The sequence below is a fragment of the Arthrobacter sp. LAPM80 genome (assembly GCF_046736435.1).
GTDB lineage: Bacteria > Actinomycetota > Actinomycetes > Actinomycetales > Micrococcaceae > Specibacter.
Map to the genome: position 1 here is coordinate 114,219 of NZ_JBCHVD010000003.1, position 55,683 is coordinate 169,901.

Annotated in this window: 58 protein-coding genes (2 of these 58 running past the window's edge); 16 read left to right on the plus strand and 42 right to left on the minus strand. The window is 63.9% G+C overall.

The features are described from left to right. Together AAGW05_RS04645 and AAGW05_RS04650 are read left to right on the plus strand one after the other, a co-directional pair. Positions 1-775, plus strand: the 3' portion of a protein-coding gene (locus tag AAGW05_RS04645; protein ID WP_411803486.1) for an MFS transporter. 626 nt of this gene lie to the left of the window's left edge; 775 of the gene's 1,401 nt are visible here — the last part of the coding sequence; the start codon falls outside the window, past its left edge; the stop codon is at positions 773-775. Next, positions 772-1,704: a ribokinase gene (locus AAGW05_RS04650; RefSeq protein ID WP_411803307.1), complete on the plus strand. Its 933-nt coding sequence runs from the start codon at positions 772-774 to the stop codon at positions 1,702-1,704. The genes AAGW05_RS04645 and AAGW05_RS04650 overlap by 4 nt, the downstream gene beginning before the upstream one ends. Positions 1,705-1,793: 89 nt before the next feature. Here the strand turns inward: AAGW05_RS04650 and panC are convergent, their stop codons facing one another. The 14 genes from panC to AAGW05_RS04720 all read right to left on the minus strand — a co-directional run bounded on the left by panC (position 1,794) and on the right by AAGW05_RS04720 (position 15,551). Continuing rightward, positions 1,794-2,744 (minus strand): pantoate--beta-alanine ligase, encoded by a 951-nt coding sequence (panC, locus tag AAGW05_RS04655; protein ID WP_411803308.1) that lies wholly within the window; start codon positions 2,742-2,744, stop codon positions 1,794-1,796. An 80-nt stretch (positions 2,745-2,824) separates the two neighbouring features. Then, positions 2,825-3,736: a Rossmann-like and DUF2520 domain-containing protein gene (locus AAGW05_RS04660; protein WP_411803309.1), complete on the minus strand. Its 912-nt coding sequence runs from the start codon at positions 3,734-3,736 to the stop codon at positions 2,825-2,827. Beyond that, the gene (locus AAGW05_RS04665) at positions 3,726-5,237 is read right to left on the minus strand and encodes a PH domain-containing protein (RefSeq protein WP_411803310.1); all 1,512 of its coding nucleotides are present in this window, start codon (positions 5,235-5,237) and stop codon (positions 3,726-3,728) included. The genes AAGW05_RS04660 and AAGW05_RS04665 overlap by 11 nt, the downstream gene beginning before the upstream one ends. Beyond that, complete coding sequence (locus tag AAGW05_RS04670; protein WP_411803311.1) at positions 5,234-5,755, minus strand: PH domain-containing protein; 522 nt, start codon at positions 5,753-5,755, stop codon at positions 5,234-5,236. Before AAGW05_RS04670 ends, AAGW05_RS04665 begins: the two co-directional genes overlap by 4 nt. After that, on the minus strand, positions 5,748-6,263 hold the full coding sequence (locus AAGW05_RS04675; protein WP_411803312.1) for a DUF3180 domain-containing protein: 516 nt from the start codon (positions 6,261-6,263) through the stop codon (positions 5,748-5,750). The genes AAGW05_RS04670 and AAGW05_RS04675 overlap by 8 nt, the downstream gene beginning before the upstream one ends. A gap of 59 nt (positions 6,264-6,322) precedes the next feature. Beyond that, positions 6,323-6,865 (minus strand): 2-amino-4-hydroxy-6-hydroxymethyldihydropteridine diphosphokinase, encoded by a 543-nt coding sequence (gene folK / locus AAGW05_RS04680; protein WP_411803313.1) that lies wholly within the window; start codon positions 6,863-6,865, stop codon positions 6,323-6,325. Beyond that, complete coding sequence (gene folB / locus AAGW05_RS04685; RefSeq protein ID WP_411803487.1) at positions 6,862-7,224, minus strand: dihydroneopterin aldolase; 363 nt, start codon at positions 7,222-7,224, stop codon at positions 6,862-6,864. The genes folK and folB overlap by 4 nt, the downstream gene beginning before the upstream one ends. A 47-nt stretch (positions 7,225-7,271) precedes the next feature. Further along, positions 7,272-8,231 carry a dihydropteroate synthase gene (folP, locus tag AAGW05_RS04690; protein ID WP_411803314.1) on the minus strand — a complete coding sequence of 320 codons (960 nt, stop codon included), beginning with the start codon at positions 8,229-8,231 and terminating at the stop codon, positions 7,272-7,274. 8 nt (positions 8,232-8,239) lie between these two features. Next, complete coding sequence (folE, locus tag AAGW05_RS04695) at positions 8,240-8,875, minus strand: GTP cyclohydrolase I FolE (protein WP_411803315.1); 636 nt, start codon at positions 8,873-8,875, stop codon at positions 8,240-8,242. A gap of 19 nt (positions 8,876-8,894) precedes the next feature. Continuing rightward, positions 8,895-10,970: an ATP-dependent zinc metalloprotease FtsH gene (gene ftsH, locus AAGW05_RS04700; RefSeq protein ID WP_411803316.1), complete on the minus strand. Its 2,076-nt coding sequence runs from the start codon at positions 10,968-10,970 to the stop codon at positions 8,895-8,897. A gap of 212 nt (positions 10,971-11,182) precedes the next feature. Beyond that, the gene (gene hpt, locus AAGW05_RS04705) at positions 11,183-11,734 is read right to left on the minus strand and encodes a hypoxanthine phosphoribosyltransferase (RefSeq protein ID WP_411803318.1); all 552 of its coding nucleotides are present in this window, start codon (positions 11,732-11,734) and stop codon (positions 11,183-11,185) included. Between the two features lie 52 nt (positions 11,735-11,786). Further along, positions 11,787-12,887, minus strand: a complete 1,101-nt coding sequence (tilS, locus tag AAGW05_RS04710) for a tRNA lysidine(34) synthetase TilS (RefSeq protein WP_411803319.1) — start codon at positions 12,885-12,887, stop codon at positions 11,787-11,789. Further along, the gene (locus AAGW05_RS04715; protein ID WP_411803320.1) at positions 12,888-14,078 is read right to left on the minus strand and encodes a zinc-dependent metalloprotease; all 1,191 of its coding nucleotides are present in this window, start codon (positions 14,076-14,078) and stop codon (positions 12,888-12,890) included. 39 nt (positions 14,079-14,117) lie between these two features. After that, positions 14,118-15,551 (minus strand): D-alanyl-D-alanine carboxypeptidase/D-alanyl-D-alanine-endopeptidase, encoded by a 1,434-nt coding sequence (locus tag AAGW05_RS04720; RefSeq protein ID WP_411803322.1) that lies wholly within the window; start codon positions 15,549-15,551, stop codon positions 14,118-14,120. 184 nt (positions 15,552-15,735) lie between these two features. Here AAGW05_RS04720 and AAGW05_RS04725 point away from each other — a divergent pair, with 184 nt between their 5' ends. After that, positions 15,736-16,224: an inorganic diphosphatase gene (locus AAGW05_RS04725; protein ID WP_411803488.1), complete on the plus strand. Its 489-nt coding sequence runs from the start codon at positions 15,736-15,738 to the stop codon at positions 16,222-16,224. 135 nt (positions 16,225-16,359) lie between these two features. On the opposite strand, the gene AAGW05_RS04730 is transcribed toward AAGW05_RS04725, so the two are convergent. Beyond that, positions 16,360-17,235: an HAD family hydrolase gene (locus AAGW05_RS04730; RefSeq protein ID WP_411803323.1), complete on the minus strand. Its 876-nt coding sequence runs from the start codon at positions 17,233-17,235 to the stop codon at positions 16,360-16,362. 71 nt (positions 17,236-17,306) lie between these two features. Here AAGW05_RS04730 and AAGW05_RS04735 point away from each other — a divergent pair, with 71 nt between their 5' ends. Further along, positions 17,307-17,603 (plus strand): hypothetical protein, encoded by a 297-nt coding sequence (locus AAGW05_RS04735; RefSeq protein WP_411803324.1) that lies wholly within the window; start codon positions 17,307-17,309, stop codon positions 17,601-17,603. Between the two features lie 74 nt (positions 17,604-17,677). Here AAGW05_RS04735 and serS read toward each other — a convergent pair whose 3' ends face one another. Then, positions 17,678-18,955: a serine--tRNA ligase gene (gene serS / locus AAGW05_RS04740; RefSeq protein ID WP_411803325.1), complete on the minus strand. Its 1,278-nt coding sequence runs from the start codon at positions 18,953-18,955 to the stop codon at positions 17,678-17,680. A gap of 51 nt (positions 18,956-19,006) precedes the next feature. Here serS and AAGW05_RS04745 point away from each other — a divergent pair, with 51 nt between their 5' ends. Continuing rightward, positions 19,007-20,074: a diacylglycerol/lipid kinase family protein gene (locus tag AAGW05_RS04745; protein WP_411803326.1), complete on the plus strand. Its 1,068-nt coding sequence runs from the start codon at positions 19,007-19,009 to the stop codon at positions 20,072-20,074. Between the two features lie 49 nt (positions 20,075-20,123). Here the strand turns inward: AAGW05_RS04745 and AAGW05_RS04750 are convergent, their stop codons facing one another. Next, on the minus strand, positions 20,124-20,297 hold the full coding sequence (locus AAGW05_RS04750) for a hypothetical protein (protein WP_411803327.1): 174 nt from the start codon (positions 20,295-20,297) through the stop codon (positions 20,124-20,126). Between the two features lie 170 nt (positions 20,298-20,467). Between AAGW05_RS04750 and AAGW05_RS04755 the strand changes: the two genes are divergently transcribed. Continuing rightward, the gene (locus AAGW05_RS04755) at positions 20,468-20,929 is read left to right on the plus strand and encodes a hypothetical protein (RefSeq protein WP_411803328.1); all 462 of its coding nucleotides are present in this window, start codon (positions 20,468-20,470) and stop codon (positions 20,927-20,929) included. Here AAGW05_RS04755 and pheA read toward each other — a convergent pair. Continuing rightward, entirely contained in the window at positions 20,926-21,864 is a 939-nt protein-coding gene (gene pheA / locus AAGW05_RS04760) for a prephenate dehydratase (protein ID WP_411803329.1), read from the minus strand. The genes AAGW05_RS04755 and pheA overlap by 4 nt on opposite strands. Positions 21,865-21,911: 47 nt before the next feature. Further along, the gene (locus tag AAGW05_RS04765; RefSeq protein WP_411803330.1) at positions 21,912-22,238 is read right to left on the minus strand and encodes a rhodanese-like domain-containing protein; all 327 of its coding nucleotides are present in this window, start codon (positions 22,236-22,238) and stop codon (positions 21,912-21,914) included. Between the two features lie 227 nt (positions 22,239-22,465). Between AAGW05_RS04765 and AAGW05_RS04770 the strand changes: the two genes are divergently transcribed. Then, positions 22,466-23,899 (plus strand): peptide MFS transporter, encoded by a 1,434-nt coding sequence (locus AAGW05_RS04770; RefSeq protein WP_411803489.1) that lies wholly within the window; start codon positions 22,466-22,468, stop codon positions 23,897-23,899. Between the two features lie 107 nt (positions 23,900-24,006). Here the strand turns inward: AAGW05_RS04770 and AAGW05_RS04775 are convergent, their stop codons facing one another. After that, complete coding sequence (locus AAGW05_RS04775) at positions 24,007-24,429, minus strand: DUF4190 domain-containing protein (RefSeq protein WP_411803331.1); 423 nt, start codon at positions 24,427-24,429, stop codon at positions 24,007-24,009. Between the two features lie 188 nt (positions 24,430-24,617). Here AAGW05_RS04775 and pgm point away from each other — a divergent pair, with 188 nt between their 5' ends. Next, positions 24,618-26,261, plus strand: a complete 1,644-nt coding sequence (gene pgm / locus AAGW05_RS04780) for a phosphoglucomutase (alpha-D-glucose-1,6-bisphosphate-dependent) (protein ID WP_411803332.1) — start codon at positions 24,618-24,620, stop codon at positions 26,259-26,261. A gap of 101 nt (positions 26,262-26,362) precedes the next feature. On the opposite strand, the gene AAGW05_RS04785 is transcribed toward pgm, so the two are convergent. Beyond that, positions 26,363-27,292, minus strand: a complete 930-nt coding sequence (locus tag AAGW05_RS04785; RefSeq protein WP_411803333.1) for a cation diffusion facilitator family transporter — start codon at positions 27,290-27,292, stop codon at positions 26,363-26,365. A 53-nt stretch (positions 27,293-27,345) separates the two neighbouring features. Here AAGW05_RS04785 and AAGW05_RS04790 point away from each other — a divergent pair, with 53 nt between their 5' ends. Further along, positions 27,346-27,657, plus strand: a complete 312-nt coding sequence (locus AAGW05_RS04790; RefSeq protein WP_411803334.1) for an ArsR/SmtB family transcription factor — start codon at positions 27,346-27,348, stop codon at positions 27,655-27,657. Between the two features lie 5 nt (positions 27,658-27,662). On the opposite strand, the gene AAGW05_RS04795 is transcribed toward AAGW05_RS04790, so the two are convergent. Beyond that, positions 27,663-28,517: a class II glutamine amidotransferase gene (locus AAGW05_RS04795; RefSeq protein WP_411803335.1), complete on the minus strand. Its 855-nt coding sequence runs from the start codon at positions 28,515-28,517 to the stop codon at positions 27,663-27,665. Between the two features lie 138 nt (positions 28,518-28,655). Between AAGW05_RS04795 and AAGW05_RS04800 the strand changes: the two genes are divergently transcribed. After that, positions 28,656-29,927 (plus strand): uracil-xanthine permease family protein, encoded by a 1,272-nt coding sequence (locus tag AAGW05_RS04800; protein WP_411803336.1) that lies wholly within the window; start codon positions 28,656-28,658, stop codon positions 29,925-29,927. 93 nt (positions 29,928-30,020) lie between these two features. Here AAGW05_RS04800 and AAGW05_RS04805 read toward each other — a convergent pair whose 3' ends face one another. The 5 genes from AAGW05_RS04805 to AAGW05_RS04825 all read right to left on the minus strand — a co-directional run bounded on the left by AAGW05_RS04805 (position 30,021) and on the right by AAGW05_RS04825 (position 34,322). Next, positions 30,021-31,136: a glycerate kinase gene (locus tag AAGW05_RS04805; protein ID WP_411803337.1), complete on the minus strand. Its 1,116-nt coding sequence runs from the start codon at positions 31,134-31,136 to the stop codon at positions 30,021-30,023. Positions 31,137-31,175: 39 nt separating this feature from the next. Beyond that, positions 31,176-31,958: a glycerophosphodiester phosphodiesterase gene (locus tag AAGW05_RS04810; RefSeq protein WP_411803338.1), complete on the minus strand. Its 783-nt coding sequence runs from the start codon at positions 31,956-31,958 to the stop codon at positions 31,176-31,178. Positions 31,959-31,969: 11 nt separating this feature from the next. Next, positions 31,970-32,779 (minus strand): HAD family hydrolase, encoded by an 810-nt coding sequence (locus tag AAGW05_RS04815; RefSeq protein WP_411803339.1) that lies wholly within the window; start codon positions 32,777-32,779, stop codon positions 31,970-31,972. A gap of 66 nt (positions 32,780-32,845) precedes the next feature. Next, positions 32,846-33,364, minus strand: coding sequence for a YbhB/YbcL family Raf kinase inhibitor-like protein (locus tag AAGW05_RS04820; protein WP_411803340.1), 519 nt, complete (start codon positions 33,362-33,364; stop codon positions 32,846-32,848). Between the two features lie 19 nt (positions 33,365-33,383). Then, positions 33,384-34,322, minus strand: coding sequence for a carbohydrate kinase family protein (locus AAGW05_RS04825; RefSeq protein WP_411803341.1), 939 nt, complete (start codon positions 34,320-34,322; stop codon positions 33,384-33,386). 166 nt (positions 34,323-34,488) lie between these two features. Between AAGW05_RS04825 and AAGW05_RS04830 the strand changes: the two genes are divergently transcribed. Then, positions 34,489-35,508 (plus strand): LacI family DNA-binding transcriptional regulator, encoded by a 1,020-nt coding sequence (locus AAGW05_RS04830; protein ID WP_411803342.1) that lies wholly within the window; start codon positions 34,489-34,491, stop codon positions 35,506-35,508. 101 nt (positions 35,509-35,609) lie between these two features. After that, on the plus strand, positions 35,610-36,713 hold the full coding sequence (locus tag AAGW05_RS04835) for a GTP pyrophosphokinase family protein (protein ID WP_411803343.1): 1,104 nt from the start codon (positions 35,610-35,612) through the stop codon (positions 36,711-36,713). A gap of 427 nt (positions 36,714-37,140) precedes the next feature. Here the strand turns inward: AAGW05_RS04835 and AAGW05_RS04840 are convergent, their stop codons facing one another. The 4 genes from AAGW05_RS04840 to AAGW05_RS04855 form a co-directional block, all read right to left on the minus strand. Next, positions 37,141-37,827 (minus strand): response regulator, encoded by a 687-nt coding sequence (locus AAGW05_RS04840; protein WP_411803344.1) that lies wholly within the window; start codon positions 37,825-37,827, stop codon positions 37,141-37,143. 357 nt (positions 37,828-38,184) lie between these two features. Further along, positions 38,185-39,417 (minus strand): sensor histidine kinase, encoded by a 1,233-nt coding sequence (locus tag AAGW05_RS04845; RefSeq protein WP_411803345.1) that lies wholly within the window; start codon positions 39,415-39,417, stop codon positions 38,185-38,187. A gap of 49 nt (positions 39,418-39,466) precedes the next feature. Continuing rightward, on the minus strand, positions 39,467-40,486 hold the full coding sequence (locus AAGW05_RS04850; protein ID WP_411803346.1) for a proline racemase family protein: 1,020 nt from the start codon (positions 40,484-40,486) through the stop codon (positions 39,467-39,469). Between the two features lie 171 nt (positions 40,487-40,657). Continuing rightward, positions 40,658-41,455 carry a substrate-binding domain-containing protein gene (locus AAGW05_RS04855; RefSeq protein WP_411803347.1) on the minus strand — a complete coding sequence of 266 codons (798 nt, stop codon included), beginning with the start codon at positions 41,453-41,455 and terminating at the stop codon, positions 40,658-40,660. 90 nt (positions 41,456-41,545) lie between these two features. On the opposite strand from AAGW05_RS04855, the gene AAGW05_RS04860 reads away from it, so the two are divergent. Further along, positions 41,546-41,908, plus strand: coding sequence for a DUF5997 family protein (locus AAGW05_RS04860; protein ID WP_411803490.1), 363 nt, complete (start codon positions 41,546-41,548; stop codon positions 41,906-41,908). A gap of 97 nt (positions 41,909-42,005) precedes the next feature. Here the strand turns inward: AAGW05_RS04860 and AAGW05_RS04865 are convergent, their stop codons facing one another. From AAGW05_RS04865 to AAGW05_RS04875, 3 genes are all read right to left on the minus strand, one after another. Next, positions 42,006-43,538, minus strand: coding sequence for an APC family permease (locus AAGW05_RS04865; RefSeq protein WP_411803349.1), 1,533 nt, complete (start codon positions 43,536-43,538; stop codon positions 42,006-42,008). Next, on the minus strand, positions 43,535-44,467 hold the full coding sequence (locus AAGW05_RS04870; protein WP_411803350.1) for a universal stress protein: 933 nt from the start codon (positions 44,465-44,467) through the stop codon (positions 43,535-43,537). The genes AAGW05_RS04865 and AAGW05_RS04870 overlap by 4 nt, the downstream gene beginning before the upstream one ends. An 83-nt stretch (positions 44,468-44,550) precedes the next feature. Beyond that, positions 44,551-45,936, minus strand: a complete 1,386-nt coding sequence (locus AAGW05_RS04875; protein ID WP_411803491.1) for a flavin monoamine oxidase family protein — start codon at positions 45,934-45,936, stop codon at positions 44,551-44,553. 146 nt (positions 45,937-46,082) lie between these two features. Here AAGW05_RS04875 and AAGW05_RS04880 point away from each other — a divergent pair, with 146 nt between their 5' ends. The 3 genes from AAGW05_RS04880 (at position 46,083) to AAGW05_RS04890 (ending at position 49,004) form a co-directional block, all read left to right on the plus strand. Continuing rightward, on the plus strand, positions 46,083-46,760 hold the full coding sequence (locus AAGW05_RS04880) for a TetR/AcrR family transcriptional regulator (protein ID WP_411803351.1): 678 nt from the start codon (positions 46,083-46,085) through the stop codon (positions 46,758-46,760). 94 nt (positions 46,761-46,854) lie between these two features. Further along, entirely contained in the window at positions 46,855-47,307 is a 453-nt protein-coding gene (locus AAGW05_RS04885; RefSeq protein ID WP_411803352.1) for a hypothetical protein, read from the plus strand. A gap of 86 nt (positions 47,308-47,393) precedes the next feature. After that, entirely contained in the window at positions 47,394-49,004 is a 1,611-nt protein-coding gene (locus AAGW05_RS04890; RefSeq protein WP_411803353.1) for a stealth conserved region 3 domain-containing protein, read from the plus strand. A 4-nt stretch (positions 49,005-49,008) separates the two neighbouring features. On the opposite strand, the gene AAGW05_RS04895 is transcribed toward AAGW05_RS04890, so the two are convergent. From AAGW05_RS04895 to fliO, 8 genes are all read right to left on the minus strand, one after another. After that, the gene (locus AAGW05_RS04895; RefSeq protein WP_411803354.1) at positions 49,009-49,263 is read right to left on the minus strand and encodes a carbon storage regulator; all 255 of its coding nucleotides are present in this window, start codon (positions 49,261-49,263) and stop codon (positions 49,009-49,011) included. Between the two features lie 35 nt (positions 49,264-49,298). Then, complete coding sequence (locus AAGW05_RS04900) at positions 49,299-50,195, minus strand: hypothetical protein (protein WP_411803355.1); 897 nt, start codon at positions 50,193-50,195, stop codon at positions 49,299-49,301. A gap of 10 nt (positions 50,196-50,205) precedes the next feature. After that, on the minus strand, positions 50,206-52,230 hold the full coding sequence (locus AAGW05_RS04905) for a flagellar biosynthesis protein FlhA (RefSeq protein WP_411803492.1): 2,025 nt from the start codon (positions 52,228-52,230) through the stop codon (positions 50,206-50,208). Between the two features lie 61 nt (positions 52,231-52,291). Beyond that, positions 52,292-53,410: a flagellar biosynthesis protein FlhB gene (locus AAGW05_RS04910; RefSeq protein WP_411803356.1), complete on the minus strand. Its 1,119-nt coding sequence runs from the start codon at positions 53,408-53,410 to the stop codon at positions 52,292-52,294. Next, positions 53,400-54,170, minus strand: a complete 771-nt coding sequence (locus AAGW05_RS04915) for a flagellar biosynthetic protein FliR (RefSeq protein ID WP_411803357.1) — start codon at positions 54,168-54,170, stop codon at positions 53,400-53,402. Before AAGW05_RS04915 ends, AAGW05_RS04910 begins: the two co-directional genes overlap by 11 nt. 9 nt (positions 54,171-54,179) lie before the next feature. Next, positions 54,180-54,452, minus strand: coding sequence for a flagellar biosynthesis protein FliQ (gene fliQ / locus AAGW05_RS04920; protein WP_411803358.1), 273 nt, complete (start codon positions 54,450-54,452; stop codon positions 54,180-54,182). Next, a complete protein-coding gene (fliP, locus tag AAGW05_RS04925; RefSeq protein WP_411803493.1) occupies positions 54,449-55,288 on the minus strand; it encodes a flagellar type III secretion system pore protein FliP in 840 nt (279 codons plus the stop codon). The genes fliQ and fliP overlap by 4 nt, the downstream gene beginning before the upstream one ends. 11 nt (positions 55,289-55,299) lie before the next feature. Continuing rightward, positions 55,300-55,683, minus strand: the 3' portion of a protein-coding gene (gene fliO / locus AAGW05_RS04930; protein WP_411803359.1) for a flagellar biosynthetic protein FliO. 81 nt of this gene lie beyond the right edge of the window; only the last 384 of its 465 coding nucleotides appear in the window; its start codon lies off the right edge, out of view; the stop codon is at positions 55,300-55,302.

The following is a 55,683-nucleotide window of genomic DNA, read 5'->3' on the forward strand; positions in this document are numbered from 1 at the left end:
CCTGCTGACGGCGCTGAACGAGGCAACCAAGCTCGTGGGCGGTGTCACGACCGGCCCGCTGCTGACCTCGCTCGCCCTGGCGGTTGCCGCCGTCGTCGCTTTCATGGCGTTTTGGGCCGTGGAAAAGCGATCGACGCAGCCCATGGTCGAGATCGTGCACCTGCGCCAGCGCTCAACCTGGGCCCCGCTGCTGACAACCACACTGACAATGACTGGCATCTTCGCCGTCATCAACGGCATCGTCCCGGCTTTTGTGCAGGCCGTTGACCCCGGATTCGGGATCGGCGCCACGCAGATGAGCCTGCTGATCCTAACGCCGTACGCGCTGCTCGGCTGGCTGTTCGGACCCATCACCGGCCGCCTTGCCCCCGTTCTCGGGTACACGAAGATGCTGCGGATCGGCCTGCTGGGAAGCATCGCGGCCCTTGCCATCATCGGCTTCCTCGGACTGCACAGCCTGCCGTGGATGATTGCCGGCACCGTTTTGCTGGGCATCATGTACGCCGGTACGGTAAACATCATGCTCAATGGACTTGGTGTAGTGCTCTCCCCCCAAGGAAACCCCGGTTTCCTGCCAGGCATGAACGCCGGCGCGTTCAACCTGGGCGCCGGACTCAGCTTCCTGGTGCTGCCAGCCATCCTGGTGGCTACCGCACCGCTCGGCGGCCACGGTTCGTACCTGACGGTTGTTGTGGTTGCACTTGCCATCACGGCCGCGGCGTTCGCGGCTTCGCTGCTGGTGCCCAAGCCGGTTGATGCGGAGATCCCAGCGTGACAGCTTCCCGGATTGTGGTGGCAGGATCCCTCAATGCCGACCTCACCATTTACTGCGAGCGGCTCCCGGCCCCCGGCGAGACGCTGCACGGCAACGGCTTTGCCGTGAACCCCGGCGGCAAGAGCGCCAACCAGGCTGTCTCAGCCGCAAAGCTAGGCGGTGATGTCACCCTGATCGGCGCCGTCGGAAACGACGCCAACGGCGACATGCTCACAGCCTCAACTGCGGGTGCGGGCGTTGACGTCGGCAATGTCCGGCGCGTTGCGGAGCCCACGGGCGTTGCCGTCATTTCAGTTGACGCCCACGGAGAGAACAGCATCATCATCTCCGCAGGCGCCAATGCCACGCTGACCCCCGCCGACATGACCCCCTCCGTGTTCGACGGCGCCGGCGTGGTCTGCCTCTGCCTTGAGGTGCAGCTGGAAACCGTGCAGGCCGCGGCCCAGGCCGGGCACGACGCCGGGGCAACCGTCCTGCTCAACCTCTCGCCCTACGCTCCGATCACCTCGGAACTGGCGCAACTGACAGATGTGCTTCTGGTCAACTCCCACGAGGCCTCCGAGTTCCTCGCCGGCTTTGCCATGCCCACCTCCGACGCACCGGTTTCCGCGTGGCGTGGGGCCTTGGAGAAGTTTGCCGGGCGCGGACTGCACCAGGTCCTTCTCACGCTGGGCGCGGCAGGTTCGGTCGTGTTGGACTCAACGAACGCTTCAGCCCCCGTGGTCCGCATTGCGCCCACGGTGGTCGACGCCGTTGACACAACAGGTGCCGGCGACGCGTTCACCGGCGGGGTCGCGGCGCGCTTGGCCGCCGGCGACTCCCTCGTGGAGGCGGCCCGCTACGCATCTGTCGCGGCAGCCCTGGCAGCAACCAAGAAGGGTACGCAGACCGCCTACCCGAGCGTTGCCGAAGTGGCAGCTAGGCTTTAACCCCAGCCGACCCGCAGAAAACGCCGAAAATCAGGTCAAAATCTTGAATTTTCGCCGTTTTTTGCGGGTCAGCTACTTAAGGTGGGCGTTTAGCCCAGGGGGATGTTGTCGATGAGGCGGACGGAGCCCACCTTGGCGGCGACGAGCGCCAGGGCCTCCCCCGTGAAGGGCGTGTCCTGGCAGTTCTCGGCGCGGACGGCCAGCGTGAGCGGGTCGACCACCTCCAGGTAGTCGAGCTCGACGCCGGGCGCACTGTTCACCAGGTCCACGGCTGAACCAATGTCGAGGGGTTCGTGGGCGTCGGCCCGGGCCTTGAGCAAGCGCAGGGACCTGTAAAGGACAAGAGCCGACTCGCGCTCTTTTGCCGAGAGAAAGCGGTTCCTGCTGGAGGAGGCGAGGCCGTCGGCGTCGCGGACGATGGGAACGGCAACAATGTCGACGGGGAAGTCCAGATCTGCCACCATCCTGCGGACCAGTGCCAGCTGTTGGGCATCCTTCTGGCCGAAATAGGCCCTGTAGGCCTGACGTCCGCCGCCATCGGGGCCCGCCAGGCCGCCGTCGGGCATGCCAAGGTGCAGCAGCTTGGAGACGACCGTCAGGGCACCGTCGAAGTGCCCCGGGCGCGAGGCACCCTCGTACAGCTCCCCCAACTTTCCGGCGGTGACCCTGATCATGGGCTCACCGTTCGGGTACATTTCCTCCACCGACGGGGCAAACATGAAGTCAACACCTGCCTTATCCAGCAGCGCAAGGTCCGCGTCGGTGGTGCGGGGGTAGCGGGCAAGGTCCCCCGCGTCGCCAAACTGCAGCGGGTTCACGAACACCGTGGCAACGACCACTGAATTCTCCGCCACGGCGGCACGGGCCAGGGTCGCATGGCCGTGGTGCAAGGCACCCATGGTGGGCACAAGTCCCAGCGTTCCGGGCTTCCGCGCCGGGCTCCCCTCCCCGCCCTGACCCGCCAGCCCTGCGCGGGACCGCAGCAACGCGGCCGTCACGGCCTTCAGCTCGGCAATGGTGGACAACAGTGCAATGCTCATGCTCTTCGCTCTCTTCAATCAGTGCAAATCAATCAGTGCCAACAAATAGAAATCATCGGGCGGTCCGCCCCGGTGCCCGGTTATTGGCCCGAGACGCCGTCGTCTGTGCCCAAGGCGGCCTGGACCCCAAGATACGCCTCGGCCGACAGCAGCCTGCGCCGTGCCGCCCGGGATGCCGTTGCGCCGGCCATGGCCAGGTAGGCGTCAAGGACGTCTGCGGATCCGGTGTCGAGGGCATGTTCACGCAGCGCCGCCGAATGGGCGGCAACCGTGCCGACATCGCCGCGGGCCACCGGGCCTGTCAGCGCGGATTCGCCGGACGTGAGCGCATTTTCAAGGGAAGCGCGCAGCAGGGGGCCAAGCAGCTGGCTGGGTGCCTCGACACCGATCTCAGCCAAAATCTGCGCGGCCTGGGCTACAAGCGTGACCATGTGGTTCGCAGAATGGGCCAGGGCCGCATGGTAGAGAACGCGGTCGGCCTCGGCGATGACCACGGGTTCGGCACCCATCTCAACCACGAGCGCCTGGGCGATGGGCAGCATCGCGGGATCGGCCGTAACACCAAAACTGCAGTCGGTGAGCCGGGCCAAATCCAGGCTCATGCCCGTGAAGGTCATGGCAGGGTGCAGGGCCAGCGGAATTCCGCCCGCGGCCTTGACCGGGCCGAGGACCCCTGTGCCGAATCGCCCCGATGTGTGGGCCACAAGCTGCCCCACCTGCCATGCGCCCATGACGCCAAGGCCGGCCACCAATTCGGGCAGGACGTCGTCAGGGACAGCCAGCAGCACGAGTTCCGCGCGCTCAACGATCTCGCGCACCTCGAGTACCGGAACGCCGGGCAACAGCAATTCGGCGCGTTCCTTTGAGGCGTCCGAAACCGCTGAAACCCCGACGACGGCGTGCCCGGCGCCGCGAAGCGCCGCCCCCAACACTGCGCCCACCCTTCCGGCGCCAATGATTCCAATGCCAAGGCGGCCCGGCTTAATCGCCACTGTGCTGCTCCTCAATTGTGTGATGGTGTTCTGCTGCAACAGCTGCGCCCGCCGGCGGATCCGCTTGGAGCCACTTCTCGCTTCGGTGGATGCGCCGCGCGGTTGCCGCGCGGGCAGCCTGTTCGTCAAAAAGTTGGAGCCCGTTGGCCACTGACATGTGACGCACGAGCGGCCTGATGTGCCCCACGGTTGAGTGGAGTTCAAAGTCAACGAGGCCGAGCGCTGCCATGAGCGGCCCCTGGCGCAGCCCCAGCGACTGGGTCCGTTCGTGCGGGACGACCTGCAGCCGGCGGAACACGAGTCCGTGCCTGCACAGCAGTGCGGTCCCGGTGGCCCTGAAGGCATTGCGCCGCCAGGTAAGGGGGTCAATCCACAGTGCCGAGCGCGGCGAGTGGATGAAGCCTTCCGCATTGCCGTGCCCGCGCAGCCCGGCCGTGAACACCTCAAAGGGGTTGTCCACGCCGGGGTCAGGGAACACCAGGCCCAGCACGGCCATGACCTCATCGAGCGTGCCTGCCGGCAGGATGACTGTCCGGGAACCGTGCTGCGACGCGTCGGAACCGTAGCCGGCAACGTTCACATGGACCTTGTACCAGCCAAGGGGCCGCCACAGGGGACCCTGGCTGATGCCGACGGCCTGGACCCGCCCGGGCGGGATGGTTTGGGCCCGGGTTTCAAGCAGGCCGTAGTGCAGGCGGACCCCGTCGGGCGAACGCGCAATCCTGAAGTTGAAATCGCCTGTCACGGCCTTCCAATACGAGGCACCGATGCCGATGAAGATGGGCAGCGCCACAACCAGGGTCCCCGGCCGCCCGCTCCACGCACCCAGGCCAATCACCGCGGCAAGGAGTCCAAGCGCCACGACTGTGGTGCTGCTCAGGACGGCGGCGCCGACGATCCGCGCAGGCTTGAGCTCCAGAACCGGCGTTTCGGGCGCCTCCTGAACGAGCGCGGGCGAAGCGGCGTCAACCACGACGCCTGCCGCGCGGGCAAGAATTGCCGCCCGCAGCCGCTTGGCTTCGGCCAACTTCAGGAAGGCCAGCTTCATGGCCGACTTCCCGCCGTCGGCAACCTCAAACTTCAGCTCCGCCAGCCCAAACGCGCGGGCCACCAGTGGCTGCACGACATCGATGGCCTGGACCCTGTCAATGCGCGCCCGGCGCTGTTGATGGAAAATCACGCCCGAGTTGATGTGGACGTGGTCATCGGTGACCTGGTAGCGCGTGAAGCGCCAGGACAGGTAAAAGGCAACACCGAAAATAACGACGGCGGCACCGACCACCGCGGCGATGAGCCAGGGTGGTGCTCCTCCCGTCAGGGAGCTGCCGCCGTTCCAGCCTCCGGTAAAAAGTGAGTCAAGCGAGTTTCGGCCAAACACAAAAACGACGGCCGCCACCGCCACCCAGCCCCTGACAAGCGGGGAGACAGGGTGCACGCGGTGCCAGATTTCAGGGGCGTCGGTGGAAAAGTCCTGGTCGCCCCCGGGACGTTGTTCGCTCACAGCCCGGCCAATTTCGCCTCACCACGGGCCGACAGCTGTTCGCGCAGGCGGGCGGCCTCAGCTGCAGGCAGTCCGTTGATCATGGCGTTGGTTCCGGGCGAGGCCGTGTGCAGGTGGATGGTGCTCAGCCCGAGCATGCGCTCAAGCGGGCCCATGGTGACATCGACGTACTGCATGCGCCCATACGGGACCACCATGACCCGGTGGAACATGATGCCGCCGCGGATCAGCAGGTCTTCGTTGCGTTCGGCGTAGCCGATGGCCCGCACCTGGCGCGGGATCAGGATCATTTCCCAGATGACGGAGGCGAGGACCACGCCCGGCACCGACCAGGCCAGCCAGGCAGGATAGCCGGACCACACACCCGTCTGGCGCAGAATCAGCGGTATTGTGGCGACGGCTAGGAGGACAATGCCGATGATGCCGCGCTCGATCATGCGTGCGGCGGTGAGTTTGCCCGATACCCGCAGGAAGGTGACGCCGCCGGGATCGATGGCGCTGCGGTGCTGCCTAGGCAAACCCTTCCTCCGCATGGCCCATGAGCTTGGGGTCGTGCTTGGCCGGAGGATCACTGTCCTCGGGCGGCACCTTGCAGAATCGTTCGACGATGACGCCGATGGCGACCATGACCAGGCCGCCGGCCATGATCGCGACCATCTGCCAAACTATACCGAGGTCCGGGCGCAGGGAAATGGTGGGGATCTGGTCAAACAAGATGCCTGTGTGCCAGCCAAAAAGCACGGCCCCGGCATAGGCGCAGGCCTGCGCCAAGACAACTGTGCGGGCTGCAAGGAGCGGATCAAGGGCCTTCTCGCGCTTGCCGTCGCGCCACCGGCGGACCCGCATTCCCAGGATCAGGCACACGATCGCGATCAGGCCCATGGTCACCAATGAGCTCAATGGCAAAACCGGCAGGGCAAGGCTCGCGCGGGTGGTAATTTCGGTCGTCACCCAGCCGGCTGCTGCCAGAACAATGGCCACGGCCACCAGCCATGCAGGCCGGATGGTCCGCATCGTGCTTCTCATTGTTGCCTCATCGATTCGCGTTGGAACTACACATTCAACCGTACTGTCTTTTGGCCGTTTTAGACCTTTTTGCCGGTTTGGGCTTTCGTGCCCGGCGGCTCGTCCCCTACGTGCGCAGTTCCGGGCATGTCCGGCGCTGCGGCAGCCAGTTCAGCCACGGATTCCCCGGCCAGGGTGGCATGGGGTTCCATGAGCGACCATGGGTACAGGACAAAGGCCCGGCCCGACGCGCGCGGGTGGGGCAGCGTCAGTACGGGATCCTCGCTTGAAATCTCACCGTAAACGATGATGTCGATGTCAAGGGTTCTGGCGCCCCAGCGGACCTCGCGGGTCCTGTGGTGGGCCAGTTCAATCGCCTGGCAGTGGGCCAAAAGTTCGTACGGGGACAAAGTGGTGTCAACGGCAATCACCATGTTCAGGAAATCTGGCTGCCCCTCTGGGCCGCCGACTGCCTTCGTTCTCACGACGGGCGACACGTTTTGCAGTCTGACTTCGGGCAGGTCAACTAGGTCCGCGACTGCGCTTTGCAGCGTGCCTTCGCGCTCACCGAGGTTGCTGCCAAGCGCCAGGATGGCCCGGGTCAGCGGGCGGGCCGCGGTCACGCCTGTCCGCGGGAGCGGAAAACCGTGATGCTCACGTCGCCAAAGGGAACCTGAATGGGCGCCTTGGGCTTGTGGACTGTCACCTCTACGGCGTTGACGACGGGGAAGTCAGCGAGGATTTTCTCGGCCATGCGAACGCTGAGCGTTTCAATCAGGTCAAAGGCCTCGCCGGTCACCATGGACACGATGGTTTCGGCCACCGCACCGTAGTCGGCTGTCTTGCCCAGATCGTCGGTGGCTGCGGCTGCGGAGACGTCCATGTACAGCACGGCGTCCGTGATAAACGGCTGGCCGTCGCGTTTTTCATGCTCAAATACGCCGTGGTAGCCGATGGCCGTAACGCTTGAGAGCCTGATCATGTCAGCCTGCCCCGCTGCAACATCGCACGTTTGAGTTGCCGGGGCCTTCACTGGCCACCATCCTGGCGGCCAGCCAGGAGCCTGGCCTCGCGGTTGCGCCTGCCAACCAGCAACCGGGCCGCAACCTTCGCAGCGTCAAGGCTGGCGCCGACGTCGTGTACGCGTACTCCCCAAACGCCCTGCGCGCCGGCAAGTGCCGTGGTTGCCGATGTCGCGTCGTCTCGTTCCTTGGGGGCTGCGGCCTTGCCGGCGGTTGTCAGCAGCGAGCCGAGGAAGCGCTTGCGCGAGGTGCCGACCAAAATCTTGTTGCCCATCTCGGCCACGCAGTGCAGGTTGGCAAGGAGTTCCCAGTTCTGCTCGGCGTTCTTTGAGAAGCCGATGCCCGGGTCAACGATCATGTTTTCGGGCTTCACACCCGCCGAGTAAAACCGCTCGCGCACCTCTGAGAGTTCGCGGACCACGTCCTGGACAACGTCGGTGTACTGGGTCAGCGAGTCCATGGAGCGGGAGTCGCCGCGGCTGTGCATCAGCACGTACGGGACCTGGCGGGCCGCGATCAGCGCAATCATGTCATCGTGGACGCGCGAGCCTGAGACGTCATTGATCAGCGCGGCACCGGCGTCAAGCGCCAGGGCTGCCGTTGATGCGTGGCGGGTGTCAACGCTGATCAGGGCCCCTGCCTTGGCCAGGGTGGAAATGACGGGCAGGATGCGCTGCTGCTCCTCCAGCTCGTCAACGTCAGCGGCGCCGGGACGGGTTGATTCACCCCCGACGTCAATGATGTCGGCGCCGCCGTAATACATGCGCAGGCCGTGGGCGATCGCCGTCTCGATTGAGTCGTAGTCGCCGCCGTCGCTGAAGGAATCGGGGGTGCAGTTCAAGATTCCCATGACCACCGTGCGGTCGCTGGGTAGGGAGGCAAAGGTTGCCATTGAGCGCCGTGCTCTGAGCACGGGCAGCGGGGAGGTGGCCGGGCCCGTACCGGGTGCGGCTGCGAGGGAGTCCATGGACTTTGTTACCTTCCGAGAATCAGGCTCATGGCTTCGGCCCGGGTTGCGGGCTCGTGAAGCAGGCCACGGACAGCACTGGTGACCGTCTTGGCGCCTGGTTTTCGCACGCCACGCATGGACATGCACATGTGTTCACACTCGACGACCACAATGGCACCACGAGGTTTGAGGTGTTCAATCAGAGCATCTGCTATTTGGGTGGTGAGACGTTCCTGGACTTGCGGGCGCTTGGCGAAGATGTCCACCAGCCTCGCAAGCTTGCTCAACCCTGTCACACGGCCGTCCGAGGACGGGATGTAGCCCACGTGCGCGCTGCCGTGAAACGGCACCAGATGGTGTTCGCACGTTGAATAGAAGGGGATGTCCTTAACGAGGACCATTTCCTCGTGAGCAATGTCAAAGGTGGTATTTAGGACATCGGCGGGGTCCTGATGCAGGCCGGCAAAGACCTCACGGTAAGCCTTGGCCACGCGCTTGGGGGTTTCACGGAGTCCGCTGCGCTCGGGGTCCTCACCAATGGCAAGGAGGATCTCGCGGACGGCGGCCTCGATGCGCGGCAGGTCAACCTTGAATTCGTCCCCCGCAAGGGCGGCACCGTTGGTGCCGCCCTGTGCGAAGCCGTCGTCGTCGTAATCAGTCACGGTATGGTCCTATCGCCGGTTAGGGCTGTTCCGGCAACTGAGGGGCGTCGCCCTTGCCCAGATCAATTCCCGGCCGGCTCCCTGGCGCGTCCCATTGCCCGTCCAGATGCGCCTGGGCAATCTGGTCCTGCGGAGAGACAGTTTCGGGGCTTGGCTCCCCGGCGGCCGCAGCCTCCAGGCGTTCCTTCTCCGTTGTGACCGGAGGCAGGTCCGATACGGGGCGACTGTCCTTGGACAGCCACACCTTGCGCTCGGCAGGCTTGCGGAGGCCGGTGAAGATCTGGGCAATTTCGGCCTGGTTCAGCGTCTCGCGCTCGAGCAGTTCAAGTGCCAGGCGGTCAAGGACGTCACGGTTCATGATGAGCGCCTCATAGGCGTCGTCGTGGGCCTGGTCGATGAGCTTGCGGACTTCCTCGTCAACCATGGACGCAACGGCTTCCGAGTAGTCCCTGTCGTGGCCGGCTGAGCCGCCAAGGAAGGGCTCGCCCGCAGCCTGACCAAGCTTCACCGCGCCAATGCGTTCGCTCATGCCGTACTGGGTGACCATGGCACGGGCTGTGCCTGTGGCCTTCTCAATATCGTTTGATGCGCCGGTGGAAGGATCGTGGAACACGATTTCCTCGGCAACGCGGCCACCCATGGCGTAAGCCATCTGGTCGAGCAGTTCGTTGCGGGTGATCGAGTACTTATCGTCCTCGGGAACCACCATGGTGTAACCCAGGGCACGGCCACGGGGAAGGATGGTGACCTTGGTGACAGGCGCCGTGTTGTGCATGGCAGCGGCAACCAGGGCGTGACCACCCTCGTGGTACGCGGTGATCTTGCGTTCCTTTTCCTTCATGATGCGGGTGCGCTTTTGCGGACCTGCCATGACCCGGTCAATGGATTCATCGAGCGCACGGTCATCGATGAGCTGGGCGTTGGAGCGGGCCGTCAGCAGCGCGGCCTCGTTCAGCACGTTGGCAAGGTCGGCACCCGTGTAGCCGGGCGTCTTCTTGGCAACCGCATTCAGGTCCACGCCCGGAGCCATGGGCTTGCCCTTTGAGTGCACTCGCAGGATCTGTTCGCGGCCGAGGCGGTCGGGGGCCTCGACAGGGATCTGGCGGTCAAAACGGCCCGGACGCAACAGTGCTGGGTCCAGAACGTCGGGACGGTTGGTTGCGGCGATCAGGATGACGTTGGTCTTCACGTCAAAGCCGTCCATTTCCACGAGCAACTGGTTGAGGGTCTGCTCGCGTTCGTCATTGCCGCCGCCGATGCCGGCACCGCGGTGGCGTCCGACGGCGTCAATCTCGTCAACGAAGATGATGGCAGGTGAGTTGGCCTTGGCCTGTTCGAAGAGGTCGCGTACACGCGAAGCACCCACACCAACGAACATTTCAACAAAGTCAGAACCCGAGATTGAGTAGAACGGCACATTGGCTTCGCCGGCTACGGCACGGGCCAGCAGGGTTTTTCCGGTGCCGGGAGGGCCGTACAGCAGCACGCCCTTGGGGATTTTGGCGCCAACGGCAGTGAACTTGTCGGGGTTCTGCAAGAAGTCCTTGATTTCGTGGAGTTCCTCCACCGCCTCGTCGGCACCGGCGACGTCGTTGAACGTCACCTGCGGGTGGTCCTTGGTGAGCAGCTTGGCCTTTGACTTGCCAAACTGCATGACCTTGGAGCCGCCGCCCTGCATGCGGGAGAACAGGAACCAGAAGATCAGGCCGATCAGCACGAACGGGATCAACAGCGAGAAGATGCTTGACCAGAAGTTGTTCGACGCCGGCTGGTCATCAAAGGTTTTCAGGTTTGCGTTGTCAATGGCTTCAACCATTGTCGTGGCTCGGTAGCCGCCGTAGAAGAACTGCACAGTGGTGCCGGCATTCTGGCCGTCAATGGTTGTGTAGTTCGCCTTGAGGATCATGTCCACGCGGCCCTCGGAACCAAACACCTTGGCCGAGGCGACCTTGTCAGCCTTGAGCAGGGTCAGGCCTTCGGCGGTGTCGATCCGGGTCGTGCCTGTGCCGGTCAACGTGAAAAGGCCGGCTCCAATGAGCACAACCACGACAATGATCCAGATAAATGGACCTTTGAAGAGTTTCTTGACTTTCATGTGTTCGAGGCCTGGCCTCGTCCCTCCTGCTCAACCAATTCATACCTGTACAGGACGTTGCGACACGTTCCCAGTAATAGCTTTACACCGTTCGCATTGCTACACGCACGGGAAGGCCCTTTAGTTCCCTGAGGGCATAACGATTGACCCCTTTGGGCACATAATAGCCGCAGGAGCTGCTGTTTTGTTGCTGGCGGCAGCGGTAACGCGCTCTACTCGTAGATGTGCGGTGCCAGCGTGCCGATGAAGTCAAGGTTGCGGTACTTCTCGGCGAAGTCCAGGCCGTAACCGACAACGAATTCGTTCGGGATCTCGTAACCGACGTACTTGACGTCGATTTCGACCTTTGCGGCGTCGGGCTTGCGCAGCAGGGTGCAGATTTCAACCGAGGCAGGCCCGCGCGACATGAGGTTGGCGCGCAGCCAGGACAGGGTCAGGCCGGAGTCGATGATGTCCTCGACGATCAGCACGTGCTTGCCCATGAGGTCGGTTTCCAGGTCCTTGAGGATCCTGACAACACCCGATGACTGGGTGCCTGAGCCGTAGGAGGACACTGCCATCCAGTCCATCGTGACGTGACTGTGCAGGGCACGGGACAGGTCGGCCATGACCATGACAGCACCCTTGAGTACACCGACCAAAAGGACATCGCGGCCCTGGTAGTCAGCATCAATCTGTGCGGCCAGTTCGGCAACACGTGTTTGGATTTGTTCCTTGGTATAAAGAACATGCTTAAGGTCGGCTTGGACGTCTTGTGAATCCACCAATGACTCCTGTTTGTGAAGGTGTTGGTACTGGTTTTAGTACTGCGGGCGCTTACGTGCTGCGTCTAAGGACAAGCTTCCCATAGCCGGGGCCGTCCTGGGGAACGTCCTGGTTTCGGGAAATTCTCCAGGCACTGACTTTTCCGGCCAGCTGCACCGGTCCCGCAGACCCTTTTCGCTCCAGCAGCTTTTCCGCCGCAGCCAGCCGTTCAAGGCTTGGTTGCACTCCCCCAAGGTCGACGGCGGCCAGCGCCAACACCCTCATCCTCAGGGCCGGAGCCAGTCCCCTCAGGGCACCCTCGGGCAGGGTGATCTCAGGTCCGGCGTGCCCTGAGGCCGGTCTGCGCACGGCCAGGGTGGCATATTCTGCCGCGGCGAGCTCATCCAAGTAGTCGGCGTCATGGCCAAGGATGCTGGCGGAGCGGGCGAGCGACTCGGCAATGCCGGGGCCGAGCTCCGAACCCAAAAACGGGATGACACGGTTCCTGACCCTGACCCGTAAATAGGCAAGATCCTGGTTGGCCGGATCATGCCACGGCCGAAGTTCAAGGGCTTCGCATATGGTTAATGTCTCATGCCTGCGCAGCGCCAGGAAGGGGCGCAGGTACATGCCGCGGCGTTCCCGCATGCCCGCAAGCGAGCGCGTTCCGGAGCCCCTGGCAAGACCCAGCAGCACCGATTCGGCCTGGTCGTCCAGGGTGTGGCCGAGCAGCACGTTGTGGGCACCAAGCTCAAGTGCCGTCTCCTCAAGCGCGGCAAAGCGTGCCGCGCGGGCCGCTGCTTCCGGGCCGACGCCGTCGTGATTGAGGTCAACCCTGCGCACAACCACCGGGTCCAGGCCCAGCCCGCGCAACTGCTCCGCGGTGGCCTGTGCGACCTCTGCGCTACCGCTTTGCATCTGGTGGTCAACCACGACGGCGCCGACCCGCACCTCCCCGCGGGATGCGAAAAAAGCACACACGGCGGCAAGGGCGAGCGAATCGGGCCCGCCGCTGCAGCCGACGAGCAGCAGCGGGGGGTCCGCCACCACCCGGTTTTTCCCGGTGGTTTTCAAGCCCAAAAGCTGGCCAACCATGGCGCGCGCCTTGCCGACTGTCGGATCAAGGCGGCCGCGGGTGCGGCGGTCCTCCCGCGCTGTGTTTACAGGCTCCATTTACAGGCCCATCCGCTCAACCCAAAGCCGGGCGTTGTGGATTTCGGGTTCGGTGGGCAGGTTTTCGGACTGTGTCCACACAGTGTTGAAGCCTTCCATGCCGACCACGTCCACCACGTCCCTAACAAACTTGGCACCGTCGCTGTACTGGCGCATTTTCGCGTCAAGGCCCAGGAGGTTCCGAATGAATTTTTCAACGATCCCGCGGTCCTTGCTCCGGCTGTTGAAGCGCTGGCGGATGGTCCTGACGGTGGGGACGACGCTCTGGTCGACGCCGTCCATGACGACGTTCGCGTGGCCTTCAAGCAGGCTCATGACGGCCGTCAGGTGGGACAGCGCCGCCTTTTGTTCGGGGTTCTGGAGCAGGTCCAGGACGCTTCCACGGCTCGGGTCAGGGCCGCCGCTGTCCACCCCTGAAGAACGCCCGGGTTTGTGAACGGGCTTTCTACCCAGGGCCCTGGCCGACTGCAGGAGGCGTTCGCCAAAGTTCTCGGAGTCGCCCACCAGCAGGGCACCGAGCTTCTCAATCTCGCCGAGCATGTGGTGGCGCAGCCAGGGGGCGGCAGCGAACTGCACCCGGTGGGTCTGCTCATGGAGGCACACCCAGAGCCTGAAATCGGCGGGGTCCACCTTCAACTCACGTTCAACGGTGATGATGTTCGGGGCCACCAGCAGCAGACGTCCGCCCGAGGCCGCCTGTGTTGCGGGGCGTGTCGGGGCGAGGGCCGCAAAGGGGTCGTACTGGCCCAGGACCTTGCTAGACATAAAAGCCAGGACGCCGCCCAATTGGGCACCCGTGACAGTGGCACTCAATTCGGAGCCCGCATTGGACGAACCGCCGCCCTTCCCGGCGTCGTCCTGCTTGGCTGCGAGCGCGCGCAGCACGGGGTCCATCATGACGGCAAAACTTTGTGTGTTGGCCTTTGCCCAGGAAGCCCTGTCAACCACGAGGACGTCTGAGTCACGCAGGTCTTTTGCGGCCTCCAGCTGGCTGATTTCATGCACGTGGGGCACCGAGCGCTCTGCCATGAGTCTTAGGTTTTCCACGGCCGCGGAGATCTCGGAGCCACTCAGCTCGGGCCCGGCAGGCGCCAGATTGGCTGCTGTCCTGGCGGCAAGCTCCCAGTTGACCATGGCGTGTGGCGCGGGCGATGTTGCTGCGGATTTACTCTGCGGGCTCATGGATACCATCACATCACAGTTGGCTGGCCTTGCGCTGATATCTCTGGTTTAGTCCTGCGCCAGGACACTTGCGGCGGTGTCAACGACGGGGCGGGCGGCGGCCCCGTCGGTGAGGCCGTTGCCGATGATGGAGAAAACCAGCAGCCTGCCCTTGTCGTTGATGACATAACCGGACATGGACGTCACATTGTTCAGTGACCCCGTCTTGGCCCGCACAAGGCCGGCACCCGCAAGCTCGGGTGCCGCGAGGAAGCGATGCTGCAGGGAACCTGTCAGGCCGGCGATGGGAAGCCCGGGAAGCACCTGGGCGATGTCGGCTGCGGGCTCCGTCAGCATCAGGGACAAAAGCTGTACAAGCCGCTGCGGGCTGATCAGGTTGCCCACGGCCAACCCGCAGTTGTCGGTCGTGGTGATGTCTGCCATCGGCAGCCCGAGCTGGCCAACCACCTGGCGGATGGCGGCGACGGCTCCGGTGTTACTGGCTTCCATGCCCAGCTTTGCGGCGGTCATGCGGGCCAGGACCTCGGCCACGTAGTTGTCGGATTCCTCCAGCATGTACTGGGCCTGCTGTGCCACTGTGGCCGAGTCGAGAGATCCGAGTACGGTTCCCGGCTGGGCCGGGGTTCCTGATGTGGCATCGGCGGCGGCCGGCGCCTTACCCCGGGCAATGGTCCCGGTGGTGGCCACCCCGGCCGCCTCAAGCGCGTTCAAGAAGGCCTCGGCCACGGCAACGGCCGAATCCTGCGGGCGGGGTCCCTCAGGGACCTCCGGAGCAAGGCGTGCAGCGTTCAGTGCCATCGGGTAGATGGGGGCGATTTCACCGGCGTCGACGTCGCCGTCGTTCCATTTGGGGTTCAGTGGGGAGCCTGTGAAGAGGGTGTCGTCAATGGTGATGGTGACGGGGCCCTTGACCCCGGCCGCCGTGAGCGCCTTGGCTGTTTGTTCGGCTAAGGTTGCCATCCCGGCGTGGCCCATCACTGAATCGTGGGAACCTGGCCCTGCTGCCAGCATGGAGTCGCCGCCAGCCAGCAGCACAATCTCATGGGGTTTGGAGCCGGCGACAGCCCGTGTGCTGAAGCGTGTGTCGGGACCCAGCGTCTTGAGCGCGGCGGCAGCTGTCAGCAATTTGAGGTTGGAGGCGGGGGTTGCAGCGCTCGTCCCGGACTGGGAGAACAGCTCCTTGCCCGTCACTGCGTCGGCGACGTACATGCTGAAGGTGCCTGCGCCGTCGAACTCCAAGGCCTTTTTCAGGTTTGTGGAGAGCTTGGCGGTGTCGGGCAGGGGGGCGGAATCCGACAGCGGCTCCACGCCGGCCACCCCGCCAATTGAGGTGGGTGCTTCCTGCGGCGGGGGCAGGACCGCCACGGCGGCCGGGTCCTGCGGCAGGAAGGCCGGGAGGAGTTGAATTCCGGCCGGAACGCTCACGGCGGCCAAGGCGCATATGAGCAATCCGCTCGTCACAACTTTCGAAGTGCGTCCCATGGAGCAGGCAGTTCCTTCGCGGATGGTCCCGGCACGCATGTTCGGCGGGAAAAGGGCATGAATGTGGCCGGAAATTCCGGGCGGGTTTTTAGCGCAACGAAAGCGCCTCTATCCTTATACTAGACGGAATTTCTGTGCGAGGCCCTGTCCGGCCGCGCACACCCCCATCATGAGGAGCCTAACGATGAAGCACGACGTCACCATCGAGATCCCCCGCGGATCACGCGTCAAGTACGAAGTTGACCACGAGACCGGCCGCGTCCGCCTGGACCGCGTGCTGTTCACCTCAATGCAGTACCCCACGCACTACGGCTTCTTCGATGACACCCTCGGCGAAGACGGCGATCCCCTGGACGCCCTCGTCATGCTGCAGGACTACGACCTGCACCCGGGCGTTGTGGTGGATGCCCGCCCCATCGCCGTGTTCAACATGACCGATGAATCAGGTGGAGACGCCAAGGTCCTGTGCGTCGTCGACGACAAGCGCTTCGACCACATCCAGGAAATCTCCGACGTGGACGAATACCTGGTCAAGGAGATCGAGCACTTCTTCACCCGTTACAAGGACCTGGAGCCCGGCAAGTGGGTCAAGGCCGAGGGCTGGGCCGACCGCGCAGCTGCCGAGGCAGAGCTCGAAGCCTCCATCAAGCGCTTCGAAGACACCAAGCACTAATCCCCACTTGCCGGCCCGACAAATCGCTGACGCGATTTCCCGGATACCTGGCCAGCGTGGATCCAAGACTGACAACGGCGGCGCTTCCCTTCATTGGGGGGCGCCGCCGTCGTTTTTTGACTTGCCTGGGTTTTCTTAGTCCGTGGTGAGCAGGCTGCGCAGGATGGCGGCAGCTCCGTCCTCGTACACGGAGGCGGTGACCTCATTGGCTGCGGCCTTAACATCGTCCTCGGCCTGCCCCATGGCCACGCCGCGGGCTGCCCAGCGGAGCATCTCAACGTCGTTGCTGCCGTCGCCGACGGCCACTGTCAGCCCGGCGTCCAAGCCCAGGCTGGCGCGCAGCTTCTCCAGCGCGGAGGCCTTGGTGACCCCGGCGGCCGCAATGTCCAGCCAGGCACTCCAGCCCACGGCGTAGGTGACCCCGTGCAGCCCGGCAGCGTCGATGGCGGCCGCAAACTCGGCCGTGCTGGCCTCGGCGCTGTTGACCACAACGCGCACGGCCTGGGCTTCGAGCAGGTGGGCGAAGTCCACGCCCTGTGCCATGATGCCGAAGCTGGCGTCCTGGAAGCGTGAGGTGGAGAGGAAGTTTCCATTCGCGTCCTCGAGTGCGAAGCGGGCCCCGGGGATCTTCTCACGCAGAGTCGTCAGGGCCTCGCGGGGGCTGAACGTTTCACGGTTGATGATCTCGTAGCCGAGTTCAAGGGAAGGGTCCAGGCGAAGCGTGACGCCGCCGTTGGAGCAGACCGCGTAGCCGCGGGTGAGTCCCACGTGTTCGACGACGGGAAGGACTGCGCCGAGGGAGCGACCGGTGGCGATAATGACCTCGTGACCGGCGTCAACCACGGCACGGGCCGCGTCGCGGACGCTCGCGCTCATGTTGCCGTCGTGGTCAACAAGCGTGCCGTCCACGTCAAGGGCGACGAGGTGGCGGATGGATGTGGTTGCAGGGGCCGGGACTGCGGTTTTCTGGTCATCGATGCCAGACACGGCCATGGTTGCTGTCGTTGTCATATATCCAGTGAACCAGACCAATCCCACCTACTGCCATGAAGGACGCCACATTCTTCGTGAACAGCGGGTGAATGAATGCCGTGAATGGCCGGTTCAGCTCCTGCGTGTTCGGTGCGGTGTTCATCCTGATCCGGTTCCTGCAGGTGGTGCAGGGCTACAGTCCCCTCGAGGCATCAGTGATGACCATGTCATGGATACTTGCGCCCAGGGTGGTTGCACCGCTCGCGGGGATGCTCGCCGCACGCCTGGGGACGCGCACGCTCATCATGACAGGCGTGGCGCTGGGTGTTGCCGTGGCACTTCTCGCGGCGTTCTGGAGGCCAACCCCGAAGGCGTGGCCACATAATCGTAAACCCTTACAAAAGTGAACGCCGGGCAAATATCCACAGGAATATGCACACTGTGGATGTTTGCCCGGCGTTCATTCTCGGCGCGTGTTCGGCTACAGGACCGGGAACACTTCCATGCCGCCGAGGTACTTGCGCAGGGCCACGGGAACGTTGACCGAACCGTCGGCGTTCTGGTGGTGCTCAAGGATGGCAACGATCCAGCGGGTCGTTGCGAGTGTGCCGTTGAGCGTGGCAACGGCGCGGGTGCCACCCTTGCCGCCGTCGTTAGTGGTCAGACGCTCGCGGATGTTCAGGCGGCGGGCCTGGAACGTTGTGCAGTTGGAGGTGGATGTCAGCTCGCGGTACGCGTCCTGGGTGGGGACCCACGCCTCGCAGTCGAACTTGCGGGCGGCGGAGTTGCCGAGGTCGCCGGCGGCCGTGTCAATGACGCGGTACGGCAGTTCAACCTTTGCCAGCATTTCCTCTTCCCAGGCCAGCAGGCGCTGGTGCTCCTCGGCAGCCTTTTCAACCGTGGTGTAGACGAACATCTCCACCTTGTTGAACTGGTGCACGCGGATGATGCCGCGGGTGTCTTTGCCCGATGCGCCGGCCTCCCGGCGGTAGCAGGAGGACATGCCAGCGTAGCGGACGGGCGTCTCGACATTGATGATTTCCTCGGAGTGGTAGCCGGCAAGGGCCACCTCGGAGGTGCCCACCAGATAGAGGTCGTCCTCGGCGAGACGGTAGATCTCGGCGTCGTGCTTGACGTCGAAGCCGGTGCCTGCCATGGTCTCGGGACGCACCAGGGTGGGGGTGATCATGGGGACAAAACCGGCCTCGATCGCCTGGTCCATGGCCATCTGCATGAGCGCCATTTCAAGGCGGGCGCCAACGCCGCGCAGGAAGTAGAAGCGTGAGCCTGAAACCTTGGCGCCGCGTTCCATGTCGATGGCGCCGATGAGCTCACCGATTTCCAAGTGGTCGCGGGGCTCAAAATCGGGGAATTCGCGTGGCGTGCCGACGGTCTTGACCACGATGAAGTCGTCCTCGCCGCCTTCGGGCACACCGTCGGAGACGAGGTTGGGCAGTCCACGCACGAGCGCTTCTTGCCTCGCGTTGGCCTCGTCGGCCGCGACGGAGGCGGCTTTCACTGCGGCGGCAAGGTCCTTGACCTCGGCGAGCAGGGCCTGCTTCTCCTCGCCCTTGGCAGCGGCAACCCTTTTGCCAAAAGCCTTTTGTTCGGCGCGCAGGGCCTCAAAACTGCTGATCGAGGACTTCCTGGCGCTGTCGGCGGCGATGATGGAGTCCACCACAGACGGTTCGGCACCGCGCGCACGCTGGCTGGCACGGTAAATTTCGGGATTTTCGCAGAGGTCTCGTACATCGATCACCCCCTAAGCCTATCCAATCAAAGCAAGTTCACGGGATAGGGTAGGACAATCATGCCAACTGAAATTCTTGTCGTCGTCATTGTGGCCGCCATTGTGCTTGCCGTTGCCTTCAGCTGGCTGGGCGTGCGCAAGCTCGCGCAGAAGCACACGCGCAGCGCCGTGGCGGATTCCCCGCACAAGATTCACCTGGCAAAACAGCAGGTGGTGTTCATTTTCAACCCCACCAAGAACGGGGCCGATGACGCCAAGACTCTCATCTCCCGCTCGGTGTCAAAGGCTGACTGGCCCGCCCCGATTTTCATGGAGACCACTGCCGCGGACCCCGGTTACGCGATGGCCGCTGCCGCGCTGGAAGTCAAGGCCGACGTCGTCATTGTGGGCGGCGGCGACGGAACTGTACGCGCCGTGGCCCAGACCCTGCGCCACACGGAAGTCCCGATGGCCATCATCCCACTGGGCACCGGCAACCTGCTGGCCCGCAACCTTAGCCTTGATGTCACAGACATTGCCGCGAACGTGCAGATCGCGCTGTTCGGGCACCAGCGCCACATTGACGCCGGCCTGATGGAAATCGAGGACGGCGTCACGGGTGCGGTTTCCAAGCATTCCTTCATGGTCATCGCGGGCCTTGGCATGGACGCCGACGTCATGAATGACACAAAATCCAAGCTGAAGGAACATGTTGGCTGGCTGGCGTACAGCGAGGCAGGCCTGCGCCACATGGCCGGACCTCGCAAGAAGGTCAGCATCACCCTCGACGACGAACCGGCCCAGCAGCGCAAGGTCCGTTCGGTGATGTTCGCCAATTGCGGACTGCTCCCGGGCGGCATCGATTTCGTGCCCGGTGCCCTCATTGACGACGGCGTCCTGGACGTTGTGGTGGTCAGCCCGCGCAGCGCCCTTGGCTGGCTTGCGATGGCAGGCAAGGTGTTGTTCCAGCACAAGAACAACCTGCCTGTCATCGACTTTTACCGCTCCCGGAACCTGACAATCCGCACGGTCATGCCGGTGGCAACCCAGATCGACGGCGACCCTTCGGGGCCGGCGACGTGTGTGAAGGTCAGCGTTCAGCCGAAGGCGGTCCTGGTGCGCGTCGCAGCGCCAAACAACCCGGCCTAGGCCCCGAAGCAACGCGCCGGGGTTGCCGGTTCCGGGCCCTCCCCTGCAGTCAGTCCGTTTCCGGGCGCTGGGACTGTTCCCGGATCAGGCGTTGCTCCTCGTCAAAACGCAACTCATTCGCGTTGTCGCCCTCGTCGCGCACAGACGTATCCGGACCTTCATTCTTGCCGGGATTCACGATGTGGCCGGCCTGGCCATTGCCCTTGTCTGTCTGTGGATCCATGGTTCACTCGCCTCTTCCCTGCCGGGACCAACACTTCCCTCTCCAAAAAGACATTTCCTGAAGATACGCCAAGCATAGGCTCGGTAGTGTCACAGCGAAAGAGATCCAAGGTCGCGGTACTCTTGGGGGTAGACACCAACGTCTTTTATTTGTGGACCGGGAGTCACGCAGTGAGCAAACCTTTGCAGGAGAATCCGAAGAACCAGCAGCCCTACGCCATGTCTGGGCCTGCCGATCCCTTGGGCTTCAAGCTTCCGGGGAGCATTTTGCTCCTCATTCTGGGGACACTCACAACCCTGGCCTCGTTTGCCCAGGCACTCACCAACCTCATTTTCGCTCCCTGGTACCTGCTCGTGGCATCACTAATCGGGCTGGCCCTTGCACTTGCCGTTTTATCCACAGGCCTGCTGATGTACATGAGGCGGGGGTACGCCGAACGGCTGACGCCGCTTGCGGCCCTCATCAGCACCGGCGCGCTGCTGGTGATCAAGCTTGCGGGCTTGTTCTTCACCGGCGGGGGAACGGCCGACGTCTACATCACGGTTGCCCTGGTAATCCCCATTTTCATCCTTGTGGGCCGTGGCAGGTCCAGGACCAGTGACCTGATGCCTGCGCAGGCTCCACCCACTTAAAGCAACGAATCCACCCAGGCGGCCGCGTCCTCGAACGCCGAATCGGAGTTGTACTGCCGGATCAGTGGCGGCTGCTTGTCGGCGCGCGGGTAGGATCCCAGGAAGCGGATCTCCGGGGTTACCCTGTGTAATCCACGCAGCGCATCGGCCACGCGGGCATCACGGATGTGCCCTTCCAGGTCCACGCTGAATTCATAGTGCCCCAAGAACTGTCCCGTGGGCCTGGACTCAATGCGGCTCAGGTTGACCCCACGGCTGGCAAATTGCTCCAGGATGGCCATCAGGGCTCCGGGATGGTCCTCGGGCAGGGGGATGGCCAAAGTTGTTTTGTCTGCGCCTGTTGGTTCCGGCAGGGAACCCGGGGGCGCCACGAGCACAAACCGGGTAACCGCGCCGATGTTGTCCTCAATGCCTGCGGCGAGGATGTTGAGCCCTGTTTGTTCGGCAACAAGCGGTGCGCACACCGCGGCCTGGAACGCGTCGGTGCCTGTCAGCAGCGAATGCGCGGCAGCCGCCGTCGAATTTGCCGGGACGTGGGAGGCCAATGGCAGATGTACGCCAAACCAGTCGCGCGTTTGCGCCCAGGCATGCGGGTGGGTGCCCACGGCGTTGATGTCCGCCAGCTCAATGCCGGCGGGTGCCACCAGCACAAAGCTCACAGGCACCACAACCTCATGGATGATGCGCAATTCCATGCCGTTGGAAATGGCATCCAAGGTTGCAGGGACGCCGCCTTCGATGGAGTTTTCAATGGGCAGCATGGCCGCAAAGGCCTCACCCTTGCGCACCAGGGCCAGGGCCGCCGCAGCGTTGGTTGACGGGATCCGTGCCATGGCGTCCGCGCCCGGAACCTGCAACAGCGCTGACTCGGTAAAGGTCCCCTGCGGCCCGAGGAAGGTCAGCGGAAGCGCGGAATTATTGAGCGCGGAAATCATGGGTCACCTGTTCATTGCGGCAGTTAGGCGGGGGCGGGTTGAAGACCTTAGAGGACGCGCGGGGTTTCCCCGTTGGAGGAGACCATGGGCTTGTCGGCCTCAAACCAGGCACCCATGCCGCCGACCACGTTGAAGGCACTGTAGCCGTTTTCGTTCAGCCACGTGGTGGCCCGGAAGGAGCGCCCGCCCGTGCGGCAGATGATGTTCAGGTCCGTGTCGGGGTCAAGCTCTTCCAGGCGCGCGGGAAGCTGCTCGAGTGGAATGTGAATTGCACCATCAACGTGCCCGGCTTCCCACTCGTAGTCTTCACGGACATCCAAAATCACGGCATCCTCGCCAAGCTCGCCGACGGTGACGTTCATGATGTCTGACATGTGTTTTTCTCCTTGCAAAAAAGATACCGATACTGGCTAAGCCTAGCCCCCAGCAGGAAGCAAGGCACTTGCCGCCAAGGGCCCGGGGTGAGCGGAACGAGCCCACGGTAGGAGGTGGGAAACCAGAAGACCAACTAATTGCAAATGTGACGCGAGGCCCCAGTAATGCAAAAATTGAAGTCGTGAGTTCTCAAAATAGCCCCGCCATTTCGGCCACAGCACCCCCAATGACCCGCGACACATCATTCTTCGGACAGCCAAAGATGCTGCTGAACCTCTTCAGCGTCGAGCTGTGGGAGCGGTTCTCCTTCTATGGCATGCAGGGCATTCTTGCCTACTACATGTACTATTCCGTCACCGATGGCGGCCTTGGCATTGACAAAGTCACTGCCGTTGGCATTGTTGGCGCCTATGGTGGAGGTGTTTACCTCTCCACCATTTTGGGTGCATGGGTGGCTGACCGGCTCCTGGGTTCAGAGCGTGTGTTGTTCTACAGCGCGATCTTGATCATGGCCGGGCATATTGCCCTTTCCGCGCTGCCCGGAACCATTGGCCTGGCCGCAGGTTTGATCATGGTTGGCGTTGGCTCCGGTGGCTTGAAGGCAAACGCCACATCGCTGGTTGGCACCTTGTACGCCAAGGACGACGACCGCCGCGATGCAGGCTTCTCCATCTTCTACATGGGTATCAACATTGGCGGACTCATCGGCCCCCTCGTCACGGGCTGGCTGCAGGTCACCTGGGGCTTCCATATCGGCTTTGCCGCCGCCGCAGTGGGCATGGGCTTTGGCCTGATCCAGTACGGCCTGACCCGCAAGAACCTGCCGGAATCGGCACACCGCATCGCCAATCCCCTGCCCAAGGCACAGTACTTGAAGTTCGGGATCATTGCCGCGGTTGCTGTCGTAGTGATTGTTGCGGCAGTTGCGCTGAAGTTGATCACCGCCGGGAACCTGAAGTGGGTCATCGTTGCCGTGGTCATCCTCGCAACGATCGCCTACTTTGCCGTGATCCTGGCGAACAAGACGCTGACTGACGTTGAGCGCAGCCGGGTGTTCTCCTTCATGCCGCTCTTCCTTGCCAGCGCCGTATTCTGGTCGCTGTTCCAGCAGCAGTTCACGGTTGTTGCCCTCTACGCCGATACGCGTTTGAACCGGTCGGTGTTCGGCTGGGAAATGCCGCCGAGCTGGGTAACATCCATCAACCCGGTCTTCATCATCATCCTCGCCGGTGTGTTCGCCGCGCTCTGGACCAAGTGGGGCGCGCGCCAGCCAGGCACGCCCGTAAAGTTTTCCGTGGCGCTTGTCGTCATGGGCCTGGCGTACCTGGCGTTCATCCCGTTTGCCGCCACGGCATCGGTGCCCCTGCTGGCCATCGTGTTCATCCTGCTGCTGTTCACGGTTGCCGAGCTTATGCTCTCACCGGTGGGCCTGTCGCTGGCCACGAAGCTCGCCCCGGCTGCGTTCCAGACGCAGATGGTCGCCTTGTTCTTCCTGTCGGTCTCCCTCGGAACGGCCATGTCCGGCGTGCTCGCCCAGTGGTATGACGCCGATAATGAAACTCCCTACTTCCTGGTTGTCGGATTGGTTTCCATTGCTTTCGGTGTCCTGCTGTTCCTGGCACAGAAGCCCATCAAGAAGTTGATGGCCGGGATCCTGTAATTCCCGGCCAAGTACGACGGCGGCACCCGGCGAACGATTTTGCGTTGGCAGGGTGCCGCCGTCGTTTGGGACCGTTGGCGCCGCAGGAGGCCGGCGTGTCCGGGTGCCTAGTAGCTGCTGTAGGCGTTTGTTCCCATGACCGCCAAACCAATCAGGATGAAGGCGTACAGTGCGCCCCAAATCACCAGGGCCAGGTAGCTGGTGATCAGGCCGGTAATCGCAAAGGCCCGGCCCTGCGGGTTCTCCTTACGCAGGCCCATGTGACCCAAAACGATGCCGAGAATCTGCGGGACAATGAGAATTCCGAATCCGACCAGGAGCGAGGCCAGGCCAAGGATCATGCTCGTCAGGCTCAGGCTGCGTGGACCGCTGGTGGCGTCGATGTACCCTGGTCCGCCCTTGTAATACGTGGGGGGCGCATACTGCGGCACCTGATAGGCAGGAGGGGCGGCTGGAGCGTTGTAACCCGCCGGCGTGAAGCTGGGCGGCCGTCCCGTGTTGGGCTGCGGCTGCTCCGGTTCGTTCGACACTGCTGTCTCCTGCTTAAAAGTTTCCCATGGGCGGGGAAAACGGCTGGGTAAAGGTGCCTCCCATCGTAGTCGAGCATTGGCGGTCCGCAGGCAGGAACACCACCAGCAATAGTCAGGACCCCCGCCGCGCGGTTTCACAGAATGGGCAGCGCGTGCCATTGGGCGCCCTGTTCTGTCATGCTGGGTCCATGGCTAGCCGAGCGGGCACAGTTGCCCTACCCCAGGACCTTGTTGACATCACTGCGCTGCTTGATGCGTATTACGACCTGACCCCGGATCTAAACGATCCAGGGCAGCGCGTTGCCTTCGGCACCTCAGGCCACCGCGGCAGCTCACTGAAGACCTCATTCAATGAGGGGCACATTGCCGCCATCACCCAGTCCATCGTCGAATACCGCGCAGGGCAGGGCATCACCGGACCGCTGTACATGGGCAAGGACACCCACGCACTGAGCGACCCCGCGCAGAGTACTGCCCTTGAGGTGCTGGCGGGCAACGGCGTCGAGGTTTTGATTGATGCACGGCACGGGTACACGCCGACACCGGCGGTATCGCACGCCATCCTCAGCCACAACAAGGGCCGCACGGAGGCGCTTGCCGACGGCATTGTGGTGACGCCCTCCCACAACCCGCCGGGCGACGGTGGCTTCAAGTACAACCCCCCGCACGGGGGACCGGCCGATTCCGACGCCACAGGCTGGATCGCCAACCGTGCCAATGACCTGCTCGCGGACGGTCTTCGCGGCGTCCGCCGCGTGCAGCTGGTCGAGGCCATGGCCGCCTCAACCACCGGCAAGTTCGACTTCCTCTCCGGCTATGTCGATGACCTGCCCTCCGTCCTGGACCTTGATGCCATCCGCGCCGCTGGCGTGCGCATCGGCGCGGACCCCATGGGCGGCGCGTCCGTGGACTACTGGGGCGAGATCGGCGAGCGCCACAATTTGGACCTGACAGTTGTCAACCCAACAGTCGACCCCCAGTGGGCCTTCATGACCCTGGACTGGGATGAGAAGATCCGCATGGACTGCTCCTCACCGTTCGCCATGGCCTCGCTGATCAACAAACTTTCCGCGGGTGCCCCCTATGACATTGCCACCGGAAACGACGCCGACGCGGACCGCCATGGCATCGTCACCCCGGATGCCGGGCTCATGAACCCGAACCACTACCTCGCGGTGGCCATCCAGTACCTGTACACGCACCGCTCGCAGTGGCCCGCAACGGCAGGGGTCGGCAAGACACTCGTGTCATCGTCCATCATCGATCGCGTAGCTGCCGATCTTGGCCGTCAGCTCGTTGAGGTGCCCGTGGGCTTCAAGTGGTTTGTCCCCGGCCTGCTCTCGGGCGAGGGTGTCTTTGGCGGCGAGGAATCCGCCGGCGCCTCCTTCGTAAAGAAGGACGGTTCGGTCTGGACCACCGACAAGGACGGCATCCTGCTGGCCCTGCTGGCCTCTGAAATCACGGCAGTTACGGGCAAGTCCCCCTCGGTTCACTATGGTGAGCTGACAGATCGCTTTGGGGCGCCGTCGTACGCTCGCATCGATGCCGCCGCTACCCGGGAGCAGAAGGCCGCGCTGGGCAAGCTTTCCGCAGCGGACGTCAGCGCCACGACCCTGGCCGGGGAGACCATCACGGCCAAGCTGACCGAGGCGCCCGGCAACGGCGCAGCCATCGGCGGGCTGAAGGTCACCACCGAAAACGCCTGGTTCGCGGCCCGCCCCTCAGGCACCGAGGACGTGTACAAGATCTACGCCGAGTCCTTCAAGGGCGCTGAGCACCTGGCGCAGGTCCAGGCCGAGGCGAAGGCGATTGTGGACGGCGTCATTTCCTAAGCCGGGCGGAAGTTCCGCGCCCGCCTCCCATCAATGCGCCCTGTATACGAGGCGCATTTACGGGAGGCGGGCGCATTTTTCATTCAAACGGGGCGCGGGCTCTAATGGTGGGCGCCGAGTTCGTGCTTCGCGTGCCCGGCGGTTTCCAGCTGGAACGTAGAGTGCTCGATGCTGACCTCGAAGTGGCCTGCGACGCAGCTTTGGAGGGCGTCGAGCATTTGCGGGACGTGGCCGTCGTGAAAGCACTCGTCGTCAACCACCACGTGGGCCGACAAAATGGGCAGGCCGGTGGCGATCTGGCTTGCGTGCAGGTCGTGGACGCTGATCACGTGCTCGATGCCAAGGATGTGCCGCCTGACGTCGTCCAGGTCAAGGCCCGACGGCGTCGACTCAAGGAGCACGCTGACAGTCTCAAGCAGCAGCTTCACTGTGCGTGGCAGAATCAACGCGCCAATGAGCATGGCCACCACGGCATCGGCCTGCATCCAGCCAGTCAGCGAAATGACAATTGCAGCAATGATGACGGCCACCGAACCCAGCGCGTCATTGACGACCTCAAGGAAAGCAGCACGCATGTTGAAGTTTTTGCTGCGCCCGCCCAAGAGCACCAGCATTGACGCGATGTTCCCGGCCAGGCCGATCGCGCCGAAGACGATCATCTCCTGGGAGGCGATCTCCACGGGGTTGAAGAGCCGCTGGATGCCCTCCACCAGGACAATCAGTCCGACGGCGAGAAGCACCGCGGCCTGCGCTGTTGCCGCGAGCACTTCAGCGCGGGCAAATCCCCAGGTGCGCCTGCTGGTTGCCGGGCGCACCATCAGCCGGGCCGCCAGCAGCGCCATGGCCAGTCCGCCGGCGTCGGTCAGGACGTGGGCCGAATCAAAGAGCAGCGCGAGCGAGCCTGTGAGGATTGAACCTATGACTTGGAAAACAAAGACGGCAAGGGTGATGCTCAGCGCTACGGCGATGCGGCCCTGGTGGCTTTCGCCGGGGGCGCCTGCATGGGAGTGGGAATGATCGTGGCCTGACATACCTCAATAGTACAGCGAACACTGAATTCAGCAACTGCTGTATGATATTGAGAATGAAGCCCATTAGCAATGCAGCAGTGCTGGCCAGGTTTGGCTACGCCCTCTCCGACCCCACCCGGGCCGAGATCTTGATGAGCCTTGCCAAGTCGCCGGCGTATCCCGCTGACCTGGCGGCGCAATTGGGCGCCTCCCGCCAGAGCATCTCCAACCACCTCTCCTGCCTGCGCGAATGTGGTCTGGCTATTGCCATCGCCGAGGGGCGCCGGTCCCGATACGAGCTGGCTCATCCCCAGCTGGCCCACGCACTCAACGACCTGCTCGGCGTCGTACTTCTGACAAGCGAAGGCCACGTTCCACACCCTTGAGGCAGCTACGGCGCGGAACCAGCAGGTGGTTCCGCCAAAACCATCCTGCGGGCCGGCTCCTGCGGCAGTGGCGTCGACGAAGTGATGTTGAGCCCCGCGTCGACGTGGAGCAGCTCCCCTGGTGCCAGCATCCGCCATCCGGGGTCGCCGTCCATGGGCTCGGTGGCGATGACCACCGACCGGCGCCCGGCCAACGCGTGGCTGTGACCATGGATCCGGCTGCTGTCAACGGCGAGGGGCCGGTCCTCAAGGTGGCCGCCGGGGGCCCGCTCGAGCACCTGCAGCTCGTGTGTTTCCGGGTATCGCAACGCCCACAAATCCGTGGCAGTGGTGATGACAAGGTTCAGGCTGTACACAGGTAGGTTGTTGGCAATCCAGCTCAGTGCCGCCGTGATGCCTGCCGCCACATCACCGCCGTGGCGCCTGGTTTCGACGGTGATCAGGGCAAACATTCGTTCGCTGTCGGTCTGTCCCAAGACCAGCTCCGTGCCGCCCAGGCCTGCCAACCGGGCGTCGAGCAGGGCCAAATCCCCGAACGCGCCATTGTGGGCGAAAATGCGCCGGTCCTGCTCGAAGGGGTGGGTGTTCACCTCGGTGTGGGCGCCCGTGGTGGCGTACCGCACGTGGGCGATGAAGGTGGTGCTCTCCAGGTCCCGTGCAGCCACGGCAAATTCCGCGTCCTCAAAGGCCGCGATTGCCTGTTTGGAAATTTGCGGCAGCCCGCTTCCGGTAAAGACGCCGATACCCGTGCCGTCGGGCTCCCGGCGGCTCTGCTCCGAAAGGCTGTCGGGGGCCTTGAGCAGCCAAAAGGTGGCCCTGACCGGGTCCGCGCCCGCATGTAGTCCGAAGAGTCGACACATGCTGTGATCCTAGCGCCGAACGCTCCCCGGTGGCGGATTGGTGCCATTTCCCGCCCCTGCGGCGCGCAAGCGGCCCGACAGCCGATATTCTTATCTGCGGACTGCGCACGGGCGCGGGAAGACAATGGGAGAGCGTAGATGAGTTTGCTGGGCACAAAATGGACTGTCCACGGGGATGGCAAGACCATCAAACCGGGACAGGTGGTCTCCCCCAGTGAGCGGTTGAGCTGGCCCCGCACCATCGGCATTGGTCTGCAGCACGTGGTGGCCATGTTCGGGGCGACCTTCCTTGTCCCCATCATCACAGGCATGCCGCCGGCCACCACCTTATTCTTCTCCGGCATCGGCACCTTGTTGTTCCTGGCGCTGACCCGCGGCAAGGTGCCCAGCTACCTGGGCTCCAGCTTTGCGTTCATCGCCCCCATCATGGCCTCGCAGCAGCAATTCGGCGTCAGTGGTGCGCTCGGCGGCGTCGTCATGGCCGGTGTCACCCTTGCCGTGCTTGGCCTGATCGTGCAGAAGTTCGGCGCCAGCTGGATCAACCGCCTCATGCCCGCGCCCGTTACGGGCACCATCGTGGCCCTGATCGGCCTGAACCTGGCACCCGCAGCGTGGGGCAACTTCAAGCTCGCCCCCGTCACCGCCATGATCACCCTGACCGTCATCATCCTGACGAGCGTGCTGTTCCGCGGCATCCTGGGCCGCCTGTCCATCCTTGTCGGCGTCGTGGCGGGCTACCTCGTAGCCGTCCTGCGCGGCGAGGTTGACTTCTCCAAGATCAACGACGCCGGCATCATCGGCCTGCCGCATTTCCAGACCCCCACCTTCCACTTTGCCGTGGTCGGCCTGTTCATCCCCGTGGTGCTTGTCCTTGTCGCCGAGAACATCGGCCATGTGAAGTCAGTTGCGCTGATGACCGGCGCTGACCTTGACCCGTACGCCGGCCGGGCCTTAATTGCCGACGGCGTCGCCACCACCCTTGCAGGCCTTGGCGGCGGTTCCGGCACCACCACCTACGCGGAAAACATCGGCGTCATGGCAGCGACGAAGGTCTACTCCACCGCCGCCTACTGGGTTGCAGGCGTTGCTGCCCTGATCCTGAGTTTCTCCCCCAAGTTCGGCGAAATGATCGCCACGGTTCCTGTCGGTGTTCTGGGGGGCGCGGCAACCCTGCTGTACGGCATGATCGGCGTGCTGGGTGTGCGGATCTGGGTCCAGAACAAGGTGAACTTCTCCAACAACATCAACTTGACCACAGCCGCCGTCGCCCTCATTGTGGGCATCGCCAACTTCGAGTGGAACCCGGGCACGCTGCAGTTCTCCGGCATCGCCCTGGGCACCGCCGCAGCCCTGATCATCTACCACGGCATGAGCGCCCTGGCGAAGTGGCGCGGCACGGCCGCCGAGTAGGGTCCAACCACTCCCAGCCACAAAAATGACACCGCTCGCGGCTTTCGACACCGGTCTACCGGTAGCGAAACCCGCGAGCGGTGTCATTTTGCATCAGATGCCGTTGAGCGCCTCGGAGGTGGCCCGCGAGGTGTAGCGCGCCGCGTCGGCCAGTGCAGCCTCAGGCGAGCCCGCAACATCGGTGGCACTGACGGCAGAAACAACGCCATGCGCGGCAAGCTGCGCCGGCGTCACGGTGATTCGCCCGGCAACCACGACGACGGGCAGCCCGAGCGCATGCGCGGCGTCGGCAACGCCGAGGGGTCCCTTGCCGGACAACGACTGTGCATCAAGTGATCCCTCACCCGTGATGACCAAATCAGTCTGCGCCAGGGCCGACTCGAGGTCGATCAGGTCCGCAACGAGGTCAAAACCGCGCTCAATGGAGGCCTTGGCATACGGCACAAACAGGGCGGGGAAGCCACCGGCCGCACCGGCGCCCGGAATGTCGATGTCAATGCCCGTCGCCGCCCTAACCACGGAGGCCAGGTTGCGCAGGCCCGCGTCAAGAAGTTCGACGGCGCCGGCATCGGCACCCTTTTGGGGGCCGAACACGTGGGCGGCACCGTTGGGCCCGTAAAGTGCATTGTCCACGTCGACGGCCATGCGGATTTTAACGCCCGCCAGGCGCGGGTCAAGGCCGGTGGCATCCACGGCCACAACATCGATGAGCGAGCCGCCGCCGAGGGGCACAAGGTTTCCGTGGACGTCCACAAGCTTCAGCCCCAGGGCACGCAGGGCGCCGGTTCCGCCGTCGGTCATGGCCGAGCCGCCAAGCCCGATGATGATTTCGGTGGCGCCGGCGTCGAGGGCGGCGGCAACCAGCTGGCCCGAGCCGTAGGAGTGGGCGCGCAGGGAATTTTCCACCGTGGGTTCACTGAGCAGGTAGCCGCTGGCCTGCGCTGTTTCAATGACAGCCACCTTGGTGCGCTCGTGGAAGGCCCACACCGCGCCCACAGGCTTCAGGATGGGGCCCACGACAGCGTTCAGGCGCTCGGAGTAGCCGGCGGCGACCGCGGCCTCAACTGTCCCTTCACCGCCGTCGGCAATGGGCAGGGCAGTCACGACGGCGTCGGGGTAGACCCGCAGGGCACCCTCGGCCATGGCAGCTGCTGCTTCCGGGCCCGTGAGGGTCCCCTTGAATTTGTCGGGGGCAATCAGGATTCGCATGTGTCCATCCTGCCACCGGTCACCGACATGGCTGAACCGTTACGCCAAAAGGCCCCGCCTGCGCATGACGTCAACGAGCAGGTCAGCCCTGTCGGTCATGATTCCGTCAACGCCAAGGTCAAGGAGCCGCTCCATGTGGGCGGGCTCGTTGATGGTCCAGATATGAACCTTCAGGCCCAGCCCGTGCGCGCGGCGCACAGTGGCCGGCGTGACAATTTTTACGCCCCTGTAGTGTGTGGGGATCTGCAGGACGTCAACATCCTGCATCAGGCGCAGGAGCAGGGCCCGGGGCAGCCACGATTCCATCAGGAAGTACGCCGCAAGCAGCCGGATCCCCGGGGAGCTTGCCACCGGGCGGCTCAGCCGTGACAGCACGGCGCGGCGGCGCTTTTCCGAGAACGACGCCACACAGACCCTCTCATGCAGGCCGTGATTCTCGATTGCCGCGGCAAGCGGGGCCACGGACCCGCCATCCTTGACGTCAATGTTGAACCGCGCACCGGGCAGCGCGGCGATGAGTTCCTCGAGCGTGGGGATGGGTTCCCTGCCACCAATGCGCGCCTTCTTCACCTCCGAATAGGGCAGCTGCGCAATGATGCCCTTTCTGTCGGTGGTGCGCTCAAGGGTTGAGTCGTGAAACGCCAGGGCAACCCCGTCCGCCGTGGTATTTAGGTCAGTTTCCACGTAGCGGCAGCCAAGGTCGAGTGCGGCGTTGAACGCCACGAGGGAGTTTTCCAGGCCGTCACGGGAGAAGCCCCTGTGCGCCATGACCAGGGGCACGGGCGAGTCCAGAAAAGGTTTCGGTGCGTTAGTCCCAGACATGTTTGCCTCCCTCACGCCCGGCGCAGGGCGGACAGGCGGGACTCGATGACCTGGGCGACGCCGTCGTCCTCGAAGCTCGGCGCCGTCAGGGCGGCGGCGGCGAGCGCCTGCGGGTGTCCGCTGGCCATGGCGTATCCGGCACCGGCCCAGGCCAGCATTTCAAGGTCGTTTGGCATGTCGCCGAAGGCCACGACGTCGGCGGCGTCAATCCCCCGGGCGGCAGCGTACCGGGCTAGCGTCACTGCCTTGTTCACGCCCAGCGGGCCCATTTCAAGCAGGGCGAGGTCGGGGGCCGAATGGGTGACGGCAATGAGCGAGGCGACCCCGGGGGCGACAGCCGCGAGGAATTCGTCGGCGCTTCCTGTGTGCAGCACGGCCAGCATCTTCACGATTCCGCCGTCGGCAATGTCCGGACCCAACACGGCAGGCACAACGTTCAGGCTGCCGGCCGGAATCCGTCCACCCAAGAAGCCGTCCTCAACGTGCAGCCCTGTAAGGGATTCCAACGCAAATCGAGCCTTCGGCGCCAGCGCCAGGATGACATCCCTGACCTGGGACACTGTTTCCCAGCTGATCACATGGGAGCTGAGGACTTTTTCGGCGCCGAGGTCATAGCTCACGGCTCCGTTGGAGCAAATGACTGTGCCCGTGTGGCCGATTTGTTCCCGGATGGGCTCAAGCCACCGCGGCGGGCGCCCTGTCACGAACACAATCTCGACGCCCGCATCCGCGGCAGCTGCGAAGGCGTCAATGGTGCGGGTGCTAATTTTTCCGTCGTGGCCCAGAATGGTTCCGTCGATGTCGCTGGCAATTAAACGCATACCCAAGGCTATCCAACTTCCTTTCAAGTGGCGGCACTGTGGCGCGGGACCGCCTCCACCCAGCCGCTAGACCTCAAACAGGGCGGTCAGCCTAGCCCTGGCCAGGGTGTGGAAGTGCAGGTTGAAGCCAAGGGCGGCCGCGGACGCTTCGGGGTCCAGTCCAAGGGACTGGACGTCGAGCGCGTGCACCACCACCATGTACCTGTGCGGGCCGTGCCCGGCCGGAGGTGCCGATCCCATGTAGGCCGGGGACCCGGCGTCGTTCTTCAGGGTCAGGGCACCGGCAGGCAGCGTGGCGGAGGCACCCTCGGCCAGATCGGTCACCCCAACGGGCAGGTCCGCCACGGCCCAGTGCCACCAGCCGCTGGCAGTGGGGGCGTCAGGGTCAAACATTGTCACGGCAAAGCTTCGGGTCCCGGCGGGGAAACCGCTCCAGGACAGCTGCGGGGACAGGTCCTTGCCATCGGGGTGCACGGAGGGGTTCACCTGCGCGGGGGCGAAGGTTTCCCCGTCCGCGAACGACCCGCTGCGCAGCTCAAAGCCGGGGACGGGCGTCAGGAAGGAATAGGGGTCGTAGTCATACATGGCACTGCCCTTCTGTCGGTTACTTTGTCAGTTCAGCTCGGCTGGGCGGGTTCGCCCCGGCCCTGGACACCGTAATGGCTGCGGCTCGGGCGGCGTAGGCGATCACCTCGGCCAGGGTTGCCGTGTTGATGGCCCGCAGCTCCGGCCTGCGTTGCGCCCCGTCCAACTCCCTGTCAACGAGCGCCGACAGCAGGGCTGCCATGAAGGAATCCCCGGCACCCACGGTGTCCGCAACCTTGACGTGCGGCACGGCACAAGCGCTCTCGCCTGCGGCGCACACGGCCCACGGACCCTCCCCGCCCTGTGTCACAACCACGACGGCGGGGCCTTGCGCACCGCCGATGGCAAGCCACCTGCGGGCGGATTCCTTCGGGTCAATGCCCGGGTATAGCCAGTGCAGGTCCTCGTCGGAGGCCTTGACGACGTCGGCGAGGCGCACGAACTTCTCGGCCTGTTCGCGGGCATAGTCAATGTCGGCGATGATGCTCGGGCGGCAGTTGGGATCGTAGGCGATGGTGGCTCGCGGATGGGCGTCGATGACGGCGGCAAGCACCTGTTCGGCGCCGGGGGCCAGCATGGTGGCGATGGAACCGACATGCAGCAGGGTTGTTGCTGCCAGCATGAAATTCGGTGCGCCATCGGCGGTGCGCAGGTCCGGCAGCGACCAGTCAAGGGAAAATTCATACGTAGCCGCGCCTGTGGAATCTAGGGTTGCGCGCGCCACCGACGTCGGCTGCGAGTCTGCAACCAGGGGCACCATAACGTGGTTCGCCTGCAAATGGCCGGCCACCATGTCGCCGTACGCATCCCGGCCGAACCTGCCCAGGAACTGCACAGGATGCCCCAGGCGTGCCAGTCCCACAGCCACATTCATGGGGCTGCCGCCAACGTGCGGGACAAGTTCGTGCCCTGCCTGCACCACTTCATCAACCAACGCTTCACCAATGACAGTCAACATGGCACCAGCCTACGGTGCGTTGGGGCACTTGCCCCGGTCCGCCGTCGTTCATCACGGGGACGCCCCAAGGCTGGAGCCAAACGACGCTGTGGCGGTCGGGGATGTCCCCAACCGCCGCAGTCTTGGCTAAAGTTCTTTCCATGAGCAATCCCCCTTGGAGTGACAAATGAGCAGTTCGGGCTCCAGGCCCCCGGGCATCCGTGACGTGGCCGGAATTGCAGGGGTGTCACCCCAGACCGTCTCCAGGGTCCTCAACGGCCACCACAGCGTGAAGCCGGCCACGAGGGAACGTGTCAGGGCGGCCATCGAGGACCTCGGCTACCACCGCAATTACGCCGCCCGCAGCCTCTCCACCGGACGCACCCAAATTATTGGCCTTGTCATGTTCAACACCGACTCGTATGCGCGCTCCATCGTAGTCGGGAGCATTGAGCTGGCGGCGTCCGACTTGGACCACTCGGTCATCACCTCGCCGATCTCCTCCATGGACGACCATGTCATTGAAGCGGCCGTTCAGGGGCTGGTTGACAGGGGCGCCGACGGGATCATTCTTGCCGTTCCCATGATCCAGTCCAGTCCGCTGGTGTCCAAAATTGGCAACACCACCCCGATCGTCACCCTTGACGGCTCTCGGACCGAATCAAGCGAACTGCTGGCCATCGACCAGGGGCTCGTCGCCGAACTCGCGACGCAGCACCTGCTTGACCTGGGGCACGAGAGCGTATGGCACCTGGCAGGGCCGCAGAACTGGATCGAGGCCTTTGCCCGCAGCGAGGGATGGCGGAACACGCTGGAGCGTGCGGGGAAGTCCGTGCCGCCCGAGCTGCAGGGCGACTGGTCACCCGAATCCGGGTACAAGAACGGGCTCATTGCCGCCCGCATCCCGGATCTGACGGCCATTTTTTCCTCAAGCGACGAGATGTCCTTTGGCCTGATCCGTGCACTGCACGAGAGCGGGAGGCGGATCCCCGGCGACATCTCGATCGTCAGCGTGGACAACATTGCGCTGGCCGAATTCAGTTCGCCGGCTCTGACGACAGTGGCCCAGCCGTTCAAGCTGATTGGGACCCTGGCCGTCCAGCGGTTGCTGCACAGGCTGGATTCCGATCAGGTCCCCCTGCCGCCCTTTGCCATGGTCCCGGAGCTGATCCTCCGCAACAGCACGGGCGCGCCGCCGTCGAGGTGACTCCGGGCGGGGGCCTGAGCGCGGATTTTCCTTTGGAACAATCGTGTCACAGTCGGCGGGCCTGCTCGCGCCTGTGCCGTCGTGACCCTTAAACTCGTAATATGGGTAGCAACTGGGATCGGCTCGATGAATCACTGCGGCCTGCCGTCGCCGCCTCGGTAGCCGACTACGAGCGCACGAGGCCGGCCCTTGAAAAGGTCACCGCGGAGATGGAATCGCTGGTTCGCGAGGTCCTGGCCGAGGCGGATGACAAACCCCTTTTTGTCACCAGCCGCACCAAAAGCGTTGAGTCGTTCAGGGAGAAGGCCTCACGCATGGTGGCCGAGCCCGACGCCACCCCTGTCCTGCAATTTCCCGATCCGCTGCGCAACCTCACGGACATGGTGGGAGTGCGCGTCATCACCACGCTGCCCGGAGAAAACGCACAGGCCGCCAACCTGATCAAGCGCAAACGCAGCATTTTCGACTGCCGCGGCGACACCGAGAAGGACATCGGCTCCATTGAATCAGGCACATACGGCTATTCCAGCCGGCACCTGATCCTGCGCACGATCCAAAACGACATGGTGCGCGCCTACCAGGAACTGCTTGATCCAGAAATGAAACCTAATGGCAGCTACTTTTTTGAATGCCAGATCCGCACCATTTTCGCCCATGCCTGGAGCGAGATTGAACACGACATCCGCTTCAAGTCCCAGGACCCGCGCGCCTGGAGCCCCTACTTCGACAGGCAGTTCACTGCGACGGCGGCCATGCTTGAGACCGTCGAGTCGGCGTTCTCGGAGCTCCACGAGAGGTATGAAACCGTCACCAGCTATTGGGACACTGACGGCGAGGGCAACATTTCCCTCACCCCCAACAGGATCAAGGCCGTATGGCAGACCCTGTTGCCGCACGTTGACAGGAAGTCCGACGACGACTGGGGTTGGGCAGCCGAGCTGGTCGCCGCGCACGGGCTGAGCAAGACCGTGGACCTTGCGGCGCTGTTGCAGCCGGAGATCATCTCAAATGTCCGCAAGGCGCTTGACCACAGGTACTCCCCCGGTCCCGACAGGCTGCTCGATGACCTGCTGCTGTGGCAATTCGGTGAAAGCCACATCGATTTAACGGCCGAGGAGCCGTCATCGGAGCAGACACCGCGCCGCGACAGCCTGATCAGGCGCCATCAGCAGATGCAGCGCTACCGCAAGGCTCAGGGGTTCTAACAGGCCTGAGCCGCTGGAGTTTAAAGGCGAAACGGCCCCCACAAAAAGGTGGCGGCCGTTTCCAGGTCCGGATCAGGCCGGGGTTAGCACCAGTGAATTCCGAAGAAGTAGCATGGTAGCGCTCCCATTCCATAGCTTGTGGCGACGTCGCCACTGCCGGCGCTAGTTACTGATGTTGAGGGGGCGGGAACAACAGTGCCCGTGCTGGCCGAGGCAGGGGACAACCCGGGGGCTAGGATGAGGCCTGCTGCGAGGACTGCTGCGGCACCTGCGGAGACAAAGCGAGATTTCATGGCGGTAGCCTTTCAAAGACGTAGAATGTGCCCAGCGTCGCATGGACGCTCTCCAGCCTATTGCGCCAAACACTGTCCGTATACGTCAGGGGCACCGTCCGGCCCTGTCCATTCGGACAGTCTTTTCGAGTTGGTCAGTCGACGAGGCCTGTCCGCAGGGCAGTGATGACCAGTTGTAGGCGGTCCCGGGCCTCAAACTTTCGACCCAAACGGACAAGGTGGTACTTCACGGTGGATTCCGAGAGGTATAAGGCGGAAGCGATCTCGCTGTTGCTGTGGCCTTCACACAACAACTTCAGCACCCCTTCTTCCCTGTCGGATAGTTCAACGGCGGGCTTCGGACGCGAGGCGGGCAGGCTCTTGCGCACGTCGGCAACCAGCAGGTGCGTGACGGCTGGGTCAATGGGACAGTCGCCCGCGTTGACTTCCCTGACAGCTGACACAATCCGGCCAGGCTCGGCATCCTTGACCACGTAGCCGCTGGCTCCTGCGATCAGGGCGGCCTTGAGGTAGATGTCCGAAATATGTCCCGTGACCACCAGAATCCGAATCTCGGGCAGTTCCGCGACAATCTGGCGGATGGCGGCAATGCCGTCCATGACGGGCATTTGAATGTCGATGAGCATGACATCCGGGTGGTGCTCGTGCGCGAGGCGGACGGCGTCGACGCCGTTCTCGCCTTCGCCCACCACCACCAAGTCCGTGGCTTGGGACAAATATGTCCGCAACGCCCCACGCACGAATTTTTCGTCGTCAACAATGATCACTTCGATCGGCGCCAAGGCGTCAATCAGCTCGGACACTTCCGCACTCACAGTCATGTTGACAGTCTACTGATGAACCGGGCTCAGACCGCGGGTTCCGGGATCGTGCCCGTGGGCCAGATGCCGGAAGACTTCACTGCACCGCGCTGGGGCCTGTGACCCGCGCCGAATGTGTGCATTGTCTTCATGGTTTTCTCCTTGGAACGAGCGTCGTGTGCGTTGGTTTCACGTGAGCTTCACCGCGCCCTCTTGACGCTACGGATCCACTGCCTGACTTTCAATGAATCAGGGGCAGGTCCGACCGAACGGACAGCGAATTTGGGGCTGAAATTGACTTTATTGGCCATTTGGCCAATTTTTGACCTTCGGTGGCTGCGGCCACGCCCGGATGTCCGGACCGCCGGCCGGCCATTATCAGCCAAGCGATCGTCGTCCGGTGAATGGCAAGGTGGCCCGGACAACCCACCAACCGTCCAATGGACTTGCTTCAAGGGTTCCTCCCAGCCTGGACGTCCGTTCCAGCAGTCCGGCCAGGCCCGTGCCTGACACTGGCAGCCGCGGCTTGCCCGATGTCATGCGGTTGCGGATTGTCAGTTCCACACGACTGTTCTTAATCTGCATGGAAATGTGGCATTCCGTGCCGGGACCCGAATGCTTGGCCACGTTGGTGGAACTTTCCTGCAGTATTCGCAGCAGGGTGGAGCGCAACCCCTTGGGTATGCTCTCCACGAGCCCCGATGTTTCCACCCGCGTGGGAAAGCCCAGGCCTGAGAGCCGTTGTTGCGCGTCGGCAAGGCTTTGGGCCAAATCGATTGTCGCCGAGCTTTGCTCGACGTTGGTGTCCGATACTGCTCCCGCTGGCAGGTCTTCTGTGCGCATCGTCTGGAGGAGACGGCGCAGGTCATCGAGTGAGTTCCTTGCCATCGAGCCAATTTCCGTCAGCGCATGATGCCTGTCGTCCCCGTCCTGGGAGATCGTGCCGAGGTGTGCCTGCACGGCAATCATCGTCAGCCCGTGGGTCACCACGTCATGAAGTTCCCTGGCCAGGGCCGTGCGTTGTTCAAGGGCGGCCCGCGCCGCCGTTTCCTCGGCCTCCTTTTGTAACCGTTCCACCTGCAACGCCCGCTCCCGCAGTACCTTGACGGCCAGTCCGGGTGCAACGAGCAACAAGGTGGCGGGGACGTACCCCCACAAACTTTCCGAACCCATCCTCGACACACCCAGCACCCAAGTAAACTGCCACACAAGGAAAACGCCCACGATGCCAGCCAGCACTCGCGTGGAAATCCTGTAGGATGCCACGGCGAGCGCGGAAAAGGTCAGCATGAGGATGCCGCCGGGTCGTGCCTGCGGATACATGGCCACCAACAGCAGAACAAAGAAATAAGGCGCCAGCTTCGGCCTGAAGGCAAGAGCCATCCAGACAGCCCAGTACATTACGGCGCCGGCCACTGCAAACTTGGAGAGCATCCCTTCCGGGCGCGTGAGGATGAAGAGCCGCACGTCGTCAAACGCGGACACCGTGACGAGGATGGCCAAAAGCATTGAAATCCACATCGGCATCGGCGAGATGCCCATCTTGAGGAATACCCCAAGTGTAAAGTTCCGCCGCGGCCTGGGGGCGTGGACGCCGCTTCTGCGTTTCATGACAGTACTGCCTTTCATTATCAGCACTGCCATTTCCTGCGAGCGCCATTCACCGAAGCACAAACCCCAGCCCCAGGTCGTCGTCGGAGTCAAGCGTGAACTTACCCTCCCCCACCGGGAACGCACGTCCACTGACCTCCACCACGAAACCGCCGTCGGGACCGCCAACCCGGTCAACTACACGGGCCGCAAAGCGCGAATCTATCATGGAAAAGTGCTCCAGCACCTCTCCCTCCGGTAAATCGCCGCTGTCGCAAAGCAGGGCAACGCGGGCGGCTGTGCCCGACCCGCTGGGTGACCTGTCAACCTGCCCGTCGGCAAAGACACTCACATTTCGCTGTGCCAGACCCGCCCCCTCATGCTCCACGGGCTCGTGGAAGATGATCCCGAAGATGCCTTCAAGCCGCGTGTCGCCCGGGTGGCGGGCGGCCGGATGGTCGGCCAGTCCGGCCGCCACCTGGTGACCCGCGGCAACAATCCTCGCCAGGTTTGACGGCGCGACCTCAAGTCCCGCATCAGCGGCCGGAAGCGACGCGTAGAGCGCTCCGCTCCAGGCCAGATCAACCCGCAGGAGGCCGAAGTCCGCCGTCTTGACTTCGATGTTCCTGGCAACGACGTACGAGGGCACGTTGTGATAGGCCACCTCGTGAACCTTTCCCCCGGCCATCCTTACCCTGGCGGTGACGCGACCCGAAGGAACGTCAATCACCACGTCAGTTACGCCGTCGTCCGGGGCCCGCACAAGGCCGCTGCGGACGGCCCAGGTCCCCAGCGCCATGGTCCCGTGGCCGCAAACGGTGGAGAACCCCTCACGGTGCCAGAACAATGCCCCGAAATGGGCGCCGGAATCATTGGGCGGGACCACGAACCCGCCGTACATGTCTGCATGGCCGCGCGGTTCGTTGACGAGCAGCTTGCGGATCTTGTTGGCGTCCCCGGTGATGGCATGCTCCCGGCGTTCAAGTACCGTGGCCCCTTCGATGGGGAACGGCAGGGCAGGCACGATCCGGAACGGCTCGCCCGCGGTGTGATAGTCAAAGGTCTCAATTTCCCACAATGACGATTTCACGGTCGCATCTCCTTTGGGGTTGGCAAACCATGGCTGGGGCGGGGCCCGGCCACTGCCGTCAATATGGCACGGCCCACTTGGCCTGTCAATGATCCGGCACGGCGGGCCCCGCATCATTCCGGGACCGGCGTTTGTACTTAAGTGGCTCGCGCGTCAGCAGATCACCGTGGGTTAGCGGCGGCCGCGCTTTTGTGCGCGTGCCTTGCCACCGGGGCGACCGCCGCCGCGGAGGTTCGCTCCGGAGGTCTTGCTCTTGGCCGCGGGGGTGCGGGCCGGCGTCGTGCTCTTTTTGGCACCCTTCTTCGGTGCCGCATCCTGCTTGGCCTGGACTGAAGGCTGGCGGGAGCTTTGCGCGCTTCGCCCGCGCACCACGCCGATGAATTCCTGCAGGACTGCCTCATCCTCATCAGGCAGCGGAACCATGGAATCGATCCAGGCCAGGGCGATGCTTGTCTCCTCGACGCCGTGCAGCAGCCGGGAACGCAATGTCTTGCGGCTCAGGAGGCGGCCCACTGACATGGGCAGAATCAGGATGCCAAGCCCGGCCTCGACCAGATCAAGGGCTTCCTCGATGGAGGCCATGGGCGGCAGGGGCTTGCGCGTTCCGGCCGCAATTTCGGTTGAAATGTCACGCCACTCGGGGAACTCGTCGGGATCGGCGAGGAGATACTCGTCGGCCAGATCCTCAACGTTGAGCTCGTCGAACGCCGCGATGGGGTGGTCCTTGGGCGCAACCACCACTGAAAGTTCGCTGTAGAGCGGAATCACGTGGAGTCCGGTCTTATCCACTGGCAGGCGGACGAAAGCCATGTCGACCTCACCGGCGCGCACGGCGTCCAGTTGGCGCGATTCCGGCACCGGCGTGGACACGAGGGGCACGCCGGGCATGCGCTCCTGCCAGCGGTGGATCCACTTTCCGGGGGTCACACCCGGGACAAAGGTCACTGTGAGTTCGCGGGGTTCAGACACCTATTTAGCCTAACGCACCACTTTCCCACTAAACTACCGCCCGTCCACCGGTACCCTTGATATATGAGCATCAAACCTTCCCCCCAAGCAATGAAATCCGCCACAGCGGCCAAGAAGCTGGGCATCCACCTGCCCGCCGCCCCTGTGGAATTCCAAGAGAACGCGATCAGCCGGGAGGAATTCAAGGTTTTGCAGGAAAACCCGCCGACCTGGCTGGAAGAGCTGCGCCGCAACGGACCCCACCCGCGCCCTGTCATTGCACAGAAGCTGAACATCTCCATCGGCGGCCTGAACCGTTCAGATGTCACCGAGGCACTCACGACGGCGGACATCACCGCGCTGCTGCAGGCTCCCCCCGCGTGGCTGGTTGAGGAACGCGCCGTGCACGCAAAGGCACGCGCCGAGGCCAAGCTGGCCAAGGAGCGCGAAGCCGCACGCCGGCCCAAGAGCTAGCGCTAGGCGTTAAATGACGCCGCTTGCGGGTTATGACACCGGTATAACGGTGTCATAACCCGCAAGCGGCGTCATTTTTGTCAGCGGAACCTTGCGGTTAAGGGTTGTAGAGCTGGCTGGAGCGGCTGAGCACCTGCCCCTTGAAGAACTCGGGGCTTCGCTTGTACATGATGAGCATGAGCACCACGCCGAGCAGGATCACGCCGCAGCCAAGGATGAACACCATACCCAGCCCGGCAACGTTCGAGCCGGATCCGTAGCTCGGGTCCATGGAGTCGTAGGCGGTCTTGAAGAACATGACCAGCAAGATGACACCGCCAATCAGCGGGGCAAGGAACTTAAAGACGAAGCTTCGCACGCCGCGGAATGCCTCTGCGCGGAAGTACCAGACACAGGCCAGTGCGGTGATGCCGTAGTAGAAGCAGATCATCATGCCGAGGGCGGTGATGGTGTCCCACAGGGCGTTCTCGGACAAGGTCCGGGTGACGATGTAGAAACCGGCAGCTGCGATGGCCGCTGCAATCGTCGCGTAGCCCGGGGACTTGTACGTGGGGCTGATCTTGGCAAAGCTCTTCGGCAGTGCCTTGTAGTGGCCCATCGACAGCAAGGTACGCGCCGGTGAAACAAAGGTCGACTGCAACGATGCGGCGGAGGAGCTCAGGATTGCCAGCGACATCAGGATCGCAAAGGGTCCCATGATGGGCCCGGCAAGGACGGCGAAGATGCTGGCCTGGTTCTCGGGGTTTCCGGCCCCCAGCCCCGTGGTGCCGATGCCGGCATAGGAGAGGGTGGCCAGGGACACCGTCATGTAGATCAGGACAATCACAATGACAGTGGCGGTCGCCGCACGGCCCGGGGTCTTTTTCGGGTTCTTCGTTTCCTCATTCATTGTCAAGGTCACGTCCCAGCCCCAGAAGATGAAGATGGACAGCGAGACGCCGGCGGCAAACTGGGAGAAGGATTCCACGGCGAACGGGTTGAACCAGTCGGCCTGGATGGGGGTCGCGTCAAAGGCCGAGCCGTTGGCAACGTGGGCGAAGGCGGAGATGGCAAACCAGCCCAGGACGATCAGCTGGAACGCGACGAGGATGTACTGGAACGACTTGGTGGTCTCCATGCCGCGATAGGAGATCCAGCACGCGCCTGCAATGAACACCAGTGTCGTGGCAATGTTCAACGGCAGGATCGTTGTCAGGTCAGCCAGGGACGGGTTGGAAAAGATCTGGCCCAGCATCAGGTAGAAGAAGTCCACCGCCACGGCCGCAAGGTTTGAGAGCACAATGATGGTGGCGGCGATCAGGCCCCAGCCGCCCATCCAGCCCAGCCACGGACCAAAGGCGCGCGATGCCCACGTGAAGGAAGTGCCGGCGTCGGGCATGGCATTATTCAACTCGCGGTAGCCAAGGGCCACCAGCAGCATCGGAATGAAGCCGACAAGGAAGATAGCCGGCAGGTGCACGCCGACCTCCGACACCGTGGGGCCCAGAGCGGCCGTCAGGGTGTAGGCGGGCGCGATGCAGGAAATGCCGATGACGACGGCGCCAATCAGGCCGACGGAGCCTGCCTTGAGGCCCTTCTCGCTGATGCCGTGGTCGCCGACGGCATTCTTTACTGTGTCCCGGGAAGTCATTTCGCCACCTCTGTTGGGTCCGCCGCGTCAAGGACGGGAACCTGGTTGGTTTGGAGCAGGTCGTCGTCGGTCCCCACGTAGTCGCGGGGCACAACGATCATGGGAACCGGCAGTGCGCGCAGGATGCGGTTGGCCGTGCTGCCGAGAAAGATCGAGTTTTTCTGGGCGAGCCGGCTGGATCCGATCAGCAGGATTTCGCCCTTTTTCCACGGGAGCGCGTCAACTGCGTCCTCGATGGTCCGCCCGCTGCCAACCACGACGTCGATGTCCAGTTTGTCCAGCGTGCTCGCCTCAAGCGTCTGGCTGGCTTCTGCGATGCTGCGCAGGTGTTCCTTTGCATCCGCGACCGAGGTTCCGGCGTCCTCGCTACCCAGGGCAACGAGGGAGACGAGCCGCAACGGCAGGCCGCGGCGCTTGGCCGTGGAGACTCCGACCGTGAGGACGCCCTCGGCCCCTTCCCGCGTGCCGACGGCGCACGTCAGGCGCGTGATGGGAGCTGTGCGGCTGTAGCCGGACGGTGCTAATACGACAGGAACCGGGGACGCGTGCAACAGGGCACTGGCGACAGATCCGATGCTGAAGCGCTTGAAAAGCCCCGTGCTGCTGGCACCGATGACAAGGGCGGAGGCACCGAGTTCCCCGGCTGCCTCAATCAGGACAGCGGCCTCGGATTCGCCGCGGAAAACGTGTGCCGCGGCGGGCACATCCTCGGGGATCATGGCCAGGCCATCATCCAGCCACTGGGAAACCTGCTGGGCCAGGATGCTCTCGAAGCCGGCCACCGGCGGGTAAACGCCGTTGTAGGGCGAGTCTTCCGGCAGAACCATGACAAGGTCCAAGGTGGCTCCCTGCCGGCGGGCAAGTGCCACCGCAAGGTTGACGGCATCTCCGCCACGGGCGTTTGCCGTATATCCAACTACGTAACGCATAAGGGGTCCTCCTTTAGGACGTGGTTGTCATCGCATTAATCCGGGCCGGCCGCGAACGGGCCGCCCGCTCGCGGGCCGCAGTGTTACTTCAGTTCTGCAATCAGCTTGGCGGCGGTGAACTGGCCCATGCGGACAGCCCCGTCGACGTGCTGGTAACCTTCTGCGGCCAGGTCGGAGCTTGACCAGTGGATGGGTCCGACGGGTGTGAGCTGGTCTGCGCTGTAGCGGTGCAGGCCGCCCAGGTCGTAGCTGGAGGCGTAGGCGCCGCGGGTCCATTCCTCCGAGCCCCAATCGGACTCGTAGTAGACAACGGGCTCTGCTGCGGCATCACCCAGGAAGTCTGCGAGCGATGCGGTGATTTCCTTCTTGCGCTGCTCGGCGGTGAGAGTGAAGGCGTAGTCGGCCTTTTCGTCGGAAATGAAGCCCACCAATGTGCCGCGCGGGTCCTGGTGGTTGGTGTTGTCGTAGACCTCCTGGACCAGTGAGGAAGCGCTGAAGCCTGTGCCGGAGAGCCCGTCCTCGCGCCAGAACGGGGTTTCGTACACGGCGTGGACCTTGATGACAAGGCCAAGGGACTGGTGCTGGTGCATCTGGTGTTGGCGGCGCGGCAGGGGCGGGTCGAAGGAGACGCGGCTGTACAGGTTCGGCGGGACGGCCATGACCACGCGCTTGGCGGTGACGGTTGCGCCGTCGGCAATCACTGTGACGCGGTAGCCGCCGTCGGTCTCTTCCCAGCGGATGGTGCGGGCCGGGGAGTTCAGGATGACGTCCTCGCCCAGGTCCGCGGCGATGGCGAGGGAGACGCCCTGCATGCCGCCGACAACGCGCTTATCGAGGATGAAGTTGTCATCGACAAGGTTGGAGAATGAGCCGGCGGAGGCGGCCATCAGGACGGCCTGCAGTGCCGAGAAGGCGTGGGCGGGCTTGGTGAGCATGCCGCCGGCGATGAACAGGCCGATGTTGTTGCAGGCCTCCTCGTTGCCCGACTGGCCGCGCAGCCAGTGGTGGAAGGAGATGATGTCCAGTTCGCGGGCCGCCGGGTGCTCCCACGGCTTGGCGGGGTCCATGGCGGCGGCGAGTTGATCGAGGAGGTCGATGAGCTTGGTCATCTCGGTCTGGGTGTCGGCGCTGACAGGGAACATCTCGCCGGTGTAGCGGGTGCGGGTGCCGTCGGGTGCGATGTAGACGCTGTCGCCGTCGCGGTATCGGGGGTAGGTGTCCAGGCCGAGTTCGTCGAGCAGGCCGATAAGGGCTGTCTGGTCCGGGGAGACCCACTGGCCGCCGATTTCCAGCCAGGCGCCGTCGATCGTGTTGGACCAGGTGCGCCCGCCAACGCGGTCGCGCGCCTCAACCACGGCCACGCTCAGCCCGGCCTTCTTCAGCTCACGGGCCGCTGTCAGTCCTGACGGTCCGGCACCGATGATGACGACGTCGCGGTCGATGCTGATGGGGTTTCCTGCGGATGTCATTTTTCCCTTTTCCGTGAAGCCTGCGGTGATGGGCTTCACTAAATGAATGGCGTTCATTTAGATTAGACTGTAACTGACATCACCGCCTTCCGTAAAGGGCGTGCGGAAAATCTTGCGCCCACATCGCGCCGGAAGGGGAACTGGCCTTGGCTGCAGCACTGGATGAGTTCCGCCACGTTCGACGCCGGGCGGGCCGCCCCCCGCAGGCACTGCTCAGTTCCACCCGGATCACCAAGGCGGCCCTGAAGCTTGTCAGCAAAGACGGCTACAAGGGACTGACCATGGCGGCCCTGGCAAAGTCGCTGAACGTGGCCCCGTCGGCGCTGTACAACCACGTGAGCTCAAAGCAGGACGTGCTGCTGCTGGTCGAGGACCACCTGATGGGGCGCGTTGACGTGTCGGCGTTTGGCGTTGAACCGTGGGAATCCGCAGTGCAGACCTGGGCGCATTCCTACCGGGATGTTTTTGCCGCGCACCTGCCGCTGATCCCCGTCATCGCGCTGTTGCCCGTCACGAACGCACCCGCAACCATCACCATGTACGAGGCAGTCACGAACGGTTTCCTTGCCGCGGGCTGGGCGCCGGAAGCTGTCATTGACGCCGTGGTGGCCCTCGAGTCGTTCATTTACGGGTCCGCCTATGACGCCAACGCCCCCGAGGACATCTTCGACGCCGGCACCAGGGGGCCGGAGGCACCGAACTTCAGTGCCGCCGTCGCCCGCCGCAGCAACACCGCCGGGCTCAACGACGCCGACGCGGCCTTCACCCTGGGCCTGCGGGCCATGGTGGCCGGACTTGCGGGGACCCTGGGGCCCGGCGCCTGACACGGGCGACGCCGGGTACTAGCCACACAGGGCCGCCAACCCTAGGCTGAACTCACCACCATAACTGCCTGACACCTACGACACAGGAGACCCCATGGGATTCAGCATCAGCAACGCAGCACTCCGCCTTGTTTCAGGAGCCTTCATCCTCAACTCCGGCATCGGCAAGCTTCACCTGCCCCCGGAACACGCAGCAGGACTGCAGGCCTCGGCCCAGCGTGTGATCCCTCAGGCGGGAAAGCTGACCCCTGAGCAATTCGGCCGCAGCCTGAGCGCTTCCGAGATTGCCCTCGGCGTCTTCCTGCTGACACCCTTCGTTCCCAGCCGGCTTGCAGGGCTGGCCCTTGGCGTATTTTCAGGCGGCCTCCTGGCCACCTATCTCAAGACCCCCGGCATGACTGAGCCCGGCAGTATCCGCCCGACTCCTGCAGGAACGGCCATGTCCAAGGACATCTGGCTCGCCGGGATCGCCGCCGCCCTGGTGTTCCATCGCAGGCGCCCCGCACGGATCCGCCACACCGGGCTGCCGTCGCAGAACCCGGGCTAAACCAATCCTTCGAGCGGCCACGATGGAAGCTGCCAGCAACAGTCCACAGCGCAGACCCCGACGACGGCGCCACCTGGCTTGTGCCGATGCGCTCAGCCGCCCCTATTCTCATTGACGCGGCAGGCGTGGACAGGCGCCTGTACGCAACCGCCCAGGAGCGCCCCTTGTCAACACCGCCCACCCCGGCTTCGCCCGCAGCCGCCGCCATCCTGAACCGCGACGACGTCGTGCTCCATCGGGGGCGCCTTGCACTGGTCAATGTCTCCTTGACGCCGCACGAAGCCATGGTCGCTGACCTCCTTGCAGTCCGCAGCGTCCTTGACGCATGCTCCATCGAGTACCTTTTGGTGCGCGGCAACGACCTGCGCCCCGTACTGGCTGTTGACGGCGCATCGCGGGATTCCCTTGAAAGGGCCCTGGCCGGGGAACTTGCGCTCGAGCCCTTTTATGCCCGCAGCGTCGACACAAAAAAGGAAACTGTTCTGCTGGCCGACGGGTCTTTGGCGAAGGACCCGGCGGCGCGGATCCTGCGGCTGTTCCGTCCCCGGGTGGAACCGGGCGGTGGGCTGTATTACGGGGCGGCATGGGGTGTCCAGATCGAGTTGTGGAACTTTTCCCCCACGCACATCGAGCTGCCGGTTGAGAATTCACTGACCCGGCGCAGCATCGGGCGCAGGGAGGCCGCGCGCAGCTCCGTTGAGCTTTACGGCCAGGTCTGGCCGACCATCGAGAACATGTTCATTGACCAGGTCTTTGACATCCGCTTCGAGATTGACATGGTGTTTTCCTGGGTCGACGGCAGCACGCAGGAGTACCGGACAGCACGGCGGGAACTCGAAGCCGGGGCGCTTCTGGGCGAAGGGGACGACCACGAGTCCCGCTTCAGGCACCTTGACGAGCTGAAATATTCCCTGCGTTCGGTGCACATGTTTGCCCCGTGGGTCAGGCACATCTTCATCGCCACCGACTCCCCCGCGCCGATCTGGCTGGCCGATCACCCCAGGGTCACACTGGTCCGCAGCCGGGAGCACTTTGCCGACCCTTCGGTGCTTCCCACACACAATTCCATGGCGGTGGAGTCCCAGCTGCATCACATCGAGGGCCTGTCCGAACACTTCCTCTATTCCAACGACGACATGTTTTTTGGCCGCCCGCTGGGCCCGGACTTGTTCTTCACACCAGGTGGGATCACCCGCTTCATGCTCTCCCCGACCCGCATAGGGCTCGGTGAAACCGACGCTGAACGCAGTGGTTTTGAAAACTCCGCCCGGGTGAACCGGCGGCTCTTGTGGGATCGCTTCGGCGCGTTTACGACCCACCATTTGGAGCACAGCGCAGCCCCCTTGCGGCGGTCTGTATTGGCCGAGCTGGAGCAGGAATTCGCACCCGAGTTCGCGGCGACTGCAGCCAGCACATTCAGGGCCGCAGGCAATATTTCCGTGACAAATTCCCTGTACCACTACTACGCACTGCTGACCGGACGCGCCGTCATGCACACGAATGCCAGGGGCGTCTATGTTGACACGGCCAGTACCGCCGGGCTGGCATCGCTTGAGTCGATCCTGGCCCGGCGCAACGCGGATTTCCTGTGCCTCAATGATGGGAGTTTTGGAAACGTCACCCACGATGAACGCCGTGCGGCAGTGACGGATTTCCTTGAAAGATACTTCCCGTTCAGGGCGCCCTGGGAAAAGTAGCCCCTTAGGGAGAGGCAAGTCCAAGTGCGGCAAGGATGAGCTGTTCAGGACTCTCCGCGGCTGACCCTGCCGAGCCTTCCACGGCTTCAAGGTTGCTTGCCGACACGGCGTCGAGCACCTCACTTCGGTGGATGCTGACGTCCCGCGGGGCATCAATGCCGATGCGCACGCCCTCGCCGCGGCCGCCGTCGAGGATGGTGATTGTGATGTTTCCGCCGATGACGATCTTTTCGCCAATCTTGCGTGTCAATACCAGCATGCGGTTCCTTCCATGGAGGTGCAATCGGGGGAATATTAGAGTTCGGTGGATGTCGACTGGCGGCCGTCAACCCAGCCAACAGGGATCAGGAGTTCGTTGACGGTTTCAGGGGTCGCGGTATCGGTGGCACCGACAACTGCCAGGGCGTCCGGAACCGCATAGCGGCAGGCCCGCCTGACCCAGGAAGCGGTGTCATCTGGCTTGTGGGCCGCATCCACCACCAGCCACAGCTGGTCTGGCCGGACCGATGCAAGCACCGACAGGTTCGAAGACCCGCGCTGCCCAAAACTAAATGCTATCAACAGCGGCTTCCCGGCACTTGCAGCCTGCGCCTGCGCATTCTTTACCCCGACGCTGTCGAGGAAGACGTGGCCGACGCTGCTGGAGCGGTGGTCCCCGGCAGTGAGCAGGTCGGCGCCGCCCTGGAACGAACCGGCCATGCTCCAGGCCATGTGCAACGGTTGTTCGCGCAGCCCTGCAAGGATGACAAGGTCACCCGGCCGCTGGGAAGGCCGGGGCGTGACCCGCACCATGTCGCCGGTGTCCAAGGCCGGTGCCGGGGCGAAGGCAGGGACCTCGGCAGCTGAATCATCATCCAGGCCGGACAGTGCCCCCATGATGGCGTCAAAATCGGGCTTCCGCTCGACGGCCCGTCGTGGCCTGGCCGGGCCGTCGGCGTTGTCAGCCTCGGCCAACAAGGCGCCAATTCCGCCCCTCGGCGCAGCCGCGCGGCGGGCGGTCCGGGGCGCTTGCGGACGCACGCCGGCCACCGCGCCAGCGTCGGGCTCGGGACGGCCGTCGACCTCCACGCTGACTTCAAAGGTTGTGGTTGCGCCCATGCCGAACAGCCCGCCGGTCTGGATCCGTTCGGCCCGGACGATGCGGGCGCGGGAACCGTATTTTTCGAAGAGCTGCCAGCGCAGGCTCTCCATGCTGTGGCCCCTAAGCTGAAATTGACTGGGCACTGCGTACCACTCCCACTGTGTCGATCTTTGGATTTCCATCTGTTGCCTCGGTGTAGGACAGGACCGGGAGCCCCGGCACCCGTCCGGCCACGAGCCTCCGCACCGCAGGGCGCAGGGCCGGCGCACACACCAGCACCGCCGTCCGTCCGGCAGCCTCGGCATCCGCCGCCACAGCGGCAACTGAGCCCAGCACGGCGTCGAGCTTGTTGGCGTCCATCATGATTTGCGTGCCCAGCTCCGACGGGCGCAGCCCCTCAAGCATGCCCTGCTCCAGGGCCGGGTCGATCATCAGGACGGCAAGTGTGCCGCCTTCAAGGTACTTGTCGGCGATGACGGGGCCAAGCGCGCCGCGTGCCGCCTCGATGAGCCCCTCAAGGTCGGTGCCCTTCTTGGCCTGCAGCGACAGTGACTCGTAGATGCGTGGCAGGTCGTTAATGGGAACCTGTTCGCTCAGCAAGCCCTGCAGCACGCCTTGCACCTCACCGAGCGAGAGCAGGCCGGGGACGAGTTCCTCCACCGTGGACGGCGAGACTTCCTTCACGCCCTCAGTCAGGACCCGCACGTCCTCGCGGCTGAGCAGGCGGGCAGCGTTGGCGTTGACAACGGCTGATAGGTGCGTGACCAGGACCGAAACCCTGTCCACCACGGTGGCTCCTGCCATTTCGGCGCTGTGCCGCATTTCGGCAGGCACCCATTTCCCTGCCAGCCCAAAGACGGGTTCCACCGTCGGCGTGCCCGGCAGTCCCGCAAGGTTGTCCCCCAACGCCAGCACCCGTCCTGCGGGAGCCATTCCCCGTCCGGCCTCCACTCCGGCTATGCGGATCACGTAGCTTGAGGGCGCCAGCTCAACGTGGTCGCGGGTTCGCACGGGCGGCACCACAATGCCCATCTCCATGGCAACCTTGTGCCGCAGGGCGCGGATTCGTGCCAGCAGGTCGTCAGCTGATCCGTTCACCAGGTCAACCAGGTCGGTGGCGAGTTGGATCTCCAGGGGCTGGACCCGCATTAGTTCAATGATGTCCTCGGTGGTTTCGGTCTTGGCAGCCGATGGCATGGCCTCCAAGGCCGCGGCCGTGGCAGCCTTTTGTTCCGCCGCCTTGACCCGCTGCCCCAGGAACAGCATGAGCGCCCCAACCGACAGGAACAGCAACGCTGGCATGCCGGGGATCAGCGCCATGATGATCGCCGCAATCCCGGCCACCATCAGCGCCGGCCGAGACTGCGTGAGCTGTACGGCTGCCGTCGTGCCCAGGTCAGAGGAGGCGTTGGACCTGGTGACGATCATGCCCGTGGCCACTGCCATGAGCAGCGCCGGAATCTGGGAGACGAGCCCGTCGCCCATGGACAACAGCGAATAGGTCTGGAGCGCGTCGGAGATGCCCATGCCGCGCTGGAGCATGCCAATCGCGACGCCGCCGAGGAGGTTGATGAGGATGATGATGATGCCGACAATGGCGTCACCCTTAACGAATTTCGAGGCGCCGTCCATGGAGCCGTAGAAGTCGGCCTCGGCGGACACTTCAGCGCGGCGTTCCTTGGCCTCGGCGTCGGTGATCAGGCCCGCATTGAGGTCGGCGTCGATCGCCATCTGCTTGCCCGGCATGGCGTCAAGGGTGAACCTTGCACCGACCTCGGCCACACGCTCGGCACCCTTGGTCACAACAACAAACTGGATGACAACAAGGATCAGGAAGATCACGGCACCGATGATGAGGTTGCCGCCGATCGTCACCTCGCCAAAGGCCTGGATAACCGCTCCGGCATGTGCCTGCCCCAGGACCAGCCGCGTCGAGGCAACGTTCAGGCCCAAGCGGAACAACGTAGCCACGAGCAGCAGGGACGGGAACACCGAGAAGTCCAGCGGCTTCTTCACAAACATCGTGTTCATGAGCACCAGCAGCGCAAACACAATGTTGATGATGATCAGCACATCAAGCAACAAGGTGGGTATCGGCACAACAAGGAGCAGCACAATGCCGACCACACCCATGGGGATGGCCATGCTGGATACATTGCGGTTCACGTGAGGTTCCTTAGTTCTAGAATGCGGGACGGTTGGACTGTCATGCGGGGGCCAGGTTTGCGGGGATGGTTGATCCGGCCGGCAGGATCTGGTGCGTCCCGGCCGATCCGCCGCGTTTCTTCAGCGCCATGACAAAGGCAAGGACGGCGGCCACCTGGTTGTACAGCTCCACAGGAATTTCGGCCCCCAGTTCGCAGGAGCCGTGCAGTGCCCGGGCCAGCGGAATGTCCTTGACCAGCGGCACCCTTTTCGCCTCGGCCTCGGCCCTGATGCGCATGGCCACCCGGTTGGCCCCCCTGGCCACCACGCGGGGCGCGGACTTGCCCGGTTCATAGCGCAGCGCCACCGCAACGTGCGTGGGGTTCACCAGCACCACGTCGGCAGTCGCCACCGCGCTCATCATGCGATTCCGGGCCATCGCCAGTTGGCGTTGACGGCGGGCGGACTTGACCAGCGGATCACCGTCGGTGCTCTTGTGTTCATCCTTGACTTCCTTCTTTGTCATGCGCGTCCGTTTCCGGTTGCGCTTGGAGACGACAAAGACGTCGGCGACGGCCAGGACCATGCCGGCGACGACGGCGAACTGGACCAGCTGGACCAGCCCCTGGCCGGCCGTGGCCAGCAGCTCGCTGATGGGCAGGGCCCCGGAAGCACGCAGCAGGGTCGCTGCGAGCCCCTCGATGACAACGAACAACACCAGGCCAACGACGGCTGTCTTCAGCAACGCCTTCGCGCCGTTCCACAGCGCCTGGGTGCCCACCACGTTTTTCAGTCCCTTGAGCAGGTCGAACTGTTCAAATTTGGGCTTGAACTTCTTAAAATGCACCCCGCCCTGCATCACGGCGGCGGCAAGGACAGCCACCATGACTACGATGAACAGGAGCCCCAGAATGCCAGGCAGGGAGGCAAAGGCATCCTCCATGGCCTGCACCGCGGCGCTTGGTTCGGGGTTGGCGGCAAGCGCCGTGATGGTGAACATTTGGTCCGCCAGCGCATTCGAGGCGCTTGAAATCACCTGCGGGATCATCACGGCGGCCGCCCCCACCCCCACCCACGCCGTCAGGTCCTGCGAGCGGGAGAGCTGGCCCTTTTGGCGGACTTCGCGCATTCGTTTGTCGGTGGCTTGTTCGGTTCTTTCCCCACTGGGCTCATCCGCCATGGCTGATCACCGCCGTCAGCTGCGTCATGGCGGTGGTCACCAGCGAGGCGACCACCGGCCCAAGCGCCATCACTACGAGCCCGCCAAGCGAGAGGGTCAGCATGATCTTCAGCGGGAATCCCAACGCAAAGGCGTTCAGCGCCGGGGCCACCCTGGTCAGCAGCCCCAGACCGGCGTCGGCAAGGAAAAGCACAACCATCAGGGGCCCGGCAATCTGCACCGCGGCGAGGAACATCTCGGTCACGGCGCCGACCACGGCCGCGACGGGGTGCGTGAGGTCAATCCCGCCGCCGATGGGAATGGCGCCAAAGGAACGAGCCAGCCCGTCAATGATGAGCTGGTAGCCGTCGGAGGCGAACAGCAGGGCCAGGGTTGTCATTTGGAACAACTTAGTGAACTGGGCGCCGTTGACCATGGATTGCGGGTCAAACGCCTGGGCCATGGAAAATCCGCCGAACAAATCGATCAGGGACCCGGCCGACTGCACGGCGGCAAACACGAGGTAGACAAGGAAGCCCAGTGCCGCACCGACAATGATTTCAAGAACGACGGCAGCAACGAAGGGCCCCGTCTCGCTCACCACATGCCCCACGGCCACACGGTTTGTCACGGCGATGCCAAGGCCCAGCGCCAGCATCCCCTTGATCCGCAGGGGGATGGCGTTGTAGGAAAACGGCGGCGCGATGACGATGAAGGCCGTTGCGCGCACAACGGCCAGCAGTGCGGCCTCAAGCCACCCCATGTCAACGGGAATGTTCACGTATCCGGCCTAACCGGCCAGCAATGCGGGGATCTTGTCAAAGAGCTGGTGCGTGAACGTGACGATCTCGGTGATCATCCAGTGTCCGCAAATGACAAGTGCTATCACCACGGCCGCCGCCTTGGGCACAAAGGACAAGGTGGCTTCCTGGATCTGGGTGATTGACTGCAGCAGGGAAATCGCAAATCCGACGACGAGTGCGGTGATCAGGATCGGGGCACACAGCTTCGCCGCCACCCAGAGGGCCTGGACGGCGATGTTCAGGACTTCGGCGGAATTCACGGCCCACCCGCATAACTTTGGATCAGGGAGGTGATGATCAGGCCCCAGCCGTCGACAAGGATGAACAGCAGGATCTTGAAAGGCAGCGAGATCATGACGGGCGGGAGCATCATCATGCCCATCGACATCAGCGCCGAGGCAACCACAAGGTCGATGATCAGGAACGGGATGAAGATGACGAATCCGATGATGAAGGCTGCGCGCAGTTCGGAGATCATGAAGGCGGGGATCAGCGTCAGCATGGGCACGTCGTCGGGCGATGCAGGGTTTTCCCGGCTGGCCGCCCGCGTCATCAGGGCGATGTCAGCCTCACGTGTGTGCGGCAGCATGAAATGCCGCAAGGGCGTCCCGGCAAGGTCAAAGGCCTGGCTGACGTCGATGCTGCCGGTCAGGAACGGCTGGACGGCTGTGGTGTTGATGTCGGCGAGGGTGGGCGCCATGATGAACAGCGACAGAAACAAGGCCAGCCCGGCCAGCACCTGGTTCGGGGGAATCGTTGGAAGTCCGACGGCGTTTCGCGCCATGGCCAGCACCACGAAGATTTTCGTGAACGAGGTCATCATCAGCAGAAGGGCAGGCGCGACAGACAGCAAGGTGACGGCAAGCAGGGTGACGATGGCGGAGCTCGGGGTGCCGCCCAGGCCATTGACAGTGACGTTGACGCCGCCCGTTCCGGGGGCTGTTGGGTCAGTGGGCGGCGTCGGCGGCAGCGGGGCGACCGGGTCCAGGGCCGTCATGGCATGCGCGGGTGCGGCGTAGGCGAAAAGCGTCAGGTACAGAACCGCCACGATCAGGAACCCGATGATGGCCGCCTGGACATAGCTTCGCCGGTGCATGAGGGGTGCTCTCACAGATTAAGGCCTTTTCGCACGGCTGCGCCTGCCTGCGCCCAGGTGCTGGCGGCAAAGATTGACCCGTGCAGCGACCCGGTGTCAGAGGCGTTTCGAAGCCGCCTGGCCGCGGCGACGTCCTTGCGCAGGGCCGGTTCGCCGGCAGCCTTGAGCACTTCGGCAAAGGCGGGATCATCCGCGGGGTACACGCCGTTGTCTGTCCCGGCGTATGCAGGGGATGCCTCCGCGCTGTGCAGGACGCTGATTGAATTTTCGGTGACACCCAGCAGGAATCGCAGGCCCTCGGCTTCCACCACCACCACAGAGGCCTTCGGCCCGACGCTGCGGCGGCCAACCACCTCAACGACGGCCTGCTCACCGGGGCGCCCCGCCTTGGAGAA

Bases quoted from the DNA above. Each gene is read 5' to 3' on its own strand.
- panC (WP_411803308.1), bottom strand. From the start codon at position 2,744: ATGAGCATTGCACTGTTGTCCACCATTGCCGAGCTGAAGGCCGTGACG.
- AAGW05_RS04675 (WP_411803312.1), bottom strand. From the start codon at position 6,263: ATGAGAAGCACGATGCGGACCATCCGGCCTGCATGGCTGGTGGCCGTG.
- folB (WP_411803487.1), bottom strand. From the start codon at position 7,224: ATGATCAGGCTCTCAAGCGTTACGGCCATCGGCTACCACGGCGTATTT.
- folP (WP_411803314.1), bottom strand. From the start codon at position 8,231: ATGGACTCCCTCGCAGCCGCACCCGGTACGGGCCCGGCCACCTCCCCG.
- ftsH (WP_411803316.1), bottom strand. From the start codon at position 10,970: ATGAAAGTCAAGAAACTCTTCAAAGGTCCATTTATCTGGATCATTGTC.
- tilS (WP_411803319.1), bottom strand. From the start codon at position 12,887: ATGGAGCCTGTAAACACAGCGCGGGAGGACCGCCGCACCCGCGGCCGC.
- AAGW05_RS04715 (WP_411803320.1), bottom strand. From the start codon at position 14,078: ATGGTATCCATGAGCCCGCAGAGTAAATCCGCAGCAACATCGCCCGCG.
- AAGW05_RS04720 (WP_411803322.1), bottom strand. From the start codon at position 15,551: ATGGGACGCACTTCGAAAGTTGTGACGAGCGGATTGCTCATATGCGCC.
- AAGW05_RS04725 (WP_411803488.1), top strand. From the start codon at position 15,736: ATGAAGCACGACGTCACCATCGAGATCCCCCGCGGATCACGCGTCAAG.
- AAGW05_RS04730 (WP_411803323.1), bottom strand. From the start codon at position 17,235: ATGACAACGACAGCAACCATGGCCGTGTCTGGCATCGATGACCAGAAA.
- AAGW05_RS04735 (WP_411803324.1), top strand. From the start codon at position 17,307: ATGAATGCCGTGAATGGCCGGTTCAGCTCCTGCGTGTTCGGTGCGGTG.
- AAGW05_RS04745 (WP_411803326.1), top strand. From the start codon at position 19,007: ATGCCAACTGAAATTCTTGTCGTCGTCATTGTGGCCGCCATTGTGCTT.
- AAGW05_RS04750 (WP_411803327.1), bottom strand. From the start codon at position 20,297: ATGGATCCACAGACAGACAAGGGCAATGGCCAGGCCGGCCACATCGTG.
- pheA (WP_411803329.1), bottom strand. From the start codon at position 21,864: ATGATTTCCGCGCTCAATAATTCCGCGCTTCCGCTGACCTTCCTCGGG.
- AAGW05_RS04765 (WP_411803330.1), bottom strand. From the start codon at position 22,238: ATGTCAGACATCATGAACGTCACCGTCGGCGAGCTTGGCGAGGATGCC.
- AAGW05_RS04770 (WP_411803489.1), top strand. From the start codon at position 22,466: ATGACCCGCGACACATCATTCTTCGGACAGCCAAAGATGCTGCTGAAC.
- pgm (WP_411803332.1), top strand. From the start codon at position 24,618: ATGGCTAGCCGAGCGGGCACAGTTGCCCTACCCCAGGACCTTGTTGAC.
- AAGW05_RS04785 (WP_411803333.1), bottom strand. From the start codon at position 27,292: ATGTCAGGCCACGATCATTCCCACTCCCATGCAGGCGCCCCCGGCGAA.
- AAGW05_RS04790 (WP_411803334.1), top strand. From the start codon at position 27,346: ATGAAGCCCATTAGCAATGCAGCAGTGCTGGCCAGGTTTGGCTACGCC.
- AAGW05_RS04795 (WP_411803335.1), bottom strand. From the start codon at position 28,517: ATGTGTCGACTCTTCGGACTACATGCGGGCGCGGACCCGGTCAGGGCC.
- AAGW05_RS04800 (WP_411803336.1), top strand. From the start codon at position 28,656: ATGAGTTTGCTGGGCACAAAATGGACTGTCCACGGGGATGGCAAGACC.
- AAGW05_RS04805 (WP_411803337.1), bottom strand. From the start codon at position 31,136: ATGCGAATCCTGATTGCCCCCGACAAATTCAAGGGGACCCTCACGGGC.
- AAGW05_RS04810 (WP_411803338.1), bottom strand. From the start codon at position 31,958: ATGTCTGGGACTAACGCACCGAAACCTTTTCTGGACTCGCCCGTGCCC.
- AAGW05_RS04815 (WP_411803339.1), bottom strand. From the start codon at position 32,779: ATGCGTTTAATTGCCAGCGACATCGACGGAACCATTCTGGGCCACGAC.
- AAGW05_RS04820 (WP_411803340.1), bottom strand. From the start codon at position 33,364: ATGTATGACTACGACCCCTATTCCTTCCTGACGCCCGTCCCCGGCTTT.
- AAGW05_RS04825 (WP_411803341.1), bottom strand. From the start codon at position 34,322: ATGTTGACTGTCATTGGTGAAGCGTTGGTTGATGAAGTGGTGCAGGCA.
- AAGW05_RS04830 (WP_411803342.1), top strand. From the start codon at position 34,489: ATGAGCAGTTCGGGCTCCAGGCCCCCGGGCATCCGTGACGTGGCCGGA.
- AAGW05_RS04835 (WP_411803343.1), top strand. From the start codon at position 35,610: ATGGGTAGCAACTGGGATCGGCTCGATGAATCACTGCGGCCTGCCGTC.
- AAGW05_RS04840 (WP_411803344.1), bottom strand. From the start codon at position 37,827: ATGACTGTGAGTGCGGAAGTGTCCGAGCTGATTGACGCCTTGGCGCCG.
- AAGW05_RS04845 (WP_411803345.1), bottom strand. From the start codon at position 39,417: ATGAAACGCAGAAGCGGCGTCCACGCCCCCAGGCCGCGGCGGAACTTT.
- AAGW05_RS04860 (WP_411803490.1), top strand. From the start codon at position 41,546: ATGAAATCCGCCACAGCGGCCAAGAAGCTGGGCATCCACCTGCCCGCC.
- AAGW05_RS04865 (WP_411803349.1), bottom strand. From the start codon at position 43,538: ATGACTTCCCGGGACACAGTAAAGAATGCCGTCGGCGACCACGGCATC.
- AAGW05_RS04870 (WP_411803350.1), bottom strand. From the start codon at position 44,467: ATGCGTTACGTAGTTGGATATACGGCAAACGCCCGTGGCGGAGATGCC.
- AAGW05_RS04875 (WP_411803491.1), bottom strand. From the start codon at position 45,936: ATGACATCCGCAGGAAACCCCATCAGCATCGACCGCGACGTCGTCATC.
- AAGW05_RS04885 (WP_411803352.1), top strand. From the start codon at position 46,855: ATGGGATTCAGCATCAGCAACGCAGCACTCCGCCTTGTTTCAGGAGCC.
- AAGW05_RS04890 (WP_411803353.1), top strand. From the start codon at position 47,394: ATGCGCTCAGCCGCCCCTATTCTCATTGACGCGGCAGGCGTGGACAGG.
- AAGW05_RS04895 (WP_411803354.1), bottom strand. From the start codon at position 49,263: ATGCTGGTATTGACACGCAAGATTGGCGAAAAGATCGTCATCGGCGGA.
- AAGW05_RS04900 (WP_411803355.1), bottom strand. From the start codon at position 50,195: ATGGAGAGCCTGCGCTGGCAGCTCTTCGAAAAATACGGTTCCCGCGCC.
- AAGW05_RS04905 (WP_411803492.1), bottom strand. From the start codon at position 52,230: ATGGCCATCCCCATGGGTGTGGTCGGCATTGTGCTGCTCCTTGTTGTG.
- AAGW05_RS04910 (WP_411803356.1), bottom strand. From the start codon at position 53,410: ATGGCGGATGAGCCCAGTGGGGAAAGAACCGAACAAGCCACCGACAAA.
- fliP (WP_411803493.1), bottom strand. From the start codon at position 55,288: ATGCACCGGCGAAGCTATGTCCAGGCGGCCATCATCGGGTTCCTGATC.